This window comes from Streptomyces sp. NPDC045955, from assembly GCF_056430805.1.
Window position 1 is genome coordinate 57,672 of the sequence record NZ_JBWKKY010000011.1, and the last position, 56,217, is coordinate 113,888.

Below are 56,217 nucleotides of genomic sequence, written 5' to 3' on the forward strand. Positions count from 1 at the left end.
GATGAACGGCACCATGGCGCCGTAGGCGATGAGCACCCCGTTGACCAGGCCGCAGCCGACTCCGACGACGACCGCCGTGAAGAGGATGCCGGCGAAGCCGTACTCCTGGGTGGCGACGGTGGTCGCCCACACCGAGGCGAGGGCGACGATCGCGCCGACCGACAGGTCGATGCCGCCGGAGACGATGACGAAGGTCATGCCGACGGTGACGACACCGATCACGGACGCCTGGGTGAGGACGAGTTGCAGGTTGCGGGTGTCGAGGAACTCGTCGGGCTTGGTGATGCCGCCGATGAGGATCAGCACGGCGAGCACGCCGAGCAGGGAGAGGGTGCGGACGTCGGCGCGGGCCAGCAGGCCGCGCCAGGCCGTGGGCCGGGCCTGGGGCACCTTGTCGGTGATGCTGTCACGCGGCGGGGAGACGGGCTGCGTCATGACGCCGGACTTCCTTCCATGACCAGGTCGAGTACGCGGTGTTCGTCGAGTTCGCGCGCGGGTGCCGTGTGGACGACACGGCCCTCGCGCAGCACCAGGACGCGGTCGGCGAGGCCGAGCACCTCGGGCACCTCGCTGGAGACCAGCAGCACGGCGAGGCCCTCGTCGGCCAGCCGGCGGACGACCGCGTAGAGCTCGGCGCGGGCGCCGACGTCGACGCCGCGGGTGGGTTCGTCGAGCAGCAGCACCTTGCAGCCGCGCAGCAGCCAGCGGGCCAGGACGGCTTTCTGCTGGTTGCCGCCGGACAGGGTGCGCACCGGCACCGACGGATTGTCGGGCCGGAGCGACAGTTCGCGGGTCGCGGCCCGGGCGGCACCGAGTTCGGCGCCCCGGTCGATCCAGCCGCCGCGCGAGAAGCGGGACATGGAGGAGACCGACACGTTGCGGGTGACGGACTCCAGCATCAGCAGGGCCTGTGCCTTGCGTTCCTCGGGGGCGAGCCCGAGTCCGGCCCGGACGGCGGCCCGGACGCTGCCCGGCTTCAATGGCTTGCCATCGACCAGCACCTGACCGGTCGTCGGTTTCCTGGCGCCGTAAATGGTCTCCAGGATCTCGGAGCGGCCCGAGCCGACGAGTCCGGCGAGCCCGACGATCTCGCCCGGCCGTACCTCCAGGTCGAGGGGCTCGAACTCCCGGGCACGGGACAGCCCTTGGACGGTGAGCACCGGTTCGCCGGGCGGCGGGGAGGCGGGCCGGTCGGGGAAGACGTACTCGACGTTGCGGCCCGTCATCAGCGCGACGACCTCACGGGTCGGGGTCGTCTTCGCCGGAAGTCCGTTCGCCACGGCACGTCCGTCCTTGAGCACGGTCACCCGGTCGCCGATGCGCCGGATCTCCTCCAGGCGGTGCGAGATGTAGACGACGGCGACACCGGCGGCGGTGAGGGCGCCGACGATGCGGAAGAGGTTGTCGACCTCGTCCGGGTCGAGGGCGGCGGACGGCTCGTCCATCACGATGAGCCGCACGTCGTGGGAGAGCGCCCGGGCCATGGACACGATCTGCTGCTGCGCCGCGGACAACTCCCCGACGGGCCGGGCCGGATCGATCTCCGCGTGTCCGAGTCGCTTGAGCAGAGCGGCCGTCGACTCCTTGGCGGCTTTTCCGCGGACGACGAAACCGGCGGCGGTCGGCTCGTGGCCCAGGTGGACGTTCTCGGCGACCGACAGGTGCTCCACCAGGTCGAGTTCCTGGTAGATGGTCGCGATGCCGAGCCGCATGGCGGCGATCGGCGAGCGGAGTGTGACCTCCTCGCCGCGCCAGCGGATCTCGCCGGTGTCGGGTTGGTGGGCGCCGGCCAGGACCTTGATGAGGGTCGATTTCCCGGCGCCGTTCTGGCCGAGCAGGCAGTGCACCTCGCCGGCCTGGACGTCGAGGTCGACGCCGTCGAGGGCCCGGACTCCGGGGAACGACTTGGTGATGCCGGACATGCTGAGCAGCGGTGGTTCTGGTGCCATGCGGATTCCCCTTGGCGGGCGTGCGGGCCGGTTGCAGGGCAGGGCAAAACAGAGCGCGGTGCTGGTACGCCGTACGGAACTGCGTGCTTACGCGGGTGAGAACAGGTGATCGCTGATGAGCCGGGCCGCGCCGGTGACTCCGGCGGCGGGCCCCAATTCGCCCAGGACGATGGGCAGATTGCCGGTCGCCAGCGGCAGCGACTGGCGGTAGACCTGGGTGCGGATCGCGGCGAGCAGGGTGTGGCCGAGGCCGGTCACCCCGCCGCCGATCACCACCAGGCCCGGGTTGAAGAAGCTGACCAGGCCGGCGATGACCTGGCCGGTGCGGTTGCCGCCCTCACGGATCAGGTCGAGCGCGGTGGCGTCGCCGGCGGCGGCCGCGGCGGCGACGTCGACGGCGGTGAGCCCGCCGTTGGTCTCCAGCCGCGAGGCCAGTTCGTCGGAGAGCCCCTGCTGGGCGGCCTCCATGGCGTCACGGGCGAGGGCCGCCCCGCTGAAGTGGGCCTCCAGGCAGCCCCGGTTGCCGCAGGCGCAGGGGCGGCCGTCGGGCACGGCCTGGATGTGCCCGATGTCGCCGGCGCTGCCCGTCGTACCGCGGTAGACCTCGCCGCCGACGACGATGCCGCAGCCGATGCCCGTGCCGATCTTGACGCAGAGGAAGTCGGCGACGGTGCGGGCGACGCCCGCGTGCTGCTCCCCCATCGCCATGAGGTTCACGTCGTTGTCAACCATGACCGGGCAGCCGAGTTCCTGGCTGAGCGCCTCCCGCACGGGGAAGCCGTCCCAGCCCGGCATGATCGGCGGGGCCACCGGGATGCCCTCGGGGAAGCGGACCGGGCCCGGGACGCCGATGCCGGCGCCGTCGAACCCCTCCGCGAGCCCCGAGGCCTTCAACTTGGCGGCCATGGCCAGGACTTGCTCGAAGACCGCGACCGGGCCCTCGCGCACGTCCATGGGGTGGTTGATGTGCCCGAGCGTCTCCAGTTCGGCGTTGGTGACGGCGACGTCGACCGAGGTCGCGCCGATGTCGACGCCGAGGAAGCGCAGCCCGGGGTTGAGCCGGATGTTGTGGGAGCGACGGCCGCCGCGCGAGGCGGCGAGTCCGTCGGCCACGACCAGCCCCGTCTCCAGCAGCCGGTCCACCTCCACGGCGAGCTTGGACCGCGAGAGGTCGACCTGGTCGCCCAGCTGGGCACGGGAGTTGGGGCCGCCGTCGCGCAGCAGCTTGAGCAGTCGGGCCTGGTGGGCGTTCCCGGGTCGTGCGGTCATACGTCTCACGAGCCCCTCCCCGCCTCAATCGGCCTGTGCACGCCGGTTTTCCGCCACCTCAGTGGCTTGCTTTCGGAGGGAACGTAGCAGCGGCTGCCGAAGGTGGGAAGAAGTCGCGCAGGAATTGCCCCCGACTTTTTCCACTCACAGGACAAAGACGAGGGACGCGGGCTCAGGCGATACCGCCCGCCGAGGCCTACGAACGCGCTCGCGCGTGGTACGACCGCCTCGTGTGCTCGGTGTGTTCGCGCATCAGGTACGTGGCCCGCTGTTCGTCGCGGTCGGTGATCGCGGCGATGAGTGCGCGGTGTTCGATCCAGGACTGGTGGCCCCGCTGGCGGGCGACCGGCGTGTAGTACCAGCGGACGCGGCGGTCGACCTGGGCGGCCAGTTCGGCGAGGACGGCGTTTCCGGCGAGCTCCATGATCTTCGCGTGGAAGCGGGCGTTCATCGCGACGGCCCCGTCCACGTCGTCGGCCTCGACGGCCTTCTCGCCCTCGGCGCACAGCGCTTCCAGCGCGGCGATGCCGGCCTCGTCCGCGCCCGCCGCGGCGAGCCGGGCCGCCTCGGCCTCCAGAAGCGTGCGGACCGTGAGGAGCTGGTCGGCCTCCTCCTCCGTCGGCTCGTGGACGAACGCGCCCTGGGCGGGCCGCAGATCGACCCATCCCTCGGTGTTGAGCCGCTGCAACGCCTCGCGCACCGGCTGCCGGGAGACCCCCAGATGCCCGGCGAGTTCGCTCTCCACGAGGTGCTGGCCGGGCTGGAGGGCACGGGTGGTGATGAGTTCGAGCAGCGCCTCGTAGACACGGTCGCGCAGCGGACCCGGGCGTTCCAGCTTGGGTACCGCCCCTTGGGGCAGGCCTGTCGACAGCATCGCGGTCCCCCTCCTCGGCAGGGCCGTGCACAGCGCGGCGGAAGCCGGTGTAGCCGTGGCGTCAGTATCGATTGTCTTTCGTCTACAGTCTACGGCGCACAGGAGCCAGGGTTACGGACAGTTGACCGCGTCACACCGCGACACGCGCTCAGGGGCAGCGGACGACCTGCCCGGCGTACGACAGGTTCCCGCCGAAGCCGAACAGCAGGACGGGGTCGCCCGTGGCGATCGCGCCCTGTTCGACCAGCTTGGACAGGGCGAGCGGGATGCTCGCGGCCGACGTGTTGCCGGACTCCGTGACATCGCGTGCGACGACCGCGTTCACGGCGCCGATCTTCTCCGCGAGGGGTTCGATGATGCGCAGATTGGCCTGATGCAGTACGACCGCCGCGAGGTCCGCCGGCTCCAGCCCGGCCCGCTCGCACGCCCGCCGCGCGATGGGCGGCAGCTGCGTCGTCGCCCAGCGGTAGACGCTCTGCCCCTCCTGCGCGAAACGCGGGGGCGTGCCCTCGATCCGCACGGCGTTGCCCATCTCGGGCACCGAACCCCACAGCACCGGCCCGATGGCGGACTCGTCGGCGGCCTCCACGACCGCGGCCCCGGCCCCGTCGCCGACGAGCACGCACGTCGTACGGTCGCTCCAGTCGGTCACGTCGGACATCTTGTCGGCCCCGATGACCAGGGCCCGGCTCGCGCCCCCCGCGCGGACGGCGTGGTCGGCGGTGGCCAGGGCGTGGGTGAAGCCGGCGCACACCACGTTGAGGTCCATCGTGGCGGCCTGCGGGACGGCGAGACGGGCCGCGACCCGGGCGGCCGTGTTGGGCGAGCGGTCGACGGCGGTGGAGGTGGCGACCAGCACCAGGTCGATGTCGGCGGGGGTCAGCCCGGCCGCCGCAAGGGCCTTGGCGGCGGCATGGGCGGCCAGCTCGTCGACGGGTTCGTCTGGACCGGCGATGTGGCGGGTGCGGATGCCCACCCGGCTCCTGATCCACTCGTCACTGGTGTCGACCAGGCCCGCCAGGTCCTCGTTGGTGAGCACCTTGGCGGGCTGGTAGTGGCCGACGGCGGCGATGCGCGAGCCGATCATGTGGGCGGTCCCCCTCGTTGGAACTTGGGTAGCGGGATCCACCAGTCTGATCAGTGACTCGCGGGTACGACGGCAGGCAAGGCGACAGGAAACAGGTGCCCGCGTTGTCAGCTTCGGTCAGGACCTCGGACGACCGAGCACCTGTCGCCTGGCCTCCTAGCCGGTGAACAGCTGCGTCGCCTTGCGGACCAGCTCGTACAGGCCGTAGGCGAGCGGCAGGCCCACCCATACCCAGGCGAAGGCGATCAGCCACCGCCGGTCCGGGCTAGGCGGACTCTGACTGCTGTCGCTGGACATGCGCGGCCTCCTTCGGTGCCGGGATGTGGTGGCGCGGGTGGACGGGCCGGACGAGTTCGTTGGCGACGAAGCCGGCGACGAGCAGCCCGATCATGATGACGAACGACAGCCCGTACAGGGACGCGCCGTGCCGGCCGGCCTCCTCCTGCCGGTCGGCGATCCAGTTGACGATGAGCGGCCCGAGCACGCCCGCCGTGGACCAGGCGGTGAGCAGCCGCCCGTGGATGGCGCCGACCTGGTACGTGCCGAACAGGTCCTTCAAGTACGCCGGAACGGTAGCGAAGCCGCCGCCGTAGAAGGACAGGATCACCAGCGCGCACAGGACGAACAGCGGCTTGGAGGAGTCGCCGAACAGGGCGATGAGCGCGTACATCAGCGCGCCGGCGCCCAGGTAGACACGGTAGATGTTCTTGCGGCCGATCAGGTCGGACGTCGACGACCAGCCGATGCGGCCCGCCATGTTCGCCGCCGACAGCAGCGCGACGAAGCCGGCTGCGGCGGTCACCGAGACCGGTGTGGAGGTGTCCGCGAAGAAGTCCGTGATCATCGGCGCGGCTTTCTCCAGGATGCCGATGCCCGCGGTGACGTTCATGCAGAGCACGATCCACAGGAGCCAGAACTGCGGGGTTCGCAGCGCCTGTTTCGCGGAGACCTGCGGGCCGGTGGGGGCTTGTCGCGCAGTTCCCCGCGCCCCTGGGGCATGAGGCGGAACCCGGACCAGCAGTACACCCAGCAGCATGAAGACCGCGTACGTCAGCCCGTGCACCAGGAAGGCCAGCGCGATGCCGGAGCTGTCGCCGCCGAAGGACTCCAGCATCTGCGCGGACCACGGCGAGGCGATGAGCGCACCGCCGCCGAAGCCCATGATGGCGATGCCGGTGGCCATGCCGGGCCGGTCCGGGAACCACTTGATCAGGGTGGAGACGGGTGAGATGTAGCCGATGCCGAGGCCGATGCCGCCGACGAAGCCGTAGCCGAGGACGATGAGCCAGTACTGCTCCAGGGACGCGCCCAGCGCGGAGAGCAGGAAGCCGGACGAGAAGCAGACCAGGGCGACGGTCATCGCCCAGCGCGGGCCGTTGCGCTCGACGAGCGTGCCGCCGAACGCGGCGGACAGGCCCAGCATGACGATGCCCAGCTGGAAGGGCAGCGCGCTCTGCGTGCCGCTGAGGCCGAGCGCGGACTCCAGGGGCGGCTTGAACACGCTCCAGGCGTAGGCCTGGCCGATGGAGAGATGTACGGAGAGAGCGGCGGGCGGGACAAGCCAGCGGCTCCAGCCCGGGGGCGCGACTGGGGGACTCATGAACCCGGAACCGTAGGCATTCGCACGGGAGTTGAGAAGGCGGTGCGTCGACCGTATGCGGTGAGCGGTATCCGGCATGCGCCGAACGGTCATCGCACGGCCCCTTGCTGACCCATCGTCCATACTGTAGACAATATTTCGTCGACACAAGCCGGACGGCAGTCATCGGACGGCAGCCACCCGACGGCAGTCACCTCCGCGGTATCCCTCAAACCGAACGGAGTGTTCCCGTGAAAGTCGCAGTTCTCGGCGCCGGTGCCATCGGCGCCTACGTCGGCGCCGCGCTCCACCGCGCGGGCGCCGATGTGCATCTCATCGCCCGTGGACCGCATCTGGCGGCCATGAGGCAGCACGGAGTCCGGGTGCGCAGCCCGCGCGGCGACTTCACCGCGCACCCCCATGCGACCGACGACCCGGCCGAAGTCGGCCCGGTCGACTACGTCTTCCTCGGCCTGAAGGCCAACGCGTACGCGGCGTGCGGGCCGCTGGTCGCGCCGCTGCTGGGCGACACGACGGCGGTCGTGGCCGCCCAGAACGGCATCCCCTGGTGGTACTTCCACCGGCACGGCGGCCCCTACGACGGCCACCGCGTCGAGAGCGTGGACCCGGACGGCGCGGTCAGTGCGGTGCTCGCGCCCGAACGGGCCGTCGGATGCGTCGTCTACGCGGCGACCGAGCTCGAAGGGCCGGGCGTCGTCCGGCACTTGGAGGGCACGCGGTTCTCGGTCGGCGAACCCGACCGCAGCGTGTCCACGCGGTGCGTGGCGCTCAGCGAGGCCATGCAGGCGGGCGGCCTGAAGTGCCCGGTCGAACCGGAGCTGCGGAGCGACATCTGGCTCAAGCTGCTCGGCAACATCTCCTTCAACCCGATCAGCGCGCTGGCCCGCGCGACCATGCGGCAGATGTGCCTGCACGGCGGCACCCGCAGGGTCATCGAGATCATGATGACCGAGACGCTCGCGGTCGCGAACGCCCTCGGCTGCGAAGTCGGCGTCTCCATCGAGCGCCGGCTCGCGGGCGCCGAGCGGGTCGGCGACCACCGGACCTCCACGCTCCAGGACCTGGAGCGCGGCAAACCGCTCGAACTCGACGTACTCCTCGCGGCGGTCGTCGAGTTGGCGGACATCACCGGCGTGGAGGTGCCCACCCTGCGCACCGTGCACGCCATCTCGGACCTGCTCGCGCTGAGGAGCGCCGCATGAGCAAACGCCACCGAACCCCGAAGACCTACACACGGCTCACCCACCCGCTGGTGCGGGACTCGCGCGACGAGCCGTTCCGCCGGGCGAGCTGGGAGGAGGCCCTGGACCGGGCGGCCCGGGGCCTGGACCGCAACCGCGGCGCGTTCGGCATGTTCTCCTGCGCCCGGGCCACGAACGAGATGAACTACGTCGCCCAGAAGTTCGCCCGGGTCGTCATGGGCACCAACAACGTCGACTCCTGCAACCGCACCTGCCACGCCCCGAGCGTGGCGGGCCTGTCGGCGGCGTTCGGCTCGGGCGGCGGGACGTCGTCGTACGAGGAGATCGAGCACACCGACGTCATCGTGATGTGGGGCTCCAACGCCCGCTTCGCGCACCCGATCTTCTTCCAGCACGTGCTGAAGGGGATCAGGAACGGCGCCCGGATGTACGCGGTCGATCCGCGCCGGACGTCGACCGCCGAGTGGGCGGAGAGCTGGCTGGGCCTCAACGTCGGCACCGACATCCCGATGGCGCACGCGATCGGCCGCGAGATCATCCACGCGGGCCTCGCGAACGAGGCGTTCATCGAGCGGGCGACCACCGGCTTCGAGGAGTACCGGGCGCTGGTCGAGCCGTGGACGCCGTCGCTCGCCGAGAAGGTGACGGGCGTACCGGCCGCCGCCATCCGTGAGCTGGCGCACGCCTACGCCCGCGCCGAGCGCGCCCAGTTGTGCTGGACCCTCGGCATCACCGAGCACCACAACGGCACCGACAACGTCCGCGCCCTGATCAACCTGTCCCTGCTCACCGGGCACGTCGGCCGCTACGGCTCCGGGCTGCAACCCCTGCGCGGGCAGAACAACGTGCAGGGTGGCGGTGACATGGGCGCGATCCCCAACCGACTGCCCGGCTTCCAGGACATCCTCGACCCGGACACCCGGCTGAAGTTCGAGTCCGCCTGGGACACCGTCATCCAGCCCCACTACGGCCTGAACCTCACGGAGATGTTCGAGGCCATGGAGGACGGCACCCTCAAGGCCGTCTACTGCATCGGTGAGAACCCCGCCCAGTCGGAGGCCGACAGCGAGCAGGCCGTACGGCGGCTGAAGGCCCTCGACTTCCTGGTCGTCCAGGACATCTTCCTCACGAAGACGGCCGAACTCGCGGACGTCGTCCTGCCCGCCACGGCCGGCTGGGCGGAGACCGAGGGCACGACCACCAACAGCGAGCGACGGGTGCAGCGCGTCCGCAAGGCCGTCACCCCGCCCGGCGAGGCCCGCGAGGACATCGACATCATCTGCGATCTCGCGGCCCGCCTCGGTCACGACTGGAAGTACGCCGACGCCGAGACCGTGTGGAACGAGCTCCGGTCGGTCTCCCCCGACCACTACGGCATGACGTACGCGCGTCTGGAGGAGCACCAGGGCATCCAGTGGCCGTGCCCGAGCACCGACGGGCTTGAACCTACCTATCTGCACGGCCGGTTGTGGGAGCCCGACCCCGCCGAGCGCGGCCCGCTCGCGCCCTTCGGGATCGTGCAGCACGACCCGCCCGTGGACCTCACCGACGAGGAGTACCCGATCCGGCTCACCACCGGGCGGCGCCTGGACTCGTACAACACCGGTGTGCAGAGCGGCGGTTACGCCTCGCCGCTCAGGCGCGGCGAGTACATCGAGCTGAGCCCGGAGGACGCCGAGCGCTACGGGGTCGTGGTCGGCGAGCAGGTCCAGGTCACCTCGCGGCGCGGGTCGGTGACCGCGCCCGTGTGGGTGGACACCGCGCTGCGGCCCGGGCTCGCCTTCATGACCATGCACTTCCCCGACGAGGTGGACACCAACGCGCTGACGATCGAGGCGAACTGCCCGATCGCGGGGACGGCGGAGTTCAAGGCGTCGGCGATCCGGATCGAGAAGCTGCCCATCGCGACCATCGTGGGGTGACGCACTGTGGACCTGCACTTCGGTGACAGCAAACCGACGGACGAGGAACGGGCGGCCGTCGACGCCCTGCTCGGACCTCCGGAGTCCTCCTGGGAGGGCGGCGACCGCTCCGATGCCGATCTCAGGTGGGCCCGCGGCGGACGTGAGGCCCGGGACCGCCGCGACCTGCTGTTGCCGGGGCTGCACGCGATCAACGACCGGGTCGGCTGGATCAGCGAGGGCGCCCTCGACTACCTGTGCCGGCGGCTGACGGTGCCGCCGGCGGAGGCCTACGGGGTCGCCACCTTCTATGCCATGTTCTCCGTCAAGCCGCGCCCGGCGACCGTGCTGCACGTGTGCACGGACCTGGCGTGCGCGGCGGCCGGGGCGCCTCGGCTGTGCGCCGGGATCGAGGAGCGGCTGGGCCTCGGCAGCGGGGTCGCGGTCGAGCGCAGCCCCTGTCTCGGCCTGTGCGAACGCGCCCCGGCCACGCTCGCGATCAGGGCCGGGGACCCGGTCCGTACGGCGGTCTCGGCGCCGGCGACCGTGCACGACGCCGTCCTCGCCGCGAGCGCCCCGGACTCGGCGCCGGAGGAGCCGCCGGCCGCGCTGGCGGTGCCCCAGGCCGGGCAGGACGGCCTGATGCTGCTGCGCCGGGTCGGTGTGGCCGACCCGGCGTCCCTCGACGACTACCGCGCCCACGGCGGCTACACGGCCCTGCGCCGGGCCTTCGAGCTGGGCCCCGCCGGCGTCATCCGCGAGGTCACCGACTCGGGCCTGGTCGGGCGGGGCGGCGCGGCCTTCCCGACCGGCCGGAAGTGGCAGGCGACGGCGTCCCAGCCGGACCATCCGCACTACCTCGTCTGCAACGCCGACGAGTCCGAGCCGGGCACGTTCAAGGACCGCGTGCTCATGGAGGGCGACCCGTACGCGCTGGTCGAGGCCATGACGATCGCCGGGTACGCGACCGGTGCCCACCACGGCTACCTCTATCTGCGCGGCGAGTACCCGCGCGCCCTGCACCGCCTCGAACACGCGATCGCGCAGGCTCGCGCGCGCGGCCTGCTCGGGGACGACGTCCTCGGCCAGGGCTACGCCTTCGACATCGAGATCCGGCGGGGCGCGGGCGCCTACATCTGCGGTGAGGAGACGGCCCTGTTCAACTCCATCGAAGGCTACCGGGGCGAGCCCCGCTCGAAGCCGCCGTTCCCCGTGGAGAAGGGCCTGTTCGGCAAGCCGACGGTCGAGAACAACGTCGAGACGCTGGTCAACGTGCTGCCGATCCTGACGATGGGCGCCCCGGCGTACGCGGCGATCGGCACGGGCAGGTCCACCGGGCCGAAGTTGTTCTGCGTGTCCGGGACCGTGCAGCGACCGGGGGTCTACGAGCTGCCGTTCGGCGCGACCCTGGGCGACCTGCTCACCCTCGCCGGGGTGCGGGACGGGCTGCGGGCGGTGCTGCTCGGCGGGGCGGCGGGCGGTTTCGTACGGGCCGACGAGCTGGACATCCCGCTCACCTTCGAGGGGACGCGGGAGGCGGGCACGACGCTCGGCTCGGGGGTCGTGATGGCCTTCGACGACAGCGTGCCCCTGCCCCGGCTGCTGCTGCGCATCGCGGAGTTCTTCCGCGACGAGTCGTGCGGCCAGTGCGTGCCGTGCCGGGTCGGGACCGTGCGGCAGGAGGAGGCGCTGCACCGGATCGCGGAGCGCACCGGCGCCGACGCCGCCGGGGACATCGCCCTGCTGAGGGAGGTCGGCCGCGCGATGCGGGACGCCTCGATCTGCGGTCTCGGACAGACCGCGTGGAACGCCGTGGAATCCGCCATCGACCGTCTGGGGGCGTACGAATGACCGTCACACCGCTGGGGATCCCGCGCCGCATGCTGGAGTTCACGATCGACGGCGAACAGGCCCGGGTTCCCGAGGGCTCGACGATCCTCGACGCCTGCCGGGCGGCCGGGAAGGACATCCCGACCCTGTGCGAGGGCGACACCCTGCGCCCGAAGAACGCCTGCCGGGTCTGCGTCGTCGAGGTCGAGGGGGCCCGCACCCTCGTCCCGGCCTGCTCCCGCAAGGCCGAGCCGGGCATGGAGGTGCGCACCGGCACCGAGCGGGCCCGGCACAGCCGGAAGGTCGTCCTCGAACTGCTCGCGTCCTCCGTCGACCTGTCGACGACACCGCGGGTCGCCGAGTGGCTCAAGGAGTACGAGGCGAAGCCGGACCGCTTCGGCCCGGACGCGGCCCGCCTCAACGAGGAACCGAAGATCGACAACGACCTGTACGTACGCGACTACGACAAGTGCATTCTCTGCTACAAGTGCGTCGACGCCTGCGGCGACCAGTGGCAGAACACCTTCGCGATCTCGGTCGCCGGGCGCGGTTTCGACGCCCGGATCGCCGTGGAGCACGACGCCCCGCTGACCGACTCGGCGTGCGTGTACTGCGGGAACTGCATCGAGGTGTGCCCGACGGGGGCGCTGTCCTTCAAGTCCGAGTTCGACATGCGCGCGGCGGGTACGTGGGACGAGTCGCGGCAGACGGAGACGACCACGGTGTGCGCGTACTGCGGAGTGGGCTGCAACCTGACGCTGCACGTGCAGGACAATGAGATCGTGAAGGTCACGTCACCGCACGACAACCCGGTGACCCACGGCAATCTCTGCATCAAGGGCCGCTTCGGCTACCAGCACGTACAGAACCGGGGCTGATCAGGACATGGGACGAGTCACGGAACGACGCAAGGTGCTCCGCATCCGCGACGGGGCGGTCTCCAGCCGTCCGGACACGCTCGTCGCCGAGGAGCCCCTGGAGATCCGGCTGAACGGCAAGCCCCTGGCGATCACCATGCGCACGCCGGGCGACGACTTCGCGCTGGCGGCGGGCTTCCTGGTGAGCGAGGGGGTGCTGGGCGGCCAGCAGGACCTCCGCAACATCGTCTACTGCGCCGGGGCCACGGCCGACGGTTCGAACACGTACAACGTGGTCGACGTGCAGACGGCCCAGGACGTGGTGATCCCCGACATCACGCTGGAGCGGAACGTCTACACGACGTCCTCGTGCGGGCTGTGCGGCAAGGCCTCGCTGGACGCGGTGCGGACGACGGCCCGCTGGCCCATCGCCGACACTCCCCCGGTCCGGGTCGCGCCCGAGCTGCTGGCGAGCCTGCCCGACCGGCTGCGTGCCGCCCAGCGGGTCTTCGACCGGACCGGGGGGCTGCACGCGGCGGCCCTCTTCTCGGAGGACGGCGGGCTGCTGGACGTCAGGGAGGACGTGGGCCGGCACAACGCGGTCGACAAGCTGGTCGGCCGCGCCCTGCAGAACGGGGAGCTGCCGCTGTCCCGGACGATCCTGCTCGTCTCGGGCCGGGCCTCCTTCGAGCTGGCGCAGAAGGCCGTGATGGCCGGTATCCCGGTCCTGGCGGCGGTGTCGGCGCCGTCCTCGCTGGCGGTGGACCTGGCGGCCGAGACGGGCCTGACCCTGGTGGGCTTCCTGCGGGGCAGCTCCATGAACGTGTACGCGGGTGAGGACCGCATCGCCCTGCGGGCCGCGGCCGCCCAGGGCTGAGCGGGTTCCTTCCGCGACACGGCGGCGGGGCCCCGACCGGCGGGGAGCGCCCCCTGCGCCGCCGGGGCCCCGTCTCGGCCCGGCCCGGCAAAGCGGCCGTCAGTCGCCCGTGCCGGATATGCGCCGCAGCATCCCCGTGAACTGCTCGCGTTCGGCCTCCGACAGCGGGGCGAGCAGCTCGTCGTTGGCCGCGCGGGCCGCCTTCTCGCAGCGCGTCAGCAGCCGGGCTCCCCGGGCGGTGAGGGACACGGCGTTCTTCCGCCGGTCCTTCGGGTCCGGCTCGCGCACCACCAGGCCCGCCGTCTGGAGGTCGTTCAGGATGCCGACCAGGTCCTTGGGATCCAGCCCGACCCCGCGCCCGAGGTCGGCCTGCGCGACGGGGCCGAGGTCGCGGACGGCGGACAGCACCACGTGGTGCCACATCCGCATGTCCTGCTCGGCCAGCGCCGCGGCCACCAGGGCCCGGCCGCGTGCGGCGGCACGGCCGAGCAGCCAGCTGGGCAGCGAGCGGATCGCGGGGAGGGGGACTTCCGACATGGCCGCAGCCTAGCCAAGAAACCGTTGGTTCTCCCCATGATCCTCCTATACCGTTGGGGACCCCAACGAACTCGTGGGGACCACCCACGACATCCGGAGGTGCGATGCGCCGCGTCCGCTACGAATTCCGAGGCGGCCCCCTGTTCCTGGAGGAGGCTCCGGTGCCCGAGCCGGGCCCCGGAGAGCTGCTCGTGCGCGCGGAGGCGATCGGCGTCACGCTCCCGGTCGTCCGCAAGGTCGGCGAGGCGGCGGAGCCGGTCCCGCTCGGCGGCGAGATCGCCGGGGAGGTCACGGCCGTCGGCGAGGGCGTCACCCGCTTCGGCACCGGCGACCGCGTGACGGGGCTCTGCTTCGGCCATGGCTACGCCGACTTCGCGCTCCTGCACGAGGCCATGGCCTCGCCGGTCCCCGCGGACGCCGACGCCGTCACGGCCGTCGCCCTGGTCCGCAGCGGCCTGGTCGCCCTCGGCGCCCTGGAGGCGGCACGGCCCGAGCCGGGCGAGGCGGCCCTCGTCACCGCCGCGGCGAGCGGTGTCGGCCACCTGGCCGTGCAACTGGCCAGGGCGCGGGGCGCCGGACGGGTCGTGGGGGCCGTCTCCGATCCGGCCAAGGCCGGCTTCGTCCGCGGCCTCGGCGCCGACCACGTCGTCACCTACGGCGACGACACCTGGGGCACCCCGGCCGACTACGCCCTGGACGCGGTCGGCGGCGAGCTGCTCACGGCGGCCCTCGCCGCGCTCGCCCCGGGGGGACGCCTGGTGGCGTACAGCTCGGGCGGGGGCACCGTCCAGGCGTACGACCTGCTCGTGGGCGCCAAGTCGGTGATCGGGTTCCAGATGGCCCGTGTCGCCCGCGGGAAGCCGGAGTTGTACGAACAGTGGCGGGAGGAGCTGTGGCGGCTGTTCGCCGCCGGGGAGGTCAGGCCCGTCGTGCACCGGGAGTTCGCCCTTCAGGACGCGGCGAAGGCACACGGGGAGATCGAGGCGAGGGCCAATCTCGGCAAGGTCGTCCTGATCCCCTGACGCACGCTCCTTGTGGGGGGTCCGTGAAGCCAAGTACCGTCTGTGGCCCCACACATGGGACGTGGGATGTCCGGTTGACCGAATGTCCGCTCCCTGGACTTGTGGCCCCCGGATCTTTGTTCCCATGCCTCGGTGGTCCAGCCGACAGACGCATGAAGGGCAGGTCGCACCATGCCGTCAAGACTTCGCGCACGTCTGAGATCCACCCTGACAGCCGTCCTCACCGCCGCGGCTCTGCTCGCGCCCGTCGGCCCGGCCCGCGCCCAACCCGTCACCGTCTTACCGGAGTTCGAGCAACAGGTTCTCTTCAAGGCCTCCCAGGACCCCGGCTACGCGTGCTTCCGGATCCCCGCGATCGTGCGGACCACGGCCGGCACGCTGCTCGCCTTCGCCGAGGGCCGCGTCCTCAACTGCGGTGACGCGGCCGACATCGACATCGTCCTCAAACGCTCCACCGACGGCGGCCGCACCTGGGGACCGCTCCAGGTCGTCACCGAGGGCGCCGGCGACACGCACGGCAACCCGGCGCCCCTCGTGGACCGCAGGACCGGCCGGATCCTGCTGGCCGAGACGTACAACACGGGCCGTACGGACGCCGGCAACTGCACCGTCCCCTGCGACCGCACTCCGCACCTCCAGTACAGCGACGACGACGGCCGGACCTGGTCCGAGCCGCGCGACCTGAGCGACCAGATCCTGCCCGGCCACTGGAACTCCTGGTACGCCACCGGACCCGTGCACGGCATCCAGCTCACCCGCGGGAAGCACGCCGGGCGGCTGGTGTTCGGCGTCAACACCGAGACCTGGGACGGCAGCAGGGTCAGCGCCAACCACGCCGCGCTCATCGTCAGCGACGACGGGGGCGACCACTGGCGGATCGGCGCCACGGACTCCTGGCCGATAGCGCAGGACGGCATGTTCCGGCAGAAGCCCTCGGAAGTGACGCTCACCGAACGGGCCGACGGGGCCGTCCTCGTCAGCGGCCGCGAACAGGACGGCACCGACCTGGGGCACCGCTCCCAGACCCTCAGCCTGGACGGCGGCGACAGCTTCGCCACGCCCTTCCGCGCCCTCCCGGACCTATACACCCCGCAGGTCCAGGGCGCGACGCTGCGCCTCGGCGACCGGATGCTGCTGTCCGCCCCGGCCGATCCGGACCGCCGCCGGACGATGATGGTCCGTTCCTCCTACGACGGCGGGCGCACCTGGGACAGCGTGGACCGGGGCACGGTCGTCACCACGGACTGGTCCGGCTACTCCGACATGGCGGCGGTCGACTCCTCGACGGTGGGCCTGCTGTACGAGGGCGGCGCGGTCGACGCCCGCGACGAGATCCGCTTCGCCCGTTTCACCGAGGACTGGCTGAAACCGCGCCGTGGCGCCGACCCGACCACCCGCGACGCGGCACCGGGCGCGCGGCCGGCGGCCGTGCTCGGCGATGCCGGGCGGACGGCCGGTGTCCGCGGCAGTGCGCTGTCCTTCGACGGCACCGACGACGCCGTCCGTCTGCCGTACCGCTCCCGACTGCCGCTCGGCGACGGGGACTTCACGGCCTCGCTGTTCTTCCGCTACACGGCCACGACCGGCGAACAGCCCTTTCTGTGGATGGGCGGCATCGGCAGCACCCAGCCGCAGGTCTGGCTGCGCGGGGAGCCGGCGAGCGACCGGCTCCGGGCGCTCATCACCACCCGGTCGGGCGCGACGACCGTCCGGACGGCCTCGGTGTGGACGGACGGCGCCCACAACGACGGCCGCTGGCACCACCTGGTCCTGCGCCGGGGCGGCGGGCAACTGACCCTCTTCCTCGACGACATGCCGATCAGCGCCCCGGACGTGCCGGGCTCGGTCAGCCGTAACTCCCCGTTCGGCGTGCACATCGGCCAGCGCATGGACAGCCGGGCGTTCCTGACGGGGGCCATCGACGACGTCCGCGTCTGGAACCGGGCCCTGAGCGACGGGGAGTTGGGCGCCGGCACCAAGGCCGCGACCGCCTGGGGCACGGTGCTGTGGCTCCCCATGGACCGGGTGAGCGGCAGCAACTAACGTCACGGCACGTGCCCGACGACGTAAGCGCAGCACGAGCACGACAGCGCACGGGAACCGGGATCGGCCTGCTGCTGGTCCTGGTTCTCGGGGCCGCGCTGCTCATCGCCCTCCCCGAGGACGAGAGTCCGGACGACGACGTCTGCCGGGCGCGCACGGTCCGCTCCTGGCAGGCGGACGACGGCCTCACCGCCGAGTTCGCCCGCTACGGCGACGACGCGACCCGCACCGACGACTGGACCGGCGGCGACGGCACCCACTCGGTGCGGCTGCCGGACGGCCGGGTGCTGTGGCTGTTCTCCGACACCTACCTGGGCCGGGTGTACGGCCCGCCCAACCCGGCCGGCGAGTCCCACGCCTGGCGGGACACCACCGCGCCGCTGGTGCGCAACTCGGCCGTGCTGATGCGCGACGGCCGGCTGGAGACCACCCTCCCCGCCCCGCTCTTCGCCGACCCGGCGCCGAACCAGTGGCGCTGGCCGGTCGCCGCCCGCGTCGAACCCCGCTCCCCCGGCTCCTCGCAACAGGTCGTCCGGGTGCTGCTGTGGGTGCGCACGGCCGGCCAGGCCCCGTGGATCTACGGCGTGCCCACCGCGACCGAGGTGGCCACGCTGTCGCTGCCCGATCTGCGGCTGGAGTCGGTCGTCAAGGTGCTCGACCAGCAACTGGTCCCCGACCCGTCCCGGCGGGTGCTGTTCGGCACGACGCTGGTCGAGGAGGACGGCTGGACGTACGTCTTCGGCGGCGACGACGGCCGGGCCGCCTCCCGCCCGGCCTCGCACGCGTACGTGGCGCGGGTGCCGGAGGGCGGGCTCGGCGATCCGGCGGCCTGGCGGTACTGGAACGGCTCGGCGTGGGCGGCCGGCGCCCGCCCCCGGGCGGTGCTCGGGGACGGCCAGCGCAGGGGCGTGGGCAGCGCGTTCTCGGTCGTCCGGGACGGCGGGACGTACGTGCTGTTCACGATGGCCGCGGGCACGAAGGGCCTGACCACCGTCGCCTCGTACTGGGCGTGCTCCCCGGCCGGGCCGTGGCACGGGCCCGCGAAGGAGTTCAGCCCCTCGCTGCCGCAGGGCCAGGTGGCCGCCTACAACCCGCAGGCGCATCCGGTCCTGAGCGGCGACGGGCGTCTGGTGCTGAGCTACGACGTCAACTGGCTGGAGACGACGGGCGCCGCCGCCCAGCTCAGCCGGAACGTGGCCCTGTACCGACCGCGGTTCGTGACACTGCGGCTGGCTCCGTCGCGGTGACCTCCGGGCGGGGATCGTGCGAGCGGCGCTTGGCGATCACCGCGCAGACCATCAGCTGCATCTGGTGGAAGAGCATCAGCGGCAGCACGGCCAGCGACGCCTGCGCGCCGAACAGGACGCTCGCCATGGGCAGTCCGGCGGCCAGGGACTTCTTCGAACCGGCGAACTGGAGGGTGATCCGGTCCTCCCGGACGAAACCCAGAGCCTTGCCGCCGTACCAGGTCAGCAGCAGCATCACGGCGAGGATCACGGCCTCGACTACGAGCAGCCCGCCCAGCCGGAGGGGGCTGACCTGGTGCCAGATGCCCTGGACCATGCCCTGGCTGAACGCGGTGTAGACGACGAGCAGGATCGACCCGCGGTCCACCAGTGCGAGGACCTTCTTGTGGCGGGTGACGAAGCCCCCGATCCAGCGGCGCAGCAGCTGCCCGGCGAGGAACGGCACGAGGAGTTGCAGCACGATCTTCAACAGCGAGTCGGCGGAGAACCCGCCGCCGCTGCCGCCGAGCAGGGAGGCCGCGAGCAGCGGGGTGGCGATGATGCCGACGAGGGAGGAGAAGGAGCCCGCGCAGATCGCGGCGGGCACGTTGCCGCGGGCCATCGAGGTGAAGGCGATCGAGGACTGCACGGTCGACGGGACGAGCGTGAGGAAGAGCAGGCCCTGGTACAGCGGGTGCGTCAGGACCACCGGCACCAGCCCGCGGGCCGCCAGGCCGAGCAGCGGGAAGACGAGGAAGGTGCAGGCCAGGACCGTGATGTGGAGCCGCCAATGGCGCAGCCCGTCCAGGGCCTCACGGGTCGACAGCCGGGCGCCGTAGAGGAAGAACAGCAGGGCGATCGCCGCCGTGGAGGCACCCGACGCGACATCGGCGGCCGTCCCGCGCGCCGGGAACAGCGCGGCGACCCCCACCGTCGCGAGGAGGAGAAGGATGTACGGGTCGATCGGCATCCGACGCGGCCGGCGCAGGCGTTTCACGGTGCTCCACTTGCTCAGTGCTTACGGGCGGTACAGACGGTACGTACGTGCGGTAGAGGGCCGGTACGGCCCCCTTCCATCCTGCTCCCCGACCCGGCGATCGGGAATCCCGCATACCGCTCTTACTGTCATCACGTTCCGCGATAGCCTTGCAGCATGTACGACCCCGCCCATCTGCGCACCTTCCTGTCGGTGGCGCAGACGCTGAGCTTCACGCAGGCCGCCCGCCGGCTCGGGCTGCGGCAGTCCACCGTCAGCCAGCACGTGCGGCGGCTGGAGGACGCCACCGGGCGGACGCTGTTCACCCGGGACACGCACTCGGTGGAGCTCACGGAGGACGGCGAGGCCATGCTCGGGTTCGCGCGCCGGATCCTGGAGGTGCACGAGCAGGCGACGGCGTTCTTCACGGGCAACCGGCTGCGCGGCCGGTTGCGCTTCGGAGCGTCGGAGGACTTCGTGCTGACCCGCCTGCCGGAGATCCTGGAGGGCTTCCGGCACGATCACCCCGAGGTCGACCTGGAGCTGACGGTCGAGCTGTCGGGCACGCTGCACGAGCAGCTCGCCGCCGGGAAGCTGGACCTCGTCCTGGCCAAGCGGCGGCCGGAGGATCCGCGCGGCGAGCTGGTGCGGCGCGACAGGCTGGTGTGGATCGGCGCGGAGCGCCTCCGGCTCGACCCGGGCCGGCCCGTGCCGCTCATCGTCTATCCGCCGCCGGGCATCACCCGCGCGCTCGCCCTGGAGGCGCTGGAGCGGCAGGGCCGCGAGTGGCGTGTGGTGTGCACGAGCGGTTCTCTCAACGGCCTCGTCGCGGCGGCCCGGGCGGGGCTCGGCGTGATGGCCCACTCCCGCGGCCTCATCCCGCCGGGCCTGGTCCGGGTCCCGGACCGGGCGGGGCTGCCGGAACTGGGACGGGTCGACTTCGTCGTGGTCCACGGCCGGCGGAGCCCCGCGGCCCAGGGGGTGACGGACGCCCTGGCCGCGGCGATCCTGGCGGGCGGCGACCGACTGAACCGGAGTGACGAAATCCGCCTACGGGGCGCTGACAGAAGAGACGGCCGGGCACCGCGCACGAGGAGCCCCGGGCCGTAGGGGGTCGTACAGATTCGGTGGAGATTACGGCTCCGAAACTTACTCAACCGTCAGGATTCTGTCCGACCCTTCCCCATGTGGGCGCATTTTCCCTCCCTGACCAGTGCGGACAAGCGCGCTGCTCGCCTTCGCCACCCCTCCCGCCCTCTGCCCGGTTGGGGTAGCTTTCACGGCGCTGTGCGGAGCGTCACTCAACAAAAGCGCTGAGGAGCGGGGAGCGGGGTTTGCGCGAGTTCACCAACCCTCCGTTGGCGTTGGCACCTCCGGTGGGCGGTCTGGCCGACGTGGTCTTCCAGCATGCTCAGGAGGACCCGCTGCGCATCGCGCTGGGCCGCAAGGACGAGTCCGGGCAGTGGCGCGACGTCACCAGCGCCGAGTTCCGCGACGAGGTGCTCGCCCTGGCCAAGGGCCTGCTGGCGAGCGGTATCCGGTTCGGCGACCGGGTCGCGATCATCTCCCGTACGCGTTACGAGTGGACGCTGTTCGACTACGCGCTGTGGACGATCGGCGCCCAGGTCGTGCCGGTCTACCCGACGTCCTCGGCCGAGCAGTGCTTCTGGATGCTGCACGACGCCGAGGTGACGGCCGCGGTCGTGGAGCACGAGGACCACGCGATGACGATCGCCACCGTCATCGACCGGCTGCCCCAGCTGCGCCGCCTGTGGCAGCTCGACTCCGGCGCCGTGCACGAGCTGTACGACGCCGGCGCGCACCTCGACGACGAGGTGGTGCACCGCCACCGGCAGGCCGTCACTCCCGACTCGGTCGCCACGATCATCTACACCTCGGGCACCACCGGCCGCCCCAAGGGCTGTGTCATCACGCACGGCAACTTCATGTACGAGGCGGACACCGTCATCGAGCGCTGGGAGCCGGTGTTCCACTCCAAGCGGGGCGACGAGGCCGCCACCCTGCTGTTCCTGCCGCTCGCCCACGTCTTCGGGCGGATGGTCCAGGTCGCCGGGATCCGCGGCAAGGTGAAGTTCGGCCATCAGCCGCAGCTGAACGCGGCGGCCTTGCTGCCCGACCTGGCCGCGTTCAAGCCGACGTTCTTCCTGGCCGTGCCGTACATCTTCGAGAAGGTGTTCAACGCGGCCCGCCGCAAGGCCGAGAAGGAGGGGCGTTCCGGCCCGTTCGAGAAGGCCGTCGACATCGCCATCAAGTACGCGGACGCGATGGAGGCGAAGGCGTGGGGAACCGGCCCCGGCCCGTCGGCCGGCCTGCGCATGCAGCACCAGTTGTTCGACAAGCTCGTCTACGCCAAGATCCGCGCCGCGATGGGCGGCCGTATCAAGCACGCCATGTCGGGCGGTTCGGCGATGGACCGGCGGCTCGGCCTGTTCTTCGCCGGGGCGGGCGTGCATATCTACGAGGGCTACGGCCTGACCGAGTCGACGGCCGCCGCGACCGCCAATCCGCCCGGCCGCACCCGGTTCGGCACGGTCGGGCAGCCCATCCCCGGCATGACCGTGCACATCGCGGACGACGGCGAGATCTGGCTGCACGGCCAGAACGTCTTCCAGGGCTACCTCAACAACCCCAAGGCGACCGACCAGACCCTGCACGACGGCTGGCTGGCCACCGGCGACCTCGGCGCGCTCGACGAGGACGGCTACCTCACCATCACCGGCCGCAAGAAGGAGATCCTGGTCACATCGGGTGGCAAGAGTGTTTCGCCCGGCGTGCTGGAGGAACGCGTCCGTGACCATCCACTGGTCAACCAGTGCATCGTCGTCGGCAACGACCGCCCGTACATCGCCGCCCTCGTGACCCTCGACCAGGAGGCCGTGGAGCACTGGCTGACGATGCGGGGCAAGCCGCGGATGTCCGCGGCGGAACTGGTGCGCGACGCGGATCTGGAGACGGAGGTGCGGCGCGCGGTCGTCGCGGCCAACACCCTTGTCTCGCAGGCGGAGTCGATCCGCACCTTCCGCATCCTGGCCCAGCCGTTCACCGAGGAGCACGGGCTGCTGACGCCGTCCCTGAAGCTGAAGCGGAAGGCGATCGAAAAGGCGTACGAGAACGAGGTCGAGGCACTGTACCGGGCGTGAACCGCCGGGTAACAGGTGGATCGCACGCCGGAATTCTCCCGTCAGGAATGCATCACGCCTCGTGATCGTTGACGATGGGATGTACACCTGACCGCAAACCGAAGGATCGAGAGCTCGTGAGCAAGGTCCCCCCGATCATCCTGAACAACGGCGTCGAGATGCCCCAGCTGGGCTTCGGCGTCTGGCAGGTGCCGGACGATCAGGCCGAGTCGGCCGTCGCGACGGCACTGGAGGCCGGGTACCGCAGCATCGACACAGCGGCGATCTACGGCAACGAGAAGGGCACCGGCAAGGCCATCGCCGCGTCCGGTCTCCCCCGCGAGGAGCTGTTCGTCACGACGAAGCTCTGGAACGCCGACCAGGGGTACGACTCGACTCTGCGCGCCTTCGACACGTCGCTGGACAAGCTCGGCCTGGACTTCGTCGACCTGTACCTGATCCACTGGCCGCTGCCGGCCCGGGGTACCTACGTCGACACGTACAAGGCGTTCGAGAAGCTGCACGCCGACGGCCGGATCCGGGCCATCGGTGTCTCCAACTTCCTTCCCGAGCACCTGGAGCGGCTGATCGGCGAGACGTCGGTCATTCCGGCCGTGAACCAGATCGAGCTGCACCCGCACCTCCAGCAGAGCGCCGCCCGTGAGTACCACGCGGAGCAGGGCATCGCCACGGAGGCCTGGTCGCCGCTCGGCCAGGGCAAGGGCCTGCTGGAGGTCCCGGCGATCGTGGCCATCGCCCGGAAGCACAACCGCACTCCGGCCCAGGTCGTCCTGCGCTGGCACATCCAGCTGGGCAACGTGGTCATCCCGAAGTCCGTGACGCCGGCGCGGATCAAGGAGAACATCGAGGTGTTCGACTTCAGCCTGGACACGGAGGACCTGGCGGCCATCAGCGCCCTCAACGAGGACCGCCGCCTGGGCCCGGACCCGGCGACGTTCGACGGCGCGTGAGGAATCCGACTGCCCGCAGCTCACCTGGCTGCGGGCAGTCGTGCCTCCCCCAATGCCTTAAGGGCCTGGGAGGTACCCCCAGGCGGCACGGGCGGGCGCAGCGGCACCCCGCACAGCCGGGCTGCGCACCCACCCGCCCCCACAACGCCGGGCCCCCCGTACCAGACCGGCTGCCCCAGCGCCCGTACTAGCCAGCCCGAACCGCCGTGTGCACCGTATGGGCCTCCAGAACGAACACATCCGACCGGCGGTGCAGACTCGCCTCGTCGTCAGAATCGAGCAGCCGGTCAAGCGTCGCGAGATCTCCCGCGTCGAGTTCGTCCGCCAGCCGCTCCCTCATGTGCGACAGGGACGCCACGACATAGGCACGGGCCCGCTCCGAGGCGGGTGCGGGGAGGTCGAGCAGGAACGTGTGCGTCCTGGTGTGCTTCAGTCCCGCGGCGGCCAGCAGCCCCGGCCAGTCCTCCGTCTCCGCGACATGGCCCGGCAGCTCCGCCCGCATCCGCGTGAACCACTCCGCCTCCACCGCGTCGATGCGCGCCTGGAGCCCGGGCCGGCCGATGCCGATGTCGCGCGGCAGGAACCGCGGGGGCAGTCCGCCCTCCATGAGGGCGAGGGTGCCGCCGGGCGCCAGCCGCGCGGCGAAGGCGGTGAGCGCGGCCCGCTGGTCGCCCAGGTGGTGCAGGCTGCGGCTCGCCCAGAGCAGGTCGGCGGGGTAGTCCAACTGGTCGAGTACGTCCGGGAGTTCACCGGCGATTGTGCCGAAGCGGTCGGCGACCCCCAGCCGCTCGGCCCGTGCCCGGGCCCGCTCCAGCAGCGGCTCGGAGCCGTCCACCGCGACGATCCGCGCGCCAGGGAACGTCTCGGCGAACAGACAGGACACGACGCCCGGCCCGCTGCCCGCGTCGACGATCAGGCCCGGCTCGGTCACCTCCTTCGCCAGCCAGGCCATGGCCCGCTCGTAGAGGGACGCGAACAGCTCCGCCTGTGACTCCAGCTTCGGGCCCATCTCGGCCCAGTCGATGTCCGTGGGGCCGTGGTGGTGGCCATGGCCATGGCCATGCCTGTGTTCGTGGTTGTTGTGGTGGTCGTGCGCCATGGTGGTCAGCCTCTCCCTCGGATGCCGCCAGCCTGCGCCGACGCACCGGGGGAAGGCCACCACTCTTGCCGCTCCCGCAAAAAAATGATCCGCCGGGGCCGGAGCCCCGGCGGATCCGTGGGGACGGGGTGTCAGCCGGTCAGGACAGCGGCGGGTACGCGTTCTGCATCAGCTGCCGGAACTGGGCGGAGAACCACTGCCCGGACAGCGGGGCGTCCGGCAGGGCACCGGACGGGTTGTTGCCGTTGCGCGGGTTGCCCTTGTACGCCGGGTCGCACATCTCGTCGAAGCCCTTGCCCTCGTCGTTCGGGATCGCCTTGCTCGCCCCGTCGGACTCGCCCGGCGGCTTCATCCACACGTAGGCGTCGATCCCGGCGGCCGGGCTGGCCTTCGGGCGTTCGCCGAGGCCGGCTCCGGACTGGTTGCACCAGTTGCCGGGGTTGATGCGGCGGTCGTAGCGGCCGCCGTCGACATAGGCGTCGACGGAGGTCTGGGGGCCGGGACCGGCGGGCCGGGCGGTGCCGCCCCAGCCGTTGCGGGAGGTGTCGATCAGCATGCCGATGCCGGAGTTGAAGCCGACCGAGACCAGCTGGTTGCGGAACGCCTGGGCGAAGGACAGCTCGTCGACGTAGCGGTTCCAGTCGACCCACTTCGACTCGCGGACGGACTTGCCGGCCACGTTGTCGCTGATGGAGAAGTGGTCTTCCTTCAGGGCGCTGTAGTTCGCCGTGTTGGTGATGAAGCCGTGGACGTCGTTGACGGTCGCGCCCTCGGCGGTCGCCGCCTCCTTGAACAGGGTCGCGGAGGGACCGAAGTTGTCGTCCCAGCCGATCCAGCCGTGGTGGCCGGCGTCGACGTAGTTGTAGACGTTCGGCACGTCGCCGAGCTTGTTCAGCGCGTAGCCGACGCCCTTGATGTAGTTGCCGTTGGCCTTCATCACGTCGCACTGCGGGGTGGCCGTGGGGCGGCTGCCGGTGTTGGTGACGAGGTTCGGCAGCGAGTCGATCTCGACGGTGGTGACGATCCGCAGTGAGGAGTACTTCGAGTCGGCGAGGATCGCCTTGATCGGGTCGATGTACTCCGTCTTGTACCGGCCGATCTCGTCGGGCTTCAGCTCGCCGTTGGAGGCCAGGGCGGCGCAGTCACGGCCGGGCAGGTTGTAGATGACGAGCTGGACGACGAGCTCTCCGGAGCCCTTCTGCCGCAGCGCCTCGTCGAGGTGGGCGCGCAGGCCCATCTTGCCGCCCGCACCATTGATCGCGGCGATCCGGTCCAGCCACACACCGGTCGGCTGGTTGGCGACCCGGCTGCCGCCCGGCTCGGCCGCGGCCTTCGCGGACCACTCCGGGTTCACATACACCTTGGCACCCTCATAGGGGTTGTTCACCCGGTTGGCGGGGCCGCCCGGGTCCGGCGGGTCCGTGGGGCCGCCGGGGCCGCCGCCGTCGACGTTGCAGGTCACGCCGTCGAGGGTGAAGGTGGCCGGGATCGCGTTGCTGCCGCTGTAGGAACCCTGGAAGCCGAAGCTGACCGAACCGCCCGTCGCGAGCTGGGCGTTGTAGCTCTCGTTGGCCGCGGTGACGTCGGCACCACTCTGGCTGATCTTGGCGTTCCAGCCGCTGGTGACCTTCTGGTTGCCGGCGTACGACCACTTCAGCGACCACGAGGACTTCGCGGCGCTGTTGTTGGTGATGGTCACGGCGGCGGTGAAGCCGGTGCTCCACTGGTTCTGCACCTTGTAGTCGACGGTGCAGGGAACCGCGGCGGTGCCGATGCCGCCCGGATCGACGGCGAACGCCGTGCCGGTGGCTCCGGCCACCAGGGCCATGGCGGCCAGTAACGCTGTTCTCGTACGGCTCATGAGTGCGGGTTTCCCTTTCGGTGGTGGGGGTGTCAGCCGTTCAGGGCGCGCTCCGACAAGGACATGAGGAACCCGGCACCGGCTCTCGCGCAGCCGGGGACGACCGCGAGGGCGGCGGCTCAAAGTACTGAACGCGAGGGGTGTCGCTTGAGCGACTCCTTGCAGGCCGGGCCCGTCGTGACGGACGCGTCGACTGATGGAATCGCTCCCACTGGTGTCAAGGAAGGTAGCGCCAAGTGTCAGCAAAGAACAGGGGAGTCACTGACTTTCGCTCAACACGGGGTGTCGAATCTTTTCGACTCTTCAAGGTCCTTGACCGATACCACACCCGTCCTCACTATGGGAGCGCTCCCACTGGTTCAAGCCTTGACTTCTCCGAGCCGCAAGGAGGAACCAGCACCATGCATCCCCCACCCCGGCGGCGGAGAGCCGTGCGGCGTCTGTGGACCGCCGCACTCGCAGCTCTCGCGCTTCCGTTGACGATGCTCTCCTCAGGGTCGACCACCGCGCAGGCGGCCGCACTTCAGTGCAGTGTCGATTACAAGACGAACGACTGGGGCTCCGGCTTCACCGCGGACCTGACCCTCACCAACCGCGGCACGGACGCCATCGACGGCTGGACGCTGACCTACGCCTACTCCGGCAACCAGAAGCTGGGCAACGGCTGGAACGGCACCTGGTCGCAGTCCGGCCAGAACATCACCGTCAAGAACGCCGCCCACAACGCGCGGGTCGCCGCGGGCGCAGCCGTCTCCACCGGCGCCCAGTTCTCCTACAGCGGCAGTAACACCGCGCCCACGTCCTTCGCGGTCAACGGCACACCCTGCACCGGCGCGCACCAGCCGCCGATCGCCGTGCTGACCAGCCCGGCCGCCGGCGCCGTCTACACCCAGGGCCAGGCGGTCCCGCTGGCCGCCACCGCGGCCGCCGCGGACAACGCCACGATCAGCAAGGTGGAGTTCTACGACGACACCAAGCTGCTGGGCACGGACACGAGCGCGCCGTACGCGCTGTCCGTCTCCGATTTGACCGTGGGCAGTCATTCTCTGGTGGCGAAGGCCTACGACAGCATGGGCGCCTCCGCCGACTCCACCCCGGTCGGCATCACGGTCGCCTCCGGCCCCACCGTCGTCGCCTCGCCGCTCCAACTGGGCGTGCAGTCCGGCAAGTCGGGCACGTACGAGGTGAAGCTGTCCAAGCAGCCGGCGTCCAACGTGACGGTGACGTCGGCCCGCGCGAGCGGCAACTCGGGCCTGTCGGTCACCGGCGGCGCCTCGCTCACCTTCACCCCGCAGAACTGGAACACCGCGCAGAAGGTGACCGTCACGGCCGCCAACTCGGGTACCGGTTCCGCCGTGTTCGAGTCGACGGCCGCGGGCCACGCCAAGGCCTCGGTCACCGTCACCCAGCTGGCGGCCACCAAGGCGTACGACGCCCGCTTCCTGGAGCTCTACGGGAAGATCACCAACCCGGCGAACGGCTACTTCTCCCCCGAGGGCATTCCGTACCACTCGGTCGAGACGCTGATCGTCGAGGCGCCGGACCACGGTCACGAGACCACCTCGGAGGCGTACAGCTACCTCCTGTGGCTCCAGGCGATGTACGGCAAGGTGACGGGCGACTGGTCCAAGTTCAACGGGGCGTGGGAGCTCATGGAGAAGTACATGATCCCCACGCACGCGGACCAGCCGACCAACTCCTTCTACAACGCCTCGAAGCCGGCGACCTACGCGCCCGAGCTGGACACCCCGGGCGAGTACCCGGCCAGGCTCGACACCGGCGTCTCGGTCGGCCGGGACCCGATCGCGGCCGAGCTGAAGAGCGCGTACGGCACGGACGACGTCTACGGCATGCACTGGCTCCAGGACGTCGACAACGTCTACGGCTACGGCAACTCGCCCGGCAAGTGCGAGGCGGGACCGTCGGACACCGGCCCGTCGTACATCAACACCTTCCAGCGCGGCGCGCAGGAGTCGGTGTGGGAGACGGTGCCGCAGCCGACCTGTGACGCCTTCAAGTACGGCGGCAAGAACGGCTATCTGGACCTGTTCACCGGTGACGCCTCCTACGCCAAGCAGTGGAAGTTCACCAACGCGCCGGACGCCGACGCGCGCGCCGTGCAGGCCGCCTACTGGGCGGACCTGTGGGCGAAGGAGCAGGGCAAGGGCGGACAGGTCTCCGGGACCGTCGCCAAGGCGGCCAAGATGGGCGACTACCTGCGCTACTCCATGTTCGACAAGTACTTCAAGAAGATCGGCAACTGCGTCGGTCCGTCGACCTGTGCGGCCGGCACCGGCAAGGACGCCTCGATGTACCTGATGTCCTGGTACTACGCCTGGGGCGGCGCCACCGACACCTCGGCAGGCTGGGCCTGGCGCATCGGCTCCAGTCACGCCCACGGCGGCTACCAGAACCCGCTCGCCGCATACGCGCTGAGCAGCTACGCCCCGCTGAAGCCCAAGTCGGCGACGGGCGCGGCCGACTGGGCCAAGTCCATGGACCGGCAGCTGGAGTTCTACCGCTGGCTGCAGTCGAACGAGGGTGCCATCGCCGGCGGCGCGACCAACAGCTGGGCGGGCCGGTACGCGACCCCGCCCGCCGGGAAGTCGACGTTCTACGGCATGTACTACGACGAGAAGCCGGTCTACCACGACCCGCCGTCCAACCAGTGGTTCGGCTTCCAGGCGTGGTCGATGGAGCGGGTCGCCGAGCTGTACCAGCAGACGGGGAACGCGCAGGCCAAGACGGTCCTCGACAAGTGGGTCGACTGGGCGCTGTCCAAGACCACGTTCAACCCGGACGGCACGTTCCGCATCCCGTCGACGCTCCAGTGGTCGGGCCAGCCCGACACCTGGAACGCCTCCAGCCCCGGCTCCAACAGCGGGCTGCACGTCACCGTCGCCGACTACACCAACGACGTCGGTGTGGCGGCCTCGTACGCCAAGACCCTGACGTACTACGCCGACCGCTCCGGTGACACGGAGGCCGCGGCGGCGGCGAAGAAGCTGCTGGACGGTATGTGGGCGAACCACCAGGACGACATCGGGGTCGCCGTCCCGGAGAACCGCGCGGACTACAACCGGTTCGACGACTCGGTGTCGATCCCGAGTGGCTGGACGGGCACGATGCCGAACGGTGACGCGATCAACTCGTCGTCGACGTTCGACTCGATCCGGTCCTTCTACGAGGACGATCCCGCCTGGTCGAAGATCGAGAGTTATCTCGCGGGCGGTGCGGTGCCGTCGTTCACGTATCACCGGTTCTGGGCTCAGGCGGATATCGCCCTGGCCATGGGCTCGTACGCGGAGCTTCTCGAATAGCCCCCGCCGGGCGCTCCGCGGGTTGGGCGGTTGTTGTCTGCGGGCCGTATGTGGCTGGTCGCGCAGTTCCCCGCGCCCCTGAGCAGCGTCCGAAGCTCTGCGTTCGAGGTCCCGTCACCTGACGACGGGGCCGACCGGCCGGGCGGTCCCCACCCGCACTGGGGGCCGCCCGGCTCTCGCACGTTCCCCCTCCCACGGAAGGAACCCCACCGTGCGAAGAACCCGCATACTCACGGCCGTGCTCGCGTTGGCGGCCGGGCTGTTGTCGGGCGCTCCTGTCGCCCTGGCCGCCGATCCGCCGTCGACGAAGATCGCCGCCGATACGTACTCCTGGAAGAACGCACGGATCGACGGAGGCGGTTTTGTCCCCGGGATCGTCTTCAACCGGACCGAGAAGAACCTCGCCTACGCCCGGACCGACATCGGCGGCGCCTATCGGTGGCAGGAGGCGTCGAAGACCTGGACGCCGCTGCTGGACTCCATCGGGTGGGACGACTGGGGGCACACGGGGGTCGTCAGCATCGCCTCCGACTCCGTCGACCCGGACAAGGTGTACGCGGCGGTCGGTACGTACACCAACAGCTGGGATCCGAAGAACGGTGCGGTCATGCGCTCCTCCAACCGGGGCGCGAGCTGGCAGAAGGCGAATCTGCCGTTCAAGCTGGGCGGCAACATGCCGGGGCGAGGCATGGGCGAGCGGCTGGCCGTCGACCCGAACCGGAACAGCGTGCTGTATCTGGGCGCGCCCAGCGGCAAGGGGCTGTGGCGGTCGACCGACTCGGGCGTGACCTGGTCGCAGGTGACGAACTTCCCCAACGTCGGCAACTACGCGCAGGACCCGAGTGACACGAGCGGCTACGCCTCCGACAACCAGGGCATCGTCTGGGTCACCTTCGACGAGTCCACGGGCACCTCGGGCAGCGCCACCAAGACGATCTACGTGGGGGTCGCCGACAAGGACAACGCGGTGTACCGCTCGATTGACGCGGGCGCGACCTGGCAGCGGCTGGCCGGGCAGCCCACCGGCCACCTCGCCCACAAGGGCGTCCTGGACGCGAAGAACGGCTATCTGTACCTCGCCTACAGCGACAAGGGCGGACCGTACGACGGCGGCAAGGGACAGCTGTGGCGGTACGCGACCGGAACCGGGACCTGGAAGGACATCAGCCCGGTGGCGGAGGCCGACACCTTCTACGGCTTCAGCGGGCTGACGGTGGACCGGCAGAAGCCGGGCACGGTGATGGCGACCGCGTACAGCGCCTGGTGGCCGGACACGCAGATCTTCCGCTCCACGGACAGCGGCGCGACCTGGACCAAGGCGTGGGACTACACGTCGTACCCGAACCGCGAGAACCGCTACACGATGGACGTCTCGTCCTCGCCGTGGCTGACCTGGGGCGCCAACCCACAGCCGCCCGAGCAGACCCCGAAGCTCGGGTGGATGACGGAGGCCCTGGAGATCGACCCGTTCAACTCTAACCGCATGATGTACGGGACGGGCGCGACGATCTACGGCACGGAGAACCTCACCAACTGGGACAGCGGAAGCAGGTTCGCCGTCAAACCGATGGTGCAGGGGCTGGAGGAGACGGCGGTCAACGACCTGGCGTCACCGCCGTCGGGCGCGCCGCTGCTGAGCGCGCTGGGTGACATCGGCGGCTTCCGGCACACGGATCTGACGAAGGTCCCGTCGATGATGTTCACCCAGCCGAACTTCACGACGACCACGAGCCTGGACTTCGCCGAGTCGAACCCGAACACGGTCGTCCGGGTCGGCGACCTCGACTCCGGTCCGCACATCTCGTTCTCGACGGACAACGGCGCCAACTGGTTCGCGGGGACCGACCCCTCGGGCGTCAGCGGCGGCGGCACGGTCGCGGCGGCGGCCGACGGCAGCCGGTTCCTGTGGAGCCCGCAGGGCGCCGGCGTGCACCACACGACCGGCTTCGGCACGTCGTGGCAGGCGTCCGGCGGGATCCCCTCCGGGGCGATCGTCGAGTCGGACCGCGTCGACCCGAAGACCTTCTACGGCTTCAAGTCCGGGAAGTTCTACGTCAGTACGGACGGCGGGGCCACATTCAAGGAGTCACCGGCGACGGGGCTGCCCGGAGGTGACAGTGTCCGCTTCAAGGCCCTGCCCGGCGGGAAGGGCGACGTGTGGCTGGCGGGCGGCGCGCATGACGGGGCGTACGGCCTGTGGCACTCGACGGACGGCGGCACGAGTTTCACGAAGCTGCAGAACGTCGAACAGGCCGACACCATCGGCTTCGGCAAGGCGGCCCCCGGCGCCTCCTACCAGACGCTCTACACCAGCGCGAAGATCGGCGGCGTGCGCGGCATCTTCCGCTCCACGGACAAGGGCGCGAGCTGGACCCGTATCAACGACGACACCCACCAGTGGGGCTGGACGGGCGCGGCCATCACCGGTGACCCGAGGGTGTACGGCAGGGTGTACGTGTCGACGAACGGCCGTGGCGTCATCTACGGCGACAGCTCCGACGGCGGCACCACGGGCCCCGGGCCCGGCCCCGAGCCGAACGGTGCCTGCAAGGTGACGTACAAGATCACGAGCCAGTGGTCGGGCGGCTTCCAGGCGGACGTGCAGCTCACCAACACCGGTGCCGGCGTCTGGAACGGCTGGTCGCTCGGCTGGTCCTTCGCCGACGGTCAGAAGCTGACCCAGGCGTGGAACGCCGAGGCCTCGCAGTCGGGTTCGGCGGTGACGGCGAAGAACGTCGGCTGGAACGGCAACGTGGCGGCGGGCTCGTCCGTGAGCTTCGGCTTCACGGCCAACTCGTCGGGGACGAACACGAAACCGACGGCGTTCAAGCTGGGTGACCACAGCTGCACGGTGGCCTGACCGTGCTATTCGAGGGCGTATGCCAAAGACGGCATACGCCCTCGCGCTTTCTCAGGGGGTGTGGACCGTCGGCCGGGGAGCCGTCGGCATCGCGTTGCCGATGAAGAAGCTGGGGTGCGGGGGCTGGTTGTACGCCGTGTTCTGCCAGGCCAGGGCCGTGCGGTACTGCGTGTCGTGGAGCAGGGTCGTGATCTTCGTGCTGGTCTCGTGCGGGGTCGAGTAGATGCGCAGCGCCGTGTTGTCGCTGGTGCGCCAGACGACCTCCTCGCGCCAGTCGCCCAGGATGTCGCCGGACAGGACGGGCGTGGACTTCGTGCCGTTGTTGGACGAGACGCCGGATCCGGTCAGCAGGCGGGTGTCGCCGGACGTGCCGTACTTGTCGATGCGGGTGCCGTCGAGGAGTTCGCGGACCGGGTCGCCGTCCCACCAGGACAGGAAGTTGATACTGGACGGTTCCCGGCCGAGCGAGGCGCCGGTGGCCGAGCGCAGGGTCGTGTCGGCGGCGGACCACGCCTCGGCGCCCGCGCTGCCGGCGTAGATGTCGGCGGCGACACCGCGGCCGTTGTCCGAGCCCGACGCCGTCTGCCAGAGGATCTGGCCGGTGCGGGCGTCGGCCATCCAGGAGCCGGGCTTGCTGGAGTCCTCGGAGACCTTGAAGTACTCCAGGCCCGCCCGGGAGGGGTTGAGGTCCCCGAGGTGGGCCGCGTCGCCGTGGCCCAGTTTGGTGGTCCACAACCCGTTGCCGTTGTCGTCGACGGTCATGGCGCCGTAGACGATCTCGTCCCTGCCGTCGGCGTCGACGTCCGCGACGGAGAGGCTGTGGTTGCCCTGACCGTCGTAGCCCTTGCCACTGTTGGTCGAGGAGGTGGTGTCGAAGGTCCAGCGGCGGGTGAACTGACCGCCTCGCCAGTCCCAGGCCGCGATGACGGTACGCGTGTAGTAGCCGCGCGCCATGATCAGCGACGGGCGGGCGCCGTCCAGGTAGGCCGTTCCGGCCAGGAAACGGTCCACGCGGTTGCCGTAGTTGTCGCCCCAGGAGGAGACGTTGCCCCGGCCCGGGACGTAGTCGACGCTCTGCATCGCCTTGCCCGTCTGCCCGTTGAACATCGTCAGGTACTCGGGGCCGGACAGCACGTAGCCGCTGGAGTTGCGGTGGTCGGCCGACGAGTTGCCGATGACCGCGCCGGTGCCGTCCCTGGTGCCGTCGGCGGTCTTCATGGCGACCTCGGCCTTGCCGTCGCCGTCGTAGTCGTACACCTGGAACTGCGTGTAGTGCGCCCCGGAGCGGATGTTGCGCCCCAGGTCGATACGCCACAGCCGGGTACCGTCCAGCTTGATGCCGTCGACGATCGTGTTGCCCGTGTAGCCGGACTGCGAGTTGTCCTTGGCATTGGTCGGCTGCCACTTCAGCACGATGTCCAGCCCGCCGTCACCGTCCAGGTCACCCACGGAGGCGTCGTTGGCCTCGTAGGTGTACGCCGAGTTGCCCGGGGCGGTGCCGCCCGCGGGCGGCGAGATCGGGACGTCCTTGTAGCCGGTGCGGAACTGGATCGCGTGCACCGAGTCGCCCTGCTCCACGCCGCTCACGATCGCGCGGACGGTGTAGTCGGCCTGCGAGGGGGCGCCGGAGTGGAAGTAGTTCGTGGAGCCGGTGATCGGAGTCGCGTTGACCTTCGTACCGGCCCGGTACACGTTGAATGACACGTCGTTCGGATCGGTGCCCAGCCAGCGCCAGCTGACCAGGTTGCCACTGCCGGTGTGGATGCTGACCACGCCCCGGTCCAGTTTCTCGGCCTGCCGGGCGGTGGCGGCCTCGGCCGTGTCGCCGGTGGCGAACGTGGTCAGGCCGGCGCCGGTGAGCGCCGCCGTGACGACGGCGACGGGCAGGAGCAGGCGGCGTCTGCGGTGCCTGTGCGGGTGCTTCACGGGACGGACCTCCTGAAAGGGCGGGCGGGTTCCGCCTCTCAGTCGCCGCCACGTGCACGGGAGTTGCCGTACCACTGCCCGTTCGGCCACGGCCCGGGCGATCCTCGACCGCAGTTCGTCCGGAGCCGGCACCTCGATGGCCGTGCCCAGGCGCAGGAACTCGGCGTGGGCGTGGTCGACGGACTCGCACCGACTTCCTCGACCCCGGCAGCGGCTGGGAGGAGTTCCCCGGCCGGAGCCAGTGCCGCCCGCTGTTCGACGGGGCCGCCGGCATCGACGCGTTCACCCGAGCTCTAGGCTCCCTCACGGCTTCCGGAACGCCCGGAGCGTGAAGTACGGGTCGGGGCGGGGTCTGTCCTGGTCGGGGAGTTCCGCCAGACGGGTGGCGAAGCCGTCGGCGAGCGGGTGACCGGGCGGCAGTGTGACGAACCAGCCTCTGCGCAGGTCGGCGACCGTGCGGCGCGGGCTGCGGCCCTGCCCGTGGCCGCGGAAGCGGGCCTGCCCGGCCGGGACCAGGCCGTGCGCGGCGGCGTGGGTCTCGACGTCCGCCACCGCGTCCCGGACCGGGCTGGGCGGGCGGGAGGACAGGACGACATCGATGTCACTGCCCACGTTGTGGGAGGCGGCCTTGTCGACCGTGGTGACCCAGACACCGCCGGGCCGCAGCACCCGCGCGCACTCGCCGACGATGGTCCGGACGTCGGCGGGCCCGGCGGCCAGGTGCAGCAGCCACACGCTGGACACGGCGTCGAACCCGCCGTCCCGGAAGGGCAGCCGGCGGCTGTCGCCGAGCACCACGGCACCGGGCAGCCGGGCGGCGGCCTGCCGGGCCATCGCCGGGGCGAGGTCCACGCCGGTCACCCGCATGCCGTCGCGCCCGGCAGCGAGCCGGCGGGTCACGATGCCGGTGCCGCAGGCGACGTCGAGCAGGCTGCGCGCGTCCGGCGGCACGAGGCTCAGCACCGCGTTCGCGGCGGCGGCCGCCCTGGGCTCACCGCCGCGCGAGGCGTCGTACCGCTCCGCTTCCTTGTCGTAGTCGAGCACCCGGTCAGTGTGCCCCGTGCCCGGGCGCCAGGTCCTCCACCCTGCGGGCGAGCTCGACGTCCTTCTCGGTGACGGCGCCGCCCGCGCTGTGCGTGTGCACGGACAGGGACACCGTGTTGTAGCCGAGCGTGAGGTCGGAGTGGTGGTCGAGCTCCTCCTGGACCTGGGCGATGTGCACGACCATCGCCGTCGCCGCGAAGTGCGAGCCGAGACGGTAGGAGCGGGTGAGGCGGTCCCCGTCGAGCGACCAGCCCGGCAGCTCGGCCAGCCGGTCCTCGACCTCCTTCTGCGACAGCGGTTCGACGGGCATGGGCAGCGCTCCTTCCCTGACGCGGGAGTCCTCTTCTCCCTTCTCAGCCTGCCACAGAGGGACGTCAGGGGCCCTGGTCACAGCGGTGCCGCCTGTCCGGCACGACCGGTTCTCGACTACGGTCCCGGCATGACCACTCATCCGTCCACCGCCGGCCAGGGCGTGGGCCCGCTGCTGCGGGCCTGGCGGGAACAGCGCCGGGTCAGCCAGCTGGAGCTGGCCCTGCGCGCGGACTCCTCGGCCCGGCACATCAGCTTCATCGAGACGGGCCGCTCCCGGCCCAGCGAGGAGATGGTGCTGCGGCTGGCCGAGCACCTGGACATCCCCATGCGGGAGCGCAACGCGCTGCTGCTGGCGGCCGGTTACGCCCCGCGCTATCCCGAGACGCCGCTGGACGACCCGGCGCTGGGCGCGCTGCGCGAGGGCATCGAACGGCTGATCGGGGGCTACGAGCCGTATCCGGCGCTGGTGGTGGACGCGGTGTACGACGTCGTGGCGGCCAATCGGGGGATCATGGCGCTGGTCGACGGCGTGGACGAGTCGCTGCTCGAACCGCCGCTGAACGCGATGCGGCTGGCCCTGCACCCGCGGGGCCTGGCGCCGCGCATCCGCAACCTGCGCGCCTGGCGCGGGCACCTGCTGGAGCAGATGGAGCGGCAGATCGCGCTGCACCGCTCCGAGCCGCTGCGAGCGCTGTACGAGGAGGTGGCGGCGTATCCGGTGCCCGACGCGGATCCGGCGGAGGAGTCCTCGGAGCCGGTGCCGTACTTCGCGCTGCCGCTGCGGATCGAGCACGAGGGGCGGACGCTGTCGTTCATCTCCTCGATCTCCACGTTCAACACCCCGATGGACGTGACCGTCGCCGAGCTGGCCATCGAGACGCTCCTCCCGGCCGACCCGGCGACGGTCAAGTACCTTCAGTCGCTCATGCCCTGACGGGCCCTCAGTGCCGTGTACTGGAGGACGGCGAAAGCAGCCACGACCAGGGCCTGGAGCACCGTCCACACGGCGCCCGCCGTGCTCGGCCTGAGCCACAGCGCCAGGGCCGCGAGGCTCACCGCCGCCCAGGCGAGGTTGGCCTCGACGACGGCCCGCACGCCGAGCGCCGGCGGCTTGCTGCGGGAGGCCAGCAAGCCCACGCCCGCCGCGTAGGCGATCAGGAACGCGCCCAGTGCGAGCAGCAGCGCGGCGTCCACGCCGAGGAAGCGGCCGAGCGGACCGGAACACGCGAGGTAGGCGAGCGCGTTGGTGCCGGTCACCACCGCGTCCAGGGCGAGGAAGCGGCGCAGCGCCGGCTGCGGCGCACTGGTCCGGGCTGGTGTGGCCAGCGGGGTCGCGGACATGGGGCATCACCCTCCGTCGGGTCGTGGTGCGGCAGCGGGTACCGGGCCCCGGGCCGGAGTGCGCCGGCCCGGGGCCCGGTGCGTTCACGATCCCGTCCCGGGCGCGCCCGGTCGATTACCCGCGGGGTAATGCCCCGGCGGCACGTCCGTTTCCCGCGATCTTCTCGCCCGCGGCCCTGTGAGACCCCCGTCGGAACGTGACAAACTGATCACAGGCTGGGGCACGTTGGGGAGGCGTGGCGTGAGTGAACGGCGGGCCGCACCGACCGTGGGCCAGGTGGTGCTGGGCAAGAGGCTGCAGGAGCTGCGCGAGGCGGCGGGCCTCAGTCGTGACGAGGCCGCCAGGGTGCTGCGCGTCGCCCCCGCGACGGTCCGGCGCATGGAGACCGCCGACGTCGCGCTCAAGATCCCCTACGTGCAGATCCTGCTGACGGCGTACGGCGTCGCCGAGGACGAGGTGACCGCGTTCGTCGAGCTCGCCGAGGAGGCGAACCGGCCGGGCTGGTGGCAGCGGTTCCACGACGTGCTGCCGGAGTGGTTCAGCCTGTACGTGAGCCTGGAGGGCGCCGCCCGGATCATCCGGTCCTACGAGCCGCACTTCGTGCCGGGGCTCCTGCAGACCGAGGCGTACGCGCGTGCGGTGCTGCAGGCCGGCACCATCGGGAACTCCGGGCCTCAGGCCGTGGAGCTGCACGTCTCGCTGCGCATGGAGCGGCAGCGGCTGCTGGATCGCCCGAACCCGCCGCACCTGTGGGTGATCATGGACGAGACGGTGCTGCGGCGGCCGGTGAGCGTCGACGGCCAGGTGATGCGGGACCAGCTGGACAAGCTGCTGGAGTACTCGGAGCGGGACCGCGTCACGCTCCAGATCGCCGAGTTCAAGGACGGTCCGCACCCGGGCACGTACGCGCCGTTCTCCCTGTTCCGCTTCGCCGAGCCCGAACTGCCCGACATGGTCTTCACCGAGTACCTGACCGGCGCGCTGTACCTCGACTCCCGCAAGGAGGTCTCCGCGCATCTGGAGGTCCTCGACCACATGACCGCGGGCGCCGCCTCGACGCAGCGCACCGAGCGGCTGCTGCGGGAGTACCGCGAGAGCTTCTGAGCGGTTCAGCGCCTGGCCGGCCGTGACAGCCATGTGGCGACCGCCTGCGCGATCGGCTGCCCGGTCTCCAGTTCCACGAAGCCGAACTGGCCGCTCTGGTTGCACTCGAGGAACCACCAGAAGCCGTCCTCGTCCTCGGCGAAGTCGAAAGCCGCGTACGCCAGTCCGGCCATGTCGACGTAGTCGTGCACCGACTTGCGGATGCGGTCGGGTGCCGGCACCGGTTCCCAGGTGTGCTGGGTGTCGCCGTAGCGTCCGTCGACCTGGTCCGGCTCGGCCGTCTTCCGTGCGGCGAACAGGCTGCTGCCGACGCAGGTCAGGCGAATGTCGGCACGCTTGGGGACCTCGGCCTGGTCCTGCGGCAGCCCGCGGACCAGTTCCAGGGCCCGCTCGTGGCGACGGCCTCCAGGGCCTGGTCGTGGGTGCTGCGCGGGCCGGGCAGGTCGAGTACGTCCTGCTCGATCGGCCCCGGCCGGGGCCGCGCGCGCTGGCGGCGCACATGGTCCAGTGCCCGGTGCCGGGCGATGGTGGCGGTCCAGCCGCGGAAACCCGCCCCGTCCCCCCGGAACCGTCCGAGGTCCCGGGCGATCTGCAGCCAGGCGTCGGACGCCACGTCCTCCGCGTCGTCGCCGACGAGTCCGCGCAGATAGCCGAGCAGTCCGGGCAGCACGAGCCGGTAAGCGACCGCGAAAGCGGTCTCGTCCCCGTCCTGGGCCAGCGCGACGGCCGCGCCCAGTTCCCCGTCGTGGGATCGTGCGTAGCGCGTTTGCCGTTCCTGGCTCAAGATCGTCCTCGTTCGCACCGGGTTCGTCTGCGAGTCCGTGCCACCGACGCGCCCCGCTCGCTGCGGCACCCTCATGGAGACAAGCGCGCGTCCTCACAGAACTGTCACAGCGCACCGACGGCCCCTCAGGTCGCAGGATGCCGGGTGACGTCCGGCGTGGGCCGTGCGCTGTGTGAGTGTCTGGTCCCCTGCCTCTCTCCCTGCCGCCTCAGCCTCCCCCCGGGGCGGGAGGGAGAGAACGGGACGGCCGGGCTCCGCCCACTGCACGGAGCCCGGCCGCTCCACACCCCCTTGCGTCCAGCCTGACCCGTACGGACCCCGTCGGCGGGTGTGCCCCCCTGCCCGCCCCTAGCGTCGGGATCGCGGGGCACACGCGAAGGAGGTCCGATGCCCGGATTCGAGGTGCTGTACCAGGCGGCGGCGCTGTGCCTGATGTTCCCCGACGACACCTTCCACGCCCGGCTTCCGCTGCTGCGCGAAGCCGCCCCGCAGCTACGGGAGTTCGCCGACCATGCGGCGCTCAGCCCACCGCGTGAGCTGGCGGCGCACTACGTCGAGGTCTTCGAGGCGGAGCCGGACCACAGCCTGTATCTCAGCGCCTGGCGCGAGGCGGCACCGACGCCCTCCGAGGAGCTGTACCGCGCGCACGGCCTGGAGACGACCGGCGAGGAACCGCCGGACTTCCTCCCCGCGGTCCTCGAGTGCGCGGCCCGCACCGGCGACACCCAGCTCCTGACGGACCACCGCGACGGTCTGGACCGGCTCCGCTCCAGGCTCACCCACTTCGGCACGCCGTACGCGACCGTCCTGGACGCGGTGTGCGTGACCCTGCCGCCCGCCGCGTCGGGCAGCCACGCCCCGCCGGCGTAGACCTGCCGATCCCGCCCTGCCTCGCCGTGCGGACACGGCCTAGGCGGCGCCGCCCTTCTCGTCCCGCCGGTCCTTCTCCTCGTCCACGATCTCCGCGTCGACGACGTCCTCCTCGTCCCGCGGGGTGCCGGAGGGTTCCCCGGTGGGCGTCTGCTGGGCCTGGGCGTACATCGCCTGGCCCATCTGCTGGCTGACCGAGGCGAGCTTCTCCACGCCGGCGCGCAGGGCGGCGGTGTCCGCCTGCCGTTCCAGTTGTTCCTTCACCTCGGTGATGGCGGACTCGACCTCGGTCTTCGTGTCGGCGGGGATCTTGTCGCCGTTGTCGCGCAGGAACTTCTCGGTCTGGTAGACGAGTTGCTCGGCCTGGTTGCGGGTCTCGGCGGCCTCGCGGCGTTTGCGGTCCTCCTCCGCGTACTGCTCGGCCTCGCGCATCATGCGGTCGATGTCGTCCTTGGGCAGGGCCGAGCCGCCGGTGACGGTCATCTTCTGCTCGCGGCCGGTCGCCAGGTCCTTCGCGGAGACGTGCATGATGCCGTTGGCGTCGATGTCGAAGGCCACCTCGATCTGCGGCACACCGCGCGGCGCAGGCGGCAGGCCCGTCAGGTCGAAGACGCCGAGCTTCTTGTTGTACGCGGCGATCTCCCGTTCGCCCTGATAGACCTGGATGCCGACCGAGGGCTGGTTGTCGGCGGCGGTGGTGAAGATCTCCGAACGCCGGGTGGGAATCGTCGTGTTGCGTTCGATGAGCTTCGTCATGATGCCGCCCTTGGTCTCGATGCCGAGGGACAGCGGGGTGACGTCGAGGAGCAGTACGTCCTTGACGTCGCCGCGGATGACGCCCGCCTGGAGCGCGGCGCCCACGGCCACGACCTCGTCGGGGTTGACGCCCTTGTGCGGGTCCTTGCCGGTGAGTTCCTTGACCAGGTCGGTCACCGCGGGCATCCGGGTCGAGCCGCCGACCAGGATCACGTGGTCGATCGCCGAGAGCTTCACACCGGCGTCCTTGACCGCCTGGTGGAAGGGCTCCTTGCAGCGGTCCAGCAGGTCGGCGGTGAGCTCCTGGAACTGGGCCCGCGTCAGCTTCTCGTCGAGGTGCAGCGGCCCCTCGGACGAGGCCGTGATGTAGGGCAGGTTGATCGTCGTCTCGGTGGAGCTGGACAGCTCGATCTTGGCCTTCTCGGCGCCCTCGCGCAGCCGCTGCACGGCCATCTTGTCGCCCGCGAGGTCGACCCCGTACTGGCCCTTGAAGCGCTTGACCAGGTACTCGACGATCCGCTGGTCCCAGTCGTCGCCGCCGAGGTGGGTGTCGCCGTTGGTGGCCTTCACCTCGATGACGCCCTCGCCCATCTCCAGCAGCGAGACGTCGAAGGTGCCGCCTCCGAGGTCGAAGACGAGCACGGTCTGGTCGTTCTCCTTGTCCAGGCCGTAGGCGAGGGCGGCGGCCGTCGGCTCGTTGATGATCCGCAGCACCTTCAGGCCGGCGATCTCCCCGGCCTCCTTCGTGGCCTGCCGCTGGGTGTCGTCGAAGTACGCCGGGACGGTGATCACCGCGTCGGTGACGTCCTCGCCGAGGTAGGACTCCGCGTCCCGCTTCAGCTTCTGCAGCACCCGCGCGGACAGCTCCTGCGCCCGGTAGCGGGTGCCGTCGATGTCGCCGTGGTCGGGGAAGCGCCAGTGCGCGTCACCCATGTGGCGCTTGACCGAACGGGCGGTGCGGTCCACGTTCGTCACGGCCTGCCGCTTGGCCACCTCCCCGACCAGCACCTCGCCGTTCTTGGCGAACGCCACGACCGAGGGTGTGGTCCTGGCCCCCTCCGCGTTGGCGATGACGGTGGGCTCGCCGCCCTCCAGCACGGCGACCACCGAGTTCGTGGTTCCGAGGTCGATCCCGACCGCACGTCCCATCGCTGTCCCCTTCCGCCAGGGCGCTCTCCCTTTCCAGCACAAATCTTGAGTGCGCTGTTGTCAATGGCGCGAGGGGGTGACCGGCCCGCGGAGCGCCACGGCCCGCCGGGGCCGGTCGGTGACGAGCACGTCCACGCGCGGGTGGGCGAGAAAGGCCCGCATCAGTGTGTCGTCGTTGACCGTCCACACCATGGTGAACAGGCCGCGGCGGGTCGCCTCGCGGAGCACGGTGGCCCTGGCCAGCCGCTGGTGCACGGCGACGCCGTGGGCCCCGCAGGCCCGGATGCGGCGCGCCGGGAACAGCTCGCTCAGCCGGGTCCCGGGCAACCGGGCCAGGGCCAGCTCCCTGCGGTCGCGCCCCAGGGACAGCGCGGTACGCACCCCGGGGAAGGCCTGCGCGACGGCGGCCACGGAGCAGTCCTCCAGTGACGTCACGACGAGCCCGTCCACGCCGAGCAGGGCCACCGCCCGGTCGATCACCTCCCGCTCGTAACCGGTCTCCTTCAGGTCCAGGTGCGCCACGAGCCTCCCGGCGATCAGCTCCATCACCTCGTCCACCACCGGCACGTCGTAGCCGGCCCGCTCGCTCAGCTCGGCGTGCGTGAGCGCGGCCGGCGGCGGCCCGGCCGGCCCGACCCGGGGGTCGTGGTAGACGACGAGGACGCCGTCCTTCGTGCGGCGGATGTCGAACTCGGCGTACTCCGCGCCGGACTCCAGCGCGTCCTCGTACGCCTCCCAGGTGGCGGGTCCGGCACGCTCGGAGCCGCCCCGGTGGGCGGAGACGGCGGGGCGTGGCGTCATGGTCGTCGGCTCCCGGAGGGCGAGCGCGGAGGCGGGACAGGTACGGGGGCGTCGTCGGAGGCCGCCAGCAGCGAGCCGGAGCGGGTGCTGATCCGTCCGAGCAGGACGTAGCCGATCAGGTCCAGGAGCACGAAGGGGAGCCGGGCCGGTACGTAGCAGGACACGGGTCCGGTCACGGGTGGCGGAGGCGAGCGCCGTCGCGCTGGTGGACGTTCCGGCAGCATCGCTTTCCTTCCGGACCGTCGGCGGCAGAGCGTCTGGTTCCTACCCCGGGCGCCGACGACGTCGCGCGGGCCGGCCCTGGTGGGCGGGCCCGCGCGACGTGGCTGGGGCAGGTCAGGCGAGCTTGGCGGTCAGGGTGATGGGCGTGGCCTTGAGGGCCTGGCTGACCGGGCAGCCGACCTTGGCCTCCTCGGCGGCGGCGAGGAAGGCCGCCTCGTCCATGCCGGGGACGGTGCCCTCGACGGTGAGGTGGATGCCGGTGATGCCCTCGCCGGGCTGGAAGGTGACGTCGGCGGAAGTCACCAGCTTGGTCGGCGGGGTGCCGGCCTTGTCGAGGATGTTGGAGAAGGCCATCGAGAAGCAGCTGGAGTGGGCGGCGGCGATCAGCTCCTCCGGGCTGGTCTTCCCGCCCGGCTCCTCGGTGCGGGCCGCCCAGCTGACCGGCTGCTCGGCGAGGATGCCGGAGGAGTCGAAGGTGACGACGCCGTTGCCCTTGAACAGGTTGCCTTCCCACACGGTGTGTGCGGAGCGCGTGGCTGCCATGACGCATCCTTTCGATGAGTATCCGGAACCACGACCGGGTTCCTGGCCACCATCCGATCACACTCCCGCTCAACTCACGCGGAAGACCTGCCCTCTGACGCGAACGGCAGCCGCCCTGCGGGGTCAGGCACGCCGCTGCCCGGACGCGGCACGCTCTCAGGCGGCGCGCTCCTCGCTGGTCTCCAGCGGCACCTGGGGGCCGTCCGACTCGCGCATCCAGCGGCGCAGGACGCGGTGGACGTGCTCGGCGCCGACGAGTTCCTCCCTCTCGCCGACCGGCGCGGAGAAGCCGAGCGGCGACAGCAGGAAGGGCTTGCCCTGGGCGCCGCCGAGGCCGCCGTGGGAGCCGATCTGCTCCTCGAAGGCGAGGACTTCGCCGTCGGCCGGGTCGTGGAAGGAGTTGACCATGATGTCGGCGGTGTGCGGGAAGGAGTGGGTGCGGCGTACCGCGTCGGCGGCGCCCGGGCCGAACGGGGCGAGCGGGCCCGGGTTGTCGTCGAGGTCGGCCAGCGGTATCTCGGCGCCGTACGCGCCGAGGACGACCCCGCCATGCTCGTCGCTGCGGACCAGCAGGAAGCCGATGCCGGGGTGGTTGGCGAGGGTCGGCAGCAGCGCGGGGTGGCGGGCGTCGATCTCCTCCTTGCTCATGCGGTGCGTGACGTCCGGGAAGGAGACCAGGCCGAGGTTGCCGGAGGCCAGCACGATCGGCTCCGAGCGGCGTGTGGGGCGGTGTCGCTCGCCGCTCTCCTCGACGGGGATGCGCAGGGCGGCGCGCACGGCGGCGCGGGCCTCCGCCCCGCTGCGGGTGCGCTCCGCGCGGCGCGGCACGGGCAGCCCACAGCCGGCCCGCACCAGGTCGCCGAGGGTGAGGCCGTAGCGGGAGCGGAAGGTCTCGCCGGGGCTCTGGCCGTGGTCGGACAGCACGACGATCCGGTACGGGCGCGGGGCGTGCTCGGCGACGTTCTCGATCAGGGCGAGGGAGCGGTCGAGGCGTTCGAGGACCTTCCGCGCGTCGCGGCTCGCCGGGCCGGAGTGGTGGGCGACCTCGTCGTAGGCCACGAGGTCGGCGTAGACGGCGGTGCGGCCGGCGAGCATGTCGCCCGTCACGGCGGCCACGACGACGTCCCGCTCGACGACGGTCGCGAAGGCCCTCACGAGCGGGTAGAGGCCGCCGCGGGAGACGCGCGGGCGGTGCTTGCCGAGGCGGGCCCGGGTGGACTGGCCGACCTCGCGGCCCACCTCGGCGACGAAGGACAGGGCCGTGCGCACGGCGTTGGCCGGGTCGGAGAAGTAGGCGAAGTAGCCCGCGCGGGAGCGGTTCTCCCGGCTGCGGCGGGCGGCGACGGACAACACGAGGGCCTGCTGCTCGGCGCCGCCGCTGAACAGGTTGCCGCGGCTGGCGCCGTCGACGGCGAGCAGACCGCCGTGCCCCGCGTAGCCGACGGCGCGGCGCTGGAGTTCGGCGGCGCTGCTCGGGCGGTTGCAGACGACGACCTCGCGGGTGTCCTTCTCGTACCAGCGGAACGCCGGGACGTCGTGGTTGCTGCCGTGCAGGATGCCGAGCTGGCTGGCGCCGGTCTGGCTGGACCAGTCGGTGCGCCAGGGGGTGAGCCGGTGGGTGGGGCGGGCGCCGTCGCCGATGCCGAGCCAGCGGGCGACGGTGGGCATCAGACCCTCGGCGACCGCGTCCAGCAGGACGTCGTGGCCGACGCCGTCGAGTTGCAGGAAGACCGTGCCGGGGGTGGACGGGCAGGGCGGTTTGGACCTGCGGCGGCGGTCCGAGAGGCGGTACAGCCTGCGGCGGTAGGCGTCGTCGTCGCGCACGGCGAGGGCGGCGCCGGTGGCGGACGCCACGGCGGACATCACGGCGGCGACCACGACGGCGGTCTCCGGGGCGGCGGTGCCGCGCTCCCCGGGGTCGAGGCGCAGGGCGAGCAGTAGCAGCGCGCCGTTGAGGAAGAACACCAGCAGTCCGAGCACGAGCGCCGGTACGAGGAGCAGGAGCCGGACGAGCAGGGGCCAGACCACGGCCGACAGCAGACCGAAGGCGCCGGCGCCGAAGGCCGCCTTGACGGCGATGTCGGTCGCGCTGTCGCCGTCGGCCGAGCGGAGCCGGAAGTCGGGCAGGATCCCGGCGAGCACGAGCATGGTGAGGGTGGAGACCGCCCACACGGCGACGCTCCGCCCGACCTGACTGGCGACCCGCCGCCACCGCACGCCCCGCACGCCCAGCCACCTCACGTCCCGGCCCGTCGCGACCACGGACCCTCACCCACAGTGCCACAACGCTCCGCGGACGCCTGGTGTCCCCCGGACCGTCGCGTCAGCGCCCGTCGTAGCCGGCGGTCGGCATCGACAGCCGGCGGTGCACGCACGCCTTCATCGCCGCGTCGTAGGCCGGCTCCGCGTGCCCGACCGTCTCGACGCGTACCCCGCGCCGCGCGCACTCCGCGGTGAACTCCTCGACGGAGGCGAGCGCGCTCTCCAGCACTCTCCGGCTGGGTGCCACGAACAGGTCCAGGCCGGGGCGGACGCCGTCCCACAGCGCGCCGTGGTCGGGACGCAGCCCCCGGACCAGTAACTCCCGGCTGATCACATAGCCCCGCTCGGCGGCCCAGCGGGCGCACATCGCGTGCTGGCTGCGGGAGTCGACCAGGAACGGATCGTCGTCGAGCTCCTCCAGCGGCGTCAGACTCGCGATCGCCGTGACCCGGACCGGCCCCATGGCGTCCCCCTCACCTCCGGTTCAGCCGCCGACCCTACTCCTGCACGTAGGCTTCGGGGAGTCGCGCGAAGGAGGCAAAGAAGTGCCGGTGGAGATCACCTGGTGGGGTCACGCCACTTGCACGGTCGAGGACTCGAACGTACGCGTGCTCACCGATCCGCTGTTCGCGCGCCGGCTCGCGCACCTGCGCCGCCGGCGCGGAGACCTGCCGCCTCCCGGCGCCCGCCAGGCGGATGTCGCGCTGGTCTCGCATCTGCACGCCGACCACCTGCATGTGCCGTCGCTGATGCGGCTCGCTCCGGGCACGCGCCTGCTCGTGCCCCGGGGCGCGCGCCGGGCGGTGCCGGGACTGCGCCGGCTCGCGCACCTGCGGGTCAGCGAGGTGGCGCCCGGGGACGAGACGCCGGTCGGCGACATCGTCGTACGGGCCGTGCCCGCGCGGCACGACGGACGCCGGCTGCCGCTCGGACCGCACCGCTCCCCCGCGCTCGGCTACGTCGTCGCCGGCGAGGCCCGGACGTACTTCGCCGGGGACACCGGGCTGTTCGACGACATGGCCGAGGAGGTCGGGCCGGTCGAGGTGGCGCTGCTGCCGGTGGGCGGCTGGGGGCCGTACCTGGGCGAGGGGCACCTGGACGCGGGCCGGGCGGCCCAGGCGCTGGCGCGGCTGGCGCCACGCAGTGCGGTGCCGGTGCACTACGGCACGTACTGGCCGATCGGGATGGACGCCGTGCGCCCCCACGAGTTCCATGCGCCGGGTGACGAGTTCGTGCGGCTCGCCGCGCGGCACGCGCCCGGCGTGGCGGTGCACCGGCTCGGGCACGGGGAGAGCGTGCGCCTCGAGGTCGCGCGGTGATCCCGACCGGGCCCGTGGCACAGGCCGCGATACCTCTGCTCGCGGCGTCGGCCGTCACCCCGGCGTCCGTCGTGCCGGAGTCCACGCAGCAGGCGATCGGTTATCCGACGCTTTTCGTGCTGGTGCTGGTCGGGGCGCTGGTGCCGGTGATCCCTACGGGCGCGCTGGTGAGTTCGGCGGCCGTGGTCGCCGTGCACCAGACGGCGCCGTTCTCGCTGGCGATGGTGTTCGTGACGGCGTCGCTGGCGGCGTTCCTCGGCGACGCGGCGCTGTACTGGCTGGGGCGGCGCGGGATGAAGTCGAAGAACGGCTCGCGCTGGCTGGAGGCGCTCCGGGCGCGGGCCCCCGAGGACCGGCTGGAGCAGGCGCAGACGAAGCTCGCCGAGCACGGTGTGGCGGTGCTGGTGCTGTCACGGCTGGTGCCGGCGGGGCGGATTCCGGTGATGTTGGCGTGTCTTCTGGCGAAGTGGCCCATACGGCGGTTCTCCCGGGGGAACCTGCCGGCCTGTCTGGCCTGGGCCGTGACGTATCAGTTGATCGGGGTTCTCGGGGGGTCGTTGTTCGATGAGCCGTGGGAGGGGGTCGTGGCGGCGATCGGGCTGACACTGCTGATCAGTGCGGTGCCGAGTGTGGTGCGGCGGGTTCGGTAGCGCCGTTGGAGGCTGTTTTGTTTCCGGGGTGCGGGTTCGTCGTCAGCACCCTTGAAGCGCCTACCGGCATGTCCCAGAGGTTTTCTCGGGGCCGGCCCGTCTTTTCCCAGGCCGCCCGTACCCGCGTGAGGGGCTCCAGGACCGGTTCCGCCGACAGGACGAAAGTGGCCCAGTGCATGGGGGCCATCCTGGTCGCTCCCAGGTCCTGGGCCGCTCGGACCGCTTCCTCCGGGTCGCAGTGGACGTCGCTGAGCCACCAGCGGGGGTCGTAGGCGCCGATGGGCAGGAGGGCGAGGTCGATACCGGGGTAGCGGCGGCCGATGCGGGAGAACCAGTGGCCGTAGCCCGTGTCGCCCGCGAAGTAGACGCGCTGCCCCTCCTGGTCGGTCAGGACCCAGCCGCCCCACAGGCTGCGGCAGGTGTCGGTGAGGGTGCGCTTGGACCAGTGGTGGGACGGGACGAAGTCGAAGCGGACGCCGTCGAGTTCGGCCGCCTCCCACCAGTCGAGCTCCGTGACACGGGTGAAGCGGCGGCGGTGGAACCAGCGGGCCAGGCCGGCCGGGACGAACACCGGGGTGTCGGGCGGCAGGCGGCGCAGCGTGGGGGCGTCCAAGTGGTCGTAGTGGTTGTGGCTGATGACGACGGCGTCGACGCGCGGCAGCGCCTCCCAGGGGACGCCCACGGGGGTGACGCGGGCCGGGGTGCCGAGGATCCGGCGGGACCAGACCGGGTCGGTGAGGACCGTGAGCCCGCCGATGCGCAGGACCCAGCTGGCGTGTCCCGCCCAGGTCACGGCGACCGTGCGGGCGTCGACGCGGGGCAGCGGGCCGGGGGCGTAGGGGAGCCGGGGGATGTCGGCGAGGCCTTCCGGGCCCGGCCTGACGGCGCCCTCGCGGGCGAAGCGGGCCATGGCCCTCAGGCCGGGCAGCGGGGCGGTCAGCCGGTCGTGGAACGTGCGCGGCCACACCCGGCGCTCGGCGAGTGGTCTCGGTTCGGCCAGCGGCGGGTACGGGGGCGCGAGGGGGGACGGGAGGGCCGCGTCGCCGGCTTCCCGAGTGGTCGTGCTCGTGGTCGACTCGGACTGCTGCGTCATCGAGGAGGCTCCCATCGCTGAGCGTCGTCACGGAGATCGTCGAAGACCGACTTCAGTTGGATCAACGCACGCTGCACGTGTGGCAGTTCCAACGGCGTGGGTGAGGTGAGGCATTCCGCGCGTTCCGTGGCGGAGCCGAGCAGCAGTGCGCCGGTCGAAAGCCGCACGCGCGGGGCTTCGAGCTCGTCGCCGAAGCGGTGGCCGCCGGGCGCGGGCATGCCGAGGCGGGCGGCGAGGAAGTCCTCCAGCTCCTGCGCGTCACCGATGTCGTGCGCGCTCAGCGCGGGGCGCAACGGTGCGAAGTCGACGTACAGATGGCGGCCGGCCCGCGGGGGCCGGGCGAGGGCGCCTGCCGCGACGACGACGGCGTGCGCCTCGGCGGCCAGGCGCGCGTGCAGGCGCACGGTGGCGGACATGCGCGCGGTGACCGGTTCCGGTTCCCTCAGCGCGTAGGCGGCCGCCGAGGCGACGGGAGCGGCGACCCGGGCGTCGAGCGCGGTGAGGACGTCGAGCACGCGCGCGTGAAGGCCGTCGGCGTCCTCGCCGGCCGGGAAGCGGGCCACCGCGGCCGGCCAGCCGGGCGGGAGGAAGGCCCCGGCCAGGTCGGTGACGACGGTGACCCTGCCGGGCAGCATCTCGGCGGGGCTGAGCAGCACGGTGTCGTGCGGGTCGTGCAGGGTGTCGCGCCAGGTCTCGTCGCTGACGAGGTGCAGGCCCTCCCCCAGGGCGGCCTCGACGGTCTCGTGCAGCAGTTCGGGAGGGGCGACGGTGGCCGTCGGGTCGTCGGCGACGGACAGCACCAGCAGGCGCGGATCACCGCCCTCGGCGCGGACCCGGCGCACGGTCTCCAGCAGGGCGTACGGATCGGGCACCCCGCCGCTCTCCGGCGGGGTCGGCACGTGGAAGACGGGGCGTCCCAGCAGGCGGGCGTACGGCGCCCACCAGGCGGCGCAGGGTCTCGGCACGAGGACGTCGCCGCCAAGGGCGGCGGTCAGGGCGAGCAGCAGCGCGGGCGCGCCGGGCCCGGCGGCCACCCTGCCGGGGTCGCAGTGCAGTCCGCGCCGGTCCCAGTAGCCGCAGGCGGCCTCCCGCAGGGCCTCTCCCCCGCCGACCGGCTCGTGATCGCCCCGGGACGCCGCGGCGGCGAGCACGGCGGACAGCTCCGGCAGCACGGGCAGTCCGTCGTCGGGGAGCGGCGGCCCGAACCGGACGGGGCCGTGGCCTTCCGGGTCCGTCCGCATCCGTACCTCCGCAGTGCCTGCTGCCGTGTCCTGTCGCCCTCGCCCGAGCCGTATCGCGCGTGCCCTCGGCCACTGAGTACCCATGGCGCCGTCGCCCCATGGGCTCCCCACCGGGTTGTGACGGTCACAGCATGAGCGGGCCGGGCCGGGGAAACCGGGGGGCTCGCGGGGCGGTGGTGCGCGCCGGGGCTCAGCGGTACGGGTCGCTCTCCCGGTTGCGCAGCCGGTGCACGGCGGCACCGAACGCCCCCGCGATCAGCACTCCGCCCGCGACCAGGGCGGGCACGGAGTCGGAGAAGGCACCGCCGTCGCCGGCGCGTACCCCGCGCTGGACGACCGCTTCCCCGCACTCGGCGGAGTGGTGCCGCGGTGCGTCGCGCTGTTCGTCGGGGCAGGGCTTGTGGGTGGGCCGGTGGGAGGGCTCGTGCGTCGGGTGGTGGGACGGCGTGTGGTGGCCACCGCCGTGCGCCACGGTGAACGTCGCGCTCCACGGCTTGCCCTCCCCGCCGGGGGCGGCCGGGCAGGTGCCGTCGACGGTCCACGCCGAGTCCTCGCCGAGGGCGTCGGGGTCTCCCTCGAAGTTGTCCGCGGGAGCGATACGGGCCGTGCCCCGGTAGGCCGGGCCGGACACCTCGTCGTCGTTGCCGGTCACCTTGCGCAACGGGACCGTGCCCTCGTCGAAGGCCTGCGAGGTCGCGTCGATGCTGTCGGGCGGCGGCCCCCCGGTCGGATCACAGCTGACCGAGATGGTGAGGGTGCCGCCGGGCTCCACGGTGGCCGGACTGACCTCGGCGGCGGGTTCGGCGGACACGACCGGCGCGAACCCGGCCAGGGCCGAGCCGGCCAGGACGGCTACGAAGAGTGCGTGGCGGGTGCGGCGCATGGACCGGACTCCTTCGGGCGACGGCAGAAAAGCCCTCCTGCCATCACAGTCAGCCCGCTACAACGCCGCGCGCGGCCAGACCCCATTGGCGGGACAGTGCCACTCAACCGGGTGAACCGGACGTCCCCCAGGGGCGCGGGGCTGTATCGATATGCGGCTCCGCCGCGTGGGCGCGACCGGCCACAACGGACCCGCAGCCGCAAGACCCCGACAGCCCCACGGCGCTACGCCACATCCCGCATGACCTGCTCCCGGACCCGACCGCAGCACCGGCTGATGAGCCGGGACACATGCATCTGCGAGATCCCCAGCTCCTCGGCGATCCGGCTCTGCGTCATGTCCCCGAAGAACCGCATGTACAGGATCGCCCGCTCCCGCTCCGGCAGCGCCGCCAGCCGCGACTTCACCGCCTCACGGTCCACGACCGTGTCCAGCGCCGGATCCGGCGACCCGAGCGCGTCGCTCAGGGAGTACCCGTCCTCACTGCCGGGCAGCTCCGCGTCCAGGGACAGGGCGGTGAAGCTCTCCAGCGCCTCCAGGCCGGTCTTGACGTCCTCCTCGCTCAGCTTCGCGTGCTCGGCGATCTCCGCCACGGTGGGCCGCCGGCCGGAGATGGTCTGGGACAGGTCCTGGGAGGCGAACCGGACGCGATTGCGCAGGTCCTGGACGCGGCGAGGTACGTGCAGGGTCCACATGTGGTCCCGGAAGTGCCGCTTGATCTCGCCGGTGATGGTGGGCACGGCGTAGCTCTCGAAGGCGTTGCCGAGCTCGGGGTCGTACCGGTCGACGGCCTTGACCAGGCCGAGGGCCGCGACCTGGCGCAGGTCCTCCAAGCTCTCGCCGCGGCTGCGGAAACGTCCGGCGAGCCGGTCGGCCATGGGCAGCCAGGCCTCGACGATCTCGTCGCGGAGCGCGTCGCGCTCGGGTCCGCCGGGCAGTGTGGCGAGCCTGCGGAAGGCGTCGGCGGTGTCGGGGGCGTCGTCGTGGGGGTGCTGCTTCGCGCTGGTGTGGATCGGCATGATGCGTCGCAATTCCCTTGCAGGTGCTCTGGGTTGGACGGTCACCGTGGGAGCGCGTCGACTGGGTGCGGACCAGGAGCGCCGGTGGCGGCGCGATTCGCCGCTCCCACGGACGTGCCTCCTGTCCGAAGCACTGAGGTGCGCCTGCCCCCGGCCCCCGCCCGCAAACCCGGAGAGGTTTTCCGCCGTCGCGCAGGGTGACTCGTACAGCTGGCTCTGTCCCCATACGTCCGGGAGGTCGTACATGAGCACCAAGGTCTCCGACCACGTCCTTCAGCGGTTGCGCGAGTGGGGGGTCGAGCAGGTCTTCGGTTATCCGGGCGACGGCATCAACGGCCTGCTCGCCGCATGGGGCCGGGCCGAGAACGAGCCCCGGTTCGTGCAGTCGCGGCACGAGGAGATGTCGGCGTTCCAGGCGGTCGGATACGCCAAGTTCAGCGGCCGTCTCGGAGTGTGCACGGCCACCTCCGGACCGGGCGCGATCCATCTCCTGAACGGCCTGTACGACGCCAAACTGGACCATGTCCCGGTGCTGGCGATCGTCGGCCAGACGCACCGCACCGCGATGGGCGGCTCCTACCAGCAGGAAGTGGATCTGCACTCGCTGTACAAGGACGTCGCCTCGGATTTCGTGGAGACGGTGACCGTGCCGGAGCAGCTGCCGAACGTGCTGGACCGGGCGATCCGCACCGCGTACGCGCGCCGCTGCCCGACCGCGATCATCATCCCCGGCGATGTGCAGGAGCTCGACTACTCGCCGCCGACGCACGAGTTCAAGATGGTGCCCTCCAGCCTGGACCGCAGTTCGTGGACGGCCGTGCCGTCCGACGACTCGGTGCGCCGGGCCGCCGAGATCCTCAACTCCGGCGACAAGGTGGCGATCCTGGTCGGCCAGGGCGCGGCCGGCGCGCGGGCCGAGGTGGAGTCGATCGCCGAGCTGCTCGGCGCCGGTGTCGCCAAGGCGCTGCTCGGCAAGGACGTCCTCAGCGACGAACTGCCGTACGTCACCGGCTCGATCGGCCTGCTGGGCACGCGTCCGTCGTACGAGCTGATGCGGGACTGCGACACGCTGCTGACCATCGGGTCGTCGTTCCCGTACACCCAGTTCATGCCGGAGTTCGGCAAGGCGCGGGGTGTGCAGATCGACATCGACCCGCACATGGTCGGGATGCGCTACCCGTACGAGGTGAACCTGGTCGGTGACGCGAAGGCCACGCTGGAGCGGCTGATCCCGCTGATCGAGGAGGGGCGCGGGCGCGAGTGGTACGACACGGTGTGCGCCAACGTGACGCGCTGGCGTGAGGTCATGGAGCGCCGTGCGGGACTCGACGCCGACCCGATCAACCCGGAGTACGTGGCCCGCGCCCTGGACCCGCTGCTGCCGGACAACGCGATCATCGCCTCCGACTCGGGTTCGACGGCGAACTGGTACGCGCGGCACCTGACCATGCGGCCGGGCATGCGGGGCTCGCTCTCCGGCACGCTGGCGACGATGGGCTGCGGGGTGCCGTACGTGATCGGCGCGAAGTTCGCGCACCCGGACCGGCCCGCGATCGCGCTGGTGGGCGATGGGGCGATGCAGATGAACGGGATGGCGGAGCTGATCACGGCGGCGAAGTACCGCCACCAGTGGGAGGACCCGCGGCTGGTGATCGCCGTCTGGAACAACCAGGATCTGAATCAGGTCACGTGGGAGATGCGGGCCATGGAGGGCGCGCCGCAGTTCCTGCCGTCGCAAGCGATCCCGGACGTGCAGTACGCCGCGTTCGCGCGTTCCCTGGGGCTGACCGGCATCCGGGTGGAGAAGCCTGAGGACGTCGAGGCGGGCTGGCGTGCCGCGCTGGAGGCGGACGGCCCCGCGGTGGTCGAGTTCCTGACGGATCCGGCCGTCCCACCGATCCCGCCGCACGCCACCTGGGAGCAGATGGAGGCGACCGCCGCGTCGATCCTGAAGGGCGACTCGGACCGGGGATCGGTGGTCAAGCAGGGCTTCAAGGCGAAGATGCAGGAGTTCCTGCCGGGGCGCGAGAAGAAGTAGCGGTCGCCGCCGCCGGGGGCACGCCGGCCGGTTCGCGCCGGTCGGCGCCGTCCTGCGACAGCAGCAGCTCCTCGTAGCGGCCCAGCAGCAACACCACTCCGAGCATGAGCACCGGAAGCAGCACAGCGAGCATCGCCATGGCGTGTCCTTCCCCAGAGATGAGTGGGGGGTGTGATCCGGGTCTCCCCCAGGCCGTGGCGCAAACCCGTGTGGAGGGCACCGATCCGGGGTGGCGGACCCGTGTCGGCTCGCGGTGTTCGGGTACGCGGTGCGGACCCCCGACCGTCTGGAGGGAGACATGCAGCGAGGCAGCGACCGGCTGAGCGTCCATCGTGACGACGAGATGAAGCATGAACTCCAGGGGCTGCTCAGGTCCGGGCACCCCACCCGCAGTGAGGAGTGGCACGACCCGGAGCCGGCTGCCGAGGACGACCCCGAGGTCGCGCGCGGGCCGGTGACGCCGAGCCGTGCGCCGACGTCCCTGGAGTCGGTACGCCTGGAGCTGGCCCGGATCCTGGGCCGCAGGGCGTTCCCGGCGAGCGCGCGCGACCTGGCCCGGGAACTGCGCGGCCACCAGGCGCCCGACGCCCTCGTCGAGGACCTGGAGCGGCTGCCGCGCCAGGAGCGCTACGGCAATGTCCAGGAGCTGGCCCAGGCCCTGATCCGGGCCCGGGAGACCGGACCGGAGGAGTACGCGTAGGGACCGCGACGGGGTGTGCCGCGGGCGGGCCGGCCCGCCCGCGGCGCCCCGCCGGCCGGGGAACGGAGGGAGGGCCCTCAGTGATGGCCGAGTTGGTGAAGGACGTGATGACCCCGGGTGTGGTCGCCGTACGCCCGGACGCCTCGCTCGTCGAGGCGGCGCAGTTGATGCGCACCCAGAACATCGGCGACGTGGTGGTGGCCGAGGGACAGGCCGTGATCGGCGTGCTCACCGACCGTGACATCACGGTACGGGCGGTGGCCGACGGGGCCGACCCGATGACGGTCAGCGCGCAGTCGGTGTGCACACCGGACCCGGTGACGGTGACGCCAAACGACCCGGTGACGACCGCCGTGTCGCTGATGCGCGAGCACGCGGTGCGCCGCCTGCCGGTGGTGGAGAACGGGCTGCCGGTCGGGATGGTGAGCCTCGGCGACCTGGCCGAGGCCGAGGACCCCGCCTCGGCGCTCGCCGACATCAGCCGCGCCGAGCCGGACGCCCGAGGTGGTGTGTGAGCACCGACCAGGCGAAGGAGATCACAGCCAGTGGCGTCACCGTGGACGTCGGTGACGCCACGACCCGCTATCTGCTGTACGGGCTGCTGCCCGGCTGGTTCGTGCCCGGGGTGGCCGACTGGGTGATGCACCGGCGGACCCGTATCGAGGAGACCGCGGGCACCAAGGAGTCGTTGATCCTCCCCCACTGCCTCAAGGGCGTGGGAGGTGCCCCCACGCTGATGATGGCCGAGGTCGGCATCCCGATCGCGCTGACGCTGCGCTACGAGATCAACCCGTTGCTGCTGAGCGTGCAGCTGGGCGGGGCCGCAGTGCATGAGGCGACGGCGCTGTGGGACGTCCGGACGGCCGTCGACAGCGAGCGGGAGGTCAAGCCGGTCGAGCAGCACGTCCACAGCTTTCTGGAGTCGCTGCCGTTCGCGGCGCTGGCCTCCCTGATGTGCCTGCACGCCGACCAGGTGAAGTCGCTGTTGCGCGGCGGCCGCGGGGACCCCGACGCGTGGCGGCTGGTACCGCGCCGGCGGCCGCTGTCGCGCGGCTATCTGGCGGGCATCGCCGCGGCGATCGGCACCTGTGTGCTGCTGCCGTACGGCGAGGAGTTGCTGCGGTGCGTGCGCACGGGCCGCAGGAACCGCAAGAACGACAAGAACGCGAGGAGCGACGCGGCGCGCTGGAGCGCCGCACGCTCCGGGAAAGGACGTTGAGCATCATGCGTATCGCATTTCTGGTAGCGCCCGAGGGCGTCGAGCAGGTGGAGCTGACCGATCCGTGGCAGGCCGCGAAGGAAGCCGGTCACGAGCCCGTGCTGGTGTCGACGAAGCAGGGTGAGATCCAGGCGTTCAACCACCTCGACAAGGCGGACACCTTCCCCGTGGACGAGGTCGTGGGCGAGGCCGCTCCGGGCTCGTTCGGCGCGCTGGTGCTGCCGGGCGGGGTGGCCAACCCGGACTTCCTGCGGATGGACGGCACGGCCGTCGCGTTCGTCCGGGACTTCTTCGAGCAGGGCCGCCCTGTGGCCGCGATCTGCCACGCGCCGTGGACGCTGGTCGAGGCGGACGTCGTACGCGGCCGGGTGCTGACCTCGTGGCCGAGTCTGCGGACCGACATCCGCAACGCGGGCGGCACCTGGGTCGACGAGCAGGT

At 71.6% G+C, this 56,217-nt stretch carries 50 protein-coding genes and 1 pseudogene (2 of these 51 running past the window's edge); 23 read left to right on the top strand and 28 right to left on the bottom strand.

The window, feature by feature from the left end:
- From AC07F0_RS23255 to AC07F0_RS23285, 7 genes are all read right to left on the bottom strand, one after another.
- Positions 1–435: the 5' portion of an ABC transporter permease gene (locus tag AC07F0_RS23255; RefSeq protein WP_436726261.1), read on the bottom strand. It extends 585 nt beyond the left edge of the window; only the first 435 of its 1,020 coding nucleotides appear in the window; its start codon is at positions 433–435; its stop codon lies beyond the left edge, outside the window.
- Complete coding sequence (locus AC07F0_RS23260; protein ID WP_478981506.1) at positions 432–1,949, bottom strand: sugar ABC transporter ATP-binding protein; 1,518 nt, start codon at positions 1,947–1,949, stop codon at positions 432–434. Before AC07F0_RS23260 ends, AC07F0_RS23255 begins: the two co-directional genes overlap by 4 nt.
- A gap of 87 nt (positions 1,950–2,036) precedes the next feature.
- Entirely contained in the window at positions 2,037–3,218 is a 1,182-nt protein-coding gene (locus tag AC07F0_RS23265) for an ROK family transcriptional regulator (protein ID WP_478981508.1), read from the bottom strand.
- Positions 3,219–3,414: 196 nt separating this feature from the next.
- On the bottom strand, positions 3,415–4,092 hold the full coding sequence (locus AC07F0_RS23270) for a GntR family transcriptional regulator (RefSeq protein ID WP_478981510.1): 678 nt from the start codon (positions 4,090–4,092) through the stop codon (positions 3,415–3,417).
- 148 nt (positions 4,093–4,240) lie between these two features.
- On the bottom strand, positions 4,241–5,179 hold the full coding sequence (locus tag AC07F0_RS23275; RefSeq protein WP_478981512.1) for a beta-ketoacyl-ACP synthase III: 939 nt from the start codon (positions 5,177–5,179) through the stop codon (positions 4,241–4,243).
- A 156-nt stretch (positions 5,180–5,335) separates the two neighbouring features.
- On the bottom strand, positions 5,336–5,476 hold the full coding sequence (locus tag AC07F0_RS23280; protein ID WP_020276538.1) for an MFS transporter small subunit: 141 nt from the start codon (positions 5,474–5,476) through the stop codon (positions 5,336–5,338).
- Positions 5,445–6,779 carry an OFA family MFS transporter gene (locus AC07F0_RS23285; RefSeq protein ID WP_478981514.1) on the bottom strand — a complete coding sequence of 445 codons (1,335 nt, stop codon included), beginning with the start codon at positions 6,777–6,779 and terminating at the stop codon, positions 5,445–5,447. Before AC07F0_RS23285 ends, AC07F0_RS23280 begins: the two co-directional genes overlap by 32 nt.
- A 230-nt stretch (positions 6,780–7,009) precedes the next feature.
- Between AC07F0_RS23285 and AC07F0_RS23290 the strand changes: the two genes are divergently transcribed.
- Genes AC07F0_RS23290 through fdhD form a run of 5 tightly spaced genes read left to right on the top strand, consistent with a single transcriptional unit; the run spans position 7,010 to position 13,446 of the window.
- Positions 7,010–7,981 (top strand): 2-dehydropantoate 2-reductase, encoded by a 972-nt coding sequence (locus AC07F0_RS23290; protein WP_478981516.1) that lies wholly within the window; start codon positions 7,010–7,012, stop codon positions 7,979–7,981.
- Positions 7,978–9,903 (top strand): molybdopterin oxidoreductase family protein, encoded by a 1,926-nt coding sequence (locus AC07F0_RS23295; RefSeq protein ID WP_478981518.1) that lies wholly within the window; start codon positions 7,978–7,980, stop codon positions 9,901–9,903. The genes AC07F0_RS23290 and AC07F0_RS23295 overlap by 4 nt, the downstream gene beginning before the upstream one ends.
- 6 nt (positions 9,904–9,909) lie before the next feature.
- The gene (locus AC07F0_RS23300; protein ID WP_478981520.1) at positions 9,910–11,733 is read left to right on the top strand and encodes an NAD(P)H-dependent oxidoreductase subunit E; all 1,824 of its coding nucleotides are present in this window, start codon (positions 9,910–9,912) and stop codon (positions 11,731–11,733) included.
- A complete protein-coding gene (locus tag AC07F0_RS23305) occupies positions 11,730–12,590 on the top strand; it encodes a 2Fe-2S iron-sulfur cluster-binding protein (protein ID WP_478981522.1) in 861 nt (286 codons plus the stop codon). The genes AC07F0_RS23300 and AC07F0_RS23305 overlap by 4 nt, the downstream gene beginning before the upstream one ends.
- 7 nt (positions 12,591–12,597) lie before the next feature.
- On the top strand, positions 12,598–13,446 hold the full coding sequence (gene fdhD, locus AC07F0_RS23310) for a formate dehydrogenase accessory sulfurtransferase FdhD (protein WP_478981524.1): 849 nt from the start codon (positions 12,598–12,600) through the stop codon (positions 13,444–13,446).
- A 99-nt stretch (positions 13,447–13,545) separates the two neighbouring features.
- Here the strand turns inward: fdhD and AC07F0_RS23315 are convergent, their stop codons facing one another.
- On the bottom strand, positions 13,546–13,983 hold the full coding sequence (locus AC07F0_RS23315) for a MarR family winged helix-turn-helix transcriptional regulator (RefSeq protein ID WP_478981526.1): 438 nt from the start codon (positions 13,981–13,983) through the stop codon (positions 13,546–13,548).
- A 104-nt stretch (positions 13,984–14,087) separates the two neighbouring features.
- Here AC07F0_RS23315 and AC07F0_RS23320 point away from each other — a divergent pair, with 104 nt between their 5' ends.
- From AC07F0_RS23320 to AC07F0_RS23330, 3 genes are all read left to right on the top strand, one after another.
- Entirely contained in the window at positions 14,088–15,005 is a 918-nt protein-coding gene (locus AC07F0_RS23320) for a quinone oxidoreductase family protein (protein WP_478981528.1), read from the top strand.
- Positions 15,006–15,176: 171 nt separating this feature from the next.
- Entirely contained in the window at positions 15,177–17,048 is a 1,872-nt protein-coding gene (locus AC07F0_RS23325) for an exo-alpha-sialidase (RefSeq protein ID WP_478981530.1), read from the top strand.
- An 11-nt stretch (positions 17,049–17,059) separates the two neighbouring features.
- Positions 17,060–18,295 carry a DUF4185 domain-containing protein gene (locus AC07F0_RS23330; RefSeq protein WP_478981532.1) on the top strand — a complete coding sequence of 412 codons (1,236 nt, stop codon included), beginning with the start codon at positions 17,060–17,062 and terminating at the stop codon, positions 18,293–18,295.
- On the opposite strand, the gene AC07F0_RS23335 is transcribed toward AC07F0_RS23330, so the two are convergent.
- Complete coding sequence (locus AC07F0_RS23335) at positions 18,231–19,244, bottom strand: bile acid:sodium symporter family protein (RefSeq protein WP_478981859.1); 1,014 nt, start codon at positions 19,242–19,244, stop codon at positions 18,231–18,233. The two genes, AC07F0_RS23330 and AC07F0_RS23335, sit on opposite strands and share 65 nt — an antisense overlap.
- A 183-nt stretch (positions 19,245–19,427) precedes the next feature.
- Between AC07F0_RS23335 and AC07F0_RS23340 the strand changes: the two genes are divergently transcribed.
- The 3 genes from AC07F0_RS23340 (at position 19,428) to AC07F0_RS23350 (ending at position 23,361) form a co-directional block, all read left to right on the top strand.
- Positions 19,428–20,360, top strand: coding sequence for a LysR substrate-binding domain-containing protein (locus AC07F0_RS23340; protein ID WP_478981534.1), 933 nt, complete (start codon positions 19,428–19,430; stop codon positions 20,358–20,360).
- 224 nt (positions 20,361–20,584) lie between these two features.
- Positions 20,585–22,411, top strand: a complete 1,827-nt coding sequence (locus AC07F0_RS23345; RefSeq protein WP_478981536.1) for an AMP-dependent synthetase/ligase — start codon at positions 20,585–20,587, stop codon at positions 22,409–22,411.
- 74 nt (positions 22,412–22,485) lie between these two features.
- Positions 22,486–23,361, top strand: coding sequence for an aldo/keto reductase (locus AC07F0_RS23350; RefSeq protein ID WP_478981538.1), 876 nt, complete (start codon positions 22,486–22,488; stop codon positions 23,359–23,361).
- 187 nt (positions 23,362–23,548) lie between these two features.
- On the opposite strand, the gene AC07F0_RS23355 is transcribed toward AC07F0_RS23350, so the two are convergent.
- Together AC07F0_RS23355 and AC07F0_RS23360 are read right to left on the bottom strand one after the other, a co-directional pair.
- Positions 23,549–24,460 carry a class I SAM-dependent methyltransferase gene (locus tag AC07F0_RS23355; protein WP_478981540.1) on the bottom strand — a complete coding sequence of 304 codons (912 nt, stop codon included), beginning with the start codon at positions 24,458–24,460 and terminating at the stop codon, positions 23,549–23,551.
- Positions 24,461–24,599: 139 nt separating this feature from the next.
- On the bottom strand, positions 24,600–26,321 hold the full coding sequence (locus AC07F0_RS23360; RefSeq protein ID WP_478981542.1) for a glycoside hydrolase family 6 protein: 1,722 nt from the start codon (positions 26,319–26,321) through the stop codon (positions 24,600–24,602).
- 401 nt (positions 26,322–26,722) lie between these two features.
- On the opposite strand from AC07F0_RS23360, the gene AC07F0_RS23365 reads away from it, so the two are divergent.
- Entirely contained in the window at positions 26,723–29,641 is a 2,919-nt protein-coding gene (locus tag AC07F0_RS23365; RefSeq protein WP_478981543.1) for a glycoside hydrolase family 48 protein, read from the top strand.
- Between the two features lie 211 nt (positions 29,642–29,852).
- On the top strand, positions 29,853–32,501 hold the full coding sequence (locus AC07F0_RS23370) for a cellulose binding domain-containing protein (protein WP_478981545.1): 2,649 nt from the start codon (positions 29,853–29,855) through the stop codon (positions 32,499–32,501).
- A gap of 51 nt (positions 32,502–32,552) precedes the next feature.
- Here AC07F0_RS23370 and AC07F0_RS23375 read toward each other — a convergent pair whose 3' ends face one another.
- The 3 genes from AC07F0_RS23375 to AC07F0_RS23385 form a co-directional block, all read right to left on the bottom strand.
- Positions 32,553–34,427: a rhamnogalacturonan lyase gene (locus AC07F0_RS23375; protein WP_478981547.1), complete on the bottom strand. Its 1,875-nt coding sequence runs from the start codon at positions 34,425–34,427 to the stop codon at positions 32,553–32,555.
- 303 nt (positions 34,428–34,730) lie between these two features.
- Positions 34,731–35,471, bottom strand: a complete 741-nt coding sequence (locus AC07F0_RS23380) for a class I SAM-dependent methyltransferase (RefSeq protein WP_478981549.1) — start codon at positions 35,469–35,471, stop codon at positions 34,731–34,733.
- 4 nt (positions 35,472–35,475) lie between these two features.
- Complete coding sequence (locus tag AC07F0_RS23385) at positions 35,476–35,781, bottom strand: 4a-hydroxytetrahydrobiopterin dehydratase (RefSeq protein ID WP_086563618.1); 306 nt, start codon at positions 35,779–35,781, stop codon at positions 35,476–35,478.
- Positions 35,782–35,910: 129 nt separating this feature from the next.
- Here AC07F0_RS23385 and AC07F0_RS23390 point away from each other — a divergent pair, with 129 nt between their 5' ends.
- Positions 35,911–36,717 (top strand): helix-turn-helix domain-containing protein, encoded by an 807-nt coding sequence (locus AC07F0_RS23390; protein ID WP_478981550.1) that lies wholly within the window; start codon positions 35,911–35,913, stop codon positions 36,715–36,717.
- Here the strand turns inward: AC07F0_RS23390 and AC07F0_RS23395 are convergent.
- Complete coding sequence (locus tag AC07F0_RS23395; RefSeq protein ID WP_478981552.1) at positions 36,699–37,124, bottom strand: hypothetical protein; 426 nt, start codon at positions 37,122–37,124, stop codon at positions 36,699–36,701. The two genes, AC07F0_RS23390 and AC07F0_RS23395, sit on opposite strands and share 19 nt — an antisense overlap.
- Positions 37,125–37,365: 241 nt before the next feature.
- Here AC07F0_RS23395 and AC07F0_RS23400 point away from each other — a divergent pair, with 241 nt between their 5' ends.
- Positions 37,366–38,229 (top strand): helix-turn-helix domain-containing protein, encoded by an 864-nt coding sequence (locus tag AC07F0_RS23400; RefSeq protein WP_478981554.1) that lies wholly within the window; start codon positions 37,366–37,368, stop codon positions 38,227–38,229.
- A gap of 5 nt (positions 38,230–38,234) precedes the next feature.
- On the opposite strand, the gene AC07F0_RS23405 is transcribed toward AC07F0_RS23400, so the two are convergent.
- Positions 38,235–38,450 (bottom strand): hypothetical protein, encoded by a 216-nt coding sequence (locus tag AC07F0_RS23405; protein WP_478981875.1) that lies wholly within the window; start codon positions 38,448–38,450, stop codon positions 38,235–38,237.
- A 123-nt stretch (positions 38,451–38,573) separates the two neighbouring features.
- Positions 38,574–39,057: pseudogene (locus AC07F0_RS23410) on the bottom strand (RNA polymerase sigma factor); the annotation flags it as partial.
- Positions 39,058–39,400: 343 nt separating this feature from the next.
- Between AC07F0_RS23410 and AC07F0_RS23415 the strand changes: the two are divergent.
- The gene (locus AC07F0_RS23415) at positions 39,401–39,883 is read left to right on the top strand and encodes a nitrate reductase molybdenum cofactor assembly chaperone (RefSeq protein ID WP_478981556.1); all 483 of its coding nucleotides are present in this window, start codon (positions 39,401–39,403) and stop codon (positions 39,881–39,883) included.
- Between the two features lie 39 nt (positions 39,884–39,922).
- Here the strand turns inward: AC07F0_RS23415 and dnaK are convergent, their stop codons facing one another.
- From dnaK to AC07F0_RS23445, 6 genes are all read right to left on the bottom strand, one after another.
- Entirely contained in the window at positions 39,923–41,788 is a 1,866-nt protein-coding gene (gene dnaK / locus AC07F0_RS23420) for a molecular chaperone DnaK (RefSeq protein ID WP_478981558.1), read from the bottom strand.
- 60 nt (positions 41,789–41,848) lie between these two features.
- Positions 41,849–42,589 (bottom strand): glycerophosphodiester phosphodiesterase family protein, encoded by a 741-nt coding sequence (locus AC07F0_RS23425; protein ID WP_478981560.1) that lies wholly within the window; start codon positions 42,587–42,589, stop codon positions 41,849–41,851.
- Entirely contained in the window at positions 42,586–42,765 is a 180-nt protein-coding gene (locus AC07F0_RS23430; RefSeq protein WP_478981562.1) for a hypothetical protein, read from the bottom strand. Before AC07F0_RS23430 ends, AC07F0_RS23425 begins: the two co-directional genes overlap by 4 nt.
- A gap of 160 nt (positions 42,766–42,925) precedes the next feature.
- Entirely contained in the window at positions 42,926–43,354 is a 429-nt protein-coding gene (locus AC07F0_RS23435; RefSeq protein ID WP_037668927.1) for an OsmC family peroxiredoxin, read from the bottom strand.
- 156 nt (positions 43,355–43,510) lie between these two features.
- Entirely contained in the window at positions 43,511–45,580 is a 2,070-nt protein-coding gene (locus tag AC07F0_RS23440) for a phage holin family protein (RefSeq protein ID WP_478981564.1), read from the bottom strand.
- A 97-nt stretch (positions 45,581–45,677) separates the two neighbouring features.
- Positions 45,678–46,079, bottom strand: coding sequence for a hypothetical protein (locus tag AC07F0_RS23445; RefSeq protein WP_436726229.1), 402 nt, complete (start codon positions 46,077–46,079; stop codon positions 45,678–45,680).
- Between the two features lie 82 nt (positions 46,080–46,161).
- On the opposite strand from AC07F0_RS23445, the gene AC07F0_RS23450 reads away from it, so the two are divergent.
- Positions 46,162–46,935, top strand: a complete 774-nt coding sequence (locus AC07F0_RS23450; protein WP_359192578.1) for an MBL fold metallo-hydrolase — start codon at positions 46,162–46,164, stop codon at positions 46,933–46,935.
- A gap of 14 nt (positions 46,936–46,949) precedes the next feature.
- Positions 46,950–47,585 carry a DedA family protein gene (locus AC07F0_RS23455; RefSeq protein WP_478981566.1) on the top strand — a complete coding sequence of 212 codons (636 nt, stop codon included), beginning with the start codon at positions 46,950–46,952 and terminating at the stop codon, positions 47,583–47,585.
- Here AC07F0_RS23455 and AC07F0_RS23460 read toward each other — a convergent pair.
- From AC07F0_RS23460 to AC07F0_RS23475, 4 genes are all read right to left on the bottom strand, one after another.
- A complete protein-coding gene (locus AC07F0_RS23460; protein WP_478981568.1) occupies positions 47,548–48,678 on the bottom strand; it encodes an MBL fold metallo-hydrolase in 1,131 nt (376 codons plus the stop codon). The two genes, AC07F0_RS23455 and AC07F0_RS23460, sit on opposite strands and share 38 nt — an antisense overlap.
- Positions 48,675–49,919, bottom strand: a complete 1,245-nt coding sequence (locus tag AC07F0_RS23465) for an aminotransferase class I/II-fold pyridoxal phosphate-dependent enzyme (RefSeq protein WP_478981570.1) — start codon at positions 49,917–49,919, stop codon at positions 48,675–48,677. Before AC07F0_RS23465 ends, AC07F0_RS23460 begins: the two co-directional genes overlap by 4 nt.
- A 190-nt stretch (positions 49,920–50,109) precedes the next feature.
- Complete coding sequence (locus AC07F0_RS23470; RefSeq protein WP_478981572.1) at positions 50,110–50,802, bottom strand: hypothetical protein; 693 nt, start codon at positions 50,800–50,802, stop codon at positions 50,110–50,112.
- A 224-nt stretch (positions 50,803–51,026) separates the two neighbouring features.
- The gene (locus AC07F0_RS23475; RefSeq protein ID WP_478981574.1) at positions 51,027–51,821 is read right to left on the bottom strand and encodes an RNA polymerase sigma factor SigF; all 795 of its coding nucleotides are present in this window, start codon (positions 51,819–51,821) and stop codon (positions 51,027–51,029) included.
- 244 nt (positions 51,822–52,065) lie between these two features.
- On the opposite strand from AC07F0_RS23475, the gene AC07F0_RS23480 reads away from it, so the two are divergent.
- Positions 52,066–53,859, top strand: a complete 1,794-nt coding sequence (locus AC07F0_RS23480) for a thiamine pyrophosphate-requiring protein (RefSeq protein ID WP_478981576.1) — start codon at positions 52,066–52,068, stop codon at positions 53,857–53,859.
- Here the strand turns inward: AC07F0_RS23480 and AC07F0_RS23485 are convergent.
- A complete protein-coding gene (locus tag AC07F0_RS23485) occupies positions 53,813–53,998 on the bottom strand; it encodes a hypothetical protein (RefSeq protein ID WP_436726223.1) in 186 nt (61 codons plus the stop codon). The genes AC07F0_RS23480 and AC07F0_RS23485 overlap by 47 nt on opposite strands.
- Positions 53,999–54,157: 159 nt before the next feature.
- Here AC07F0_RS23485 and AC07F0_RS23490 point away from each other — a divergent pair, with 159 nt between their 5' ends.
- The 4 genes from AC07F0_RS23490 to AC07F0_RS23505 all read left to right on the top strand — a co-directional run.
- Positions 54,158–54,559 (top strand): DUF2795 domain-containing protein, encoded by a 402-nt coding sequence (locus AC07F0_RS23490; protein ID WP_436726222.1) that lies wholly within the window; start codon positions 54,158–54,160, stop codon positions 54,557–54,559.
- A gap of 83 nt (positions 54,560–54,642) precedes the next feature.
- Positions 54,643–55,074: a CBS domain-containing protein gene (locus AC07F0_RS23495; RefSeq protein WP_478981578.1), complete on the top strand. Its 432-nt coding sequence runs from the start codon at positions 54,643–54,645 to the stop codon at positions 55,072–55,074.
- The gene (locus tag AC07F0_RS23500) at positions 55,071–55,778 is read left to right on the top strand and encodes a diguanylate cyclase (protein WP_478981579.1); all 708 of its coding nucleotides are present in this window, start codon (positions 55,071–55,073) and stop codon (positions 55,776–55,778) included. The genes AC07F0_RS23495 and AC07F0_RS23500 overlap by 4 nt, the downstream gene beginning before the upstream one ends.
- A gap of 5 nt (positions 55,779–55,783) precedes the next feature.
- Positions 55,784–56,217, top strand: partial view of a type 1 glutamine amidotransferase domain-containing protein gene (locus tag AC07F0_RS23505; RefSeq protein WP_478981580.1) — the 5' portion only. The gene runs 109 nt beyond the window's last position; the window shows 434 of its 543 coding nt (coding positions 1–434); its start codon is at positions 55,784–55,786; its stop codon lies off the right edge, out of view.

Bases quoted from the DNA above. Each gene is read 5' to 3' on its own strand.
- AC07F0_RS23470 (WP_478981572.1), bottom strand. From the start codon at position 50,802: ATGCGCCGCACCCGCCACGCACTCTTCGTAGCCGTCCTGGCCGGCTCG.
- AC07F0_RS23325 (WP_478981530.1), top strand. From the start codon at position 15,177: ATGCCGTCAAGACTTCGCGCACGTCTGAGATCCACCCTGACAGCCGTC.
- AC07F0_RS23385 (WP_086563618.1), bottom strand. From the start codon at position 35,781: ATGCCCGTCGAACCGCTGTCGCAGAAGGAGGTCGAGGACCGGCTGGCC.
- AC07F0_RS23465 (WP_478981570.1), bottom strand. From the start codon at position 49,919: ATGCGGACGGACCCGGAAGGCCACGGCCCCGTCCGGTTCGGGCCGCCG.
- AC07F0_RS23445 (WP_436726229.1), bottom strand. From the start codon at position 46,079: ATGGGGCCGGTCCGGGTCACGGCGATCGCGAGTCTGACGCCGCTGGAG.
- AC07F0_RS23265 (WP_478981508.1), bottom strand. From the start codon at position 3,218: ATGACCGCACGACCCGGGAACGCCCACCAGGCCCGACTGCTCAAGCTG.
- AC07F0_RS23305 (WP_478981522.1), top strand. From the start codon at position 11,730: ATGACCGTCACACCGCTGGGGATCCCGCGCCGCATGCTGGAGTTCACG.
- AC07F0_RS23350 (WP_478981538.1), top strand. From the start codon at position 22,486: ATGGGATGTACACCTGACCGCAAACCGAAGGATCGAGAGCTCGTGAGC.
- AC07F0_RS23295 (WP_478981518.1), top strand. From the start codon at position 7,978: ATGAGCAAACGCCACCGAACCCCGAAGACCTACACACGGCTCACCCAC.
- AC07F0_RS23340 (WP_478981534.1), top strand. From the start codon at position 19,428: ATGTACGACCCCGCCCATCTGCGCACCTTCCTGTCGGTGGCGCAGACG.
- AC07F0_RS23475 (WP_478981574.1), bottom strand. From the start codon at position 51,821: ATGCCGATCCACACCAGCGCGAAGCAGCACCCCCACGACGACGCCCCC.
- AC07F0_RS23315 (WP_478981526.1), bottom strand. From the start codon at position 13,983: ATGTCGGAAGTCCCCCTCCCCGCGATCCGCTCGCTGCCCAGCTGGCTG.
- AC07F0_RS23495 (WP_478981578.1), top strand. From the start codon at position 54,643: ATGGCCGAGTTGGTGAAGGACGTGATGACCCCGGGTGTGGTCGCCGTA.
- AC07F0_RS23365 (WP_478981543.1), top strand. From the start codon at position 26,723: ATGCATCCCCCACCCCGGCGGCGGAGAGCCGTGCGGCGTCTGTGGACC.
- AC07F0_RS23415 (WP_478981556.1), top strand. From the start codon at position 39,401: ATGCCCGGATTCGAGGTGCTGTACCAGGCGGCGGCGCTGTGCCTGATG.
- AC07F0_RS23360 (WP_478981542.1), bottom strand. From the start codon at position 26,321: ATGAGCCGTACGAGAACAGCGTTACTGGCCGCCATGGCCCTGGTGGCC.
- dnaK (WP_478981558.1), bottom strand. From the start codon at position 41,788: ATGGGACGTGCGGTCGGGATCGACCTCGGAACCACGAACTCGGTGGTC.
- AC07F0_RS23280 (WP_020276538.1), bottom strand. From the start codon at position 5,476: ATGTCCAGCGACAGCAGTCAGAGTCCGCCTAGCCCGGACCGGCGGTGG.
- AC07F0_RS23320 (WP_478981528.1), top strand. From the start codon at position 14,088: ATGCGCCGCGTCCGCTACGAATTCCGAGGCGGCCCCCTGTTCCTGGAG.
- AC07F0_RS23275 (WP_478981512.1), bottom strand. From the start codon at position 5,179: ATGATCGGCTCGCGCATCGCCGCCGTCGGCCACTACCAGCCCGCCAAG.
- AC07F0_RS23335 (WP_478981859.1), bottom strand. From the start codon at position 19,244: ATGCCGATCGACCCGTACATCCTTCTCCTCCTCGCGACGGTGGGGGTC.
- AC07F0_RS23390 (WP_478981550.1), top strand. From the start codon at position 35,911: ATGACCACTCATCCGTCCACCGCCGGCCAGGGCGTGGGCCCGCTGCTG.
- fdhD (WP_478981524.1), top strand. From the start codon at position 12,598: ATGGGACGAGTCACGGAACGACGCAAGGTGCTCCGCATCCGCGACGGG.
- AC07F0_RS23460 (WP_478981568.1), bottom strand. From the start codon at position 48,678: ATGACGCAGCAGTCCGAGTCGACCACGAGCACGACCACTCGGGAAGCC.
- AC07F0_RS23485 (WP_436726223.1), bottom strand. From the start codon at position 53,998: ATGGCGATGCTCGCTGTGCTGCTTCCGGTGCTCATGCTCGGAGTGGTG.
- AC07F0_RS23270 (WP_478981510.1), bottom strand. From the start codon at position 4,092: ATGCTGTCGACAGGCCTGCCCCAAGGGGCGGTACCCAAGCTGGAACGC.
- AC07F0_RS23480 (WP_478981576.1), top strand. From the start codon at position 52,066: ATGAGCACCAAGGTCTCCGACCACGTCCTTCAGCGGTTGCGCGAGTGG.
- AC07F0_RS23435 (WP_037668927.1), bottom strand. From the start codon at position 43,354: ATGGCAGCCACGCGCTCCGCACACACCGTGTGGGAAGGCAACCTGTTC.
- AC07F0_RS23285 (WP_478981514.1), bottom strand. From the start codon at position 6,779: ATGAGTCCCCCAGTCGCGCCCCCGGGCTGGAGCCGCTGGCTTGTCCCG.
- AC07F0_RS23425 (WP_478981560.1), bottom strand. From the start codon at position 42,589: ATGACGCCACGCCCCGCCGTCTCCGCCCACCGGGGCGGCTCCGAGCGT.
- AC07F0_RS23490 (WP_436726222.1), top strand. From the start codon at position 54,158: ATGCAGCGAGGCAGCGACCGGCTGAGCGTCCATCGTGACGACGAGATG.
- AC07F0_RS23395 (WP_478981552.1), bottom strand. From the start codon at position 37,124: ATGTCCGCGACCCCGCTGGCCACACCAGCCCGGACCAGTGCGCCGCAG.
- AC07F0_RS23260 (WP_478981506.1), bottom strand. From the start codon at position 1,949: ATGGCACCAGAACCACCGCTGCTCAGCATGTCCGGCATCACCAAGTCG.
- AC07F0_RS23355 (WP_478981540.1), bottom strand. From the start codon at position 24,460: ATGGCGCACGACCACCACAACAACCACGAACACAGGCATGGCCATGGC.